53 protein-coding genes, 1 tRNA gene and 1 pseudogene are annotated in these 56,616 nt (G+C 70.8%); 28 read left to right on the forward strand and 27 right to left on the reverse strand.

The annotated features are described in order from the left end of the window. Window positions 1-333: 333 nt before the first annotated feature. From AB0M30_RS33870 to dnaE, 3 genes are all read right to left on the reverse strand, one after another. Window positions 334-1,515 carry a low temperature requirement protein A gene (locus AB0M30_RS33870; RefSeq protein ID WP_364592342.1) on the reverse strand — a complete coding sequence of 394 codons (1,182 nt, stop codon included), beginning with the start codon at window positions 1,513-1,515 and terminating at the stop codon, window positions 334-336. A 426-nt stretch (window positions 1,516-1,941) separates the two neighbouring features. Further along, a complete protein-coding gene (locus tag AB0M30_RS33875; RefSeq protein WP_364592345.1) occupies window positions 1,942-3,411 on the reverse strand; it encodes an MFS transporter in 1,470 nt (489 codons plus the stop codon). A 99-nt stretch (window positions 3,412-3,510) separates the two neighbouring features. Further along, window positions 3,511-7,095 (reverse strand): DNA polymerase III subunit alpha, encoded by a 3,585-nt coding sequence (dnaE, locus tag AB0M30_RS33880; RefSeq protein ID WP_364592348.1) that lies wholly within the window; start codon window positions 7,093-7,095, stop codon window positions 3,511-3,513. Between the two features lie 398 nt (window positions 7,096-7,493). Between dnaE and AB0M30_RS33885 the strand changes: the two genes are divergently transcribed. From AB0M30_RS33885 to AB0M30_RS33905, 5 genes are read left to right on the forward strand one after another with little or no spacing between them, the layout of a single operon-like run. Continuing rightward, window positions 7,494-8,141, forward strand: a complete 648-nt coding sequence (locus tag AB0M30_RS33885; protein WP_364592649.1) for a FadR/GntR family transcriptional regulator — start codon at window positions 7,494-7,496, stop codon at window positions 8,139-8,141. Further along, the gene (locus AB0M30_RS33890) at window positions 8,138-9,562 is read left to right on the forward strand and encodes an amino acid permease (RefSeq protein WP_364592350.1); all 1,425 of its coding nucleotides are present in this window, start codon (window positions 8,138-8,140) and stop codon (window positions 9,560-9,562) included. Before AB0M30_RS33885 ends, AB0M30_RS33890 begins: the two co-directional genes overlap by 4 nt. Next, entirely contained in the window at window positions 9,559-10,470 is a 912-nt protein-coding gene (locus AB0M30_RS33895; protein WP_364592353.1) for an asparaginase, read from the forward strand. The genes AB0M30_RS33890 and AB0M30_RS33895 overlap by 4 nt, the downstream gene beginning before the upstream one ends. Further along, a complete protein-coding gene (gene aspA, locus AB0M30_RS33900; RefSeq protein WP_364592356.1) occupies window positions 10,467-11,858 on the forward strand; it encodes an aspartate ammonia-lyase in 1,392 nt (463 codons plus the stop codon). Before AB0M30_RS33895 ends, aspA begins: the two co-directional genes overlap by 4 nt. Window positions 11,859-11,908: 50 nt before the next feature. Beyond that, complete coding sequence (locus tag AB0M30_RS33905; protein ID WP_364592359.1) at window positions 11,909-13,534, forward strand: CocE/NonD family hydrolase; 1,626 nt, start codon at window positions 11,909-11,911, stop codon at window positions 13,532-13,534. A 67-nt stretch (window positions 13,535-13,601) separates the two neighbouring features. Here AB0M30_RS33905 and AB0M30_RS33910 read toward each other — a convergent pair. Both AB0M30_RS33910 and AB0M30_RS33915 read right to left on the reverse strand, forming a co-directional pair. Beyond that, window positions 13,602-14,362 (reverse strand): annotated as a pseudogene (locus tag AB0M30_RS33910) (metallophosphoesterase). Next, entirely contained in the window at window positions 14,359-14,985 is a 627-nt protein-coding gene (locus AB0M30_RS33915; protein ID WP_364592362.1) for a GntR family transcriptional regulator, read from the reverse strand. The pseudogene AB0M30_RS33910 and the gene AB0M30_RS33915 overlap by 4 nt, the downstream one beginning before the upstream one ends. Before the next feature lie 45 nt (window positions 14,986-15,030). Here AB0M30_RS33915 and AB0M30_RS33920 point away from each other — a divergent pair, with 45 nt between their 5' ends. Next, on the forward strand, window positions 15,031-16,200 hold the full coding sequence (locus tag AB0M30_RS33920; RefSeq protein WP_364592365.1) for an aminotransferase class V-fold PLP-dependent enzyme: 1,170 nt from the start codon (window positions 15,031-15,033) through the stop codon (window positions 16,198-16,200). Here AB0M30_RS33920 and AB0M30_RS33925 read toward each other — a convergent pair. Together AB0M30_RS33925 and AB0M30_RS33930 are read right to left on the reverse strand one after the other, a co-directional pair. Then, window positions 16,197-17,144: an SDR family NAD(P)-dependent oxidoreductase gene (locus tag AB0M30_RS33925; protein WP_364592367.1), complete on the reverse strand. Its 948-nt coding sequence runs from the start codon at window positions 17,142-17,144 to the stop codon at window positions 16,197-16,199. The two genes, AB0M30_RS33920 and AB0M30_RS33925, sit on opposite strands and share 4 nt — an antisense overlap. A gap of 40 nt (window positions 17,145-17,184) precedes the next feature. Further along, entirely contained in the window at window positions 17,185-18,321 is a 1,137-nt protein-coding gene (locus AB0M30_RS33930; protein WP_364592370.1) for an acyl-CoA dehydrogenase family protein, read from the reverse strand. Between the two features lie 63 nt (window positions 18,322-18,384). On the opposite strand from AB0M30_RS33930, the gene AB0M30_RS33935 reads away from it, so the two are divergent. After that, a complete protein-coding gene (locus tag AB0M30_RS33935) occupies window positions 18,385-18,801 on the forward strand; it encodes a cupin domain-containing protein (RefSeq protein ID WP_364592373.1) in 417 nt (138 codons plus the stop codon). Here the strand turns inward: AB0M30_RS33935 and AB0M30_RS33940 are convergent. Then, complete coding sequence (locus AB0M30_RS33940) at window positions 18,798-19,262, reverse strand: MarR family transcriptional regulator (RefSeq protein WP_364592376.1); 465 nt, start codon at window positions 19,260-19,262, stop codon at window positions 18,798-18,800. The genes AB0M30_RS33935 and AB0M30_RS33940 overlap by 4 nt on opposite strands. 134 nt (window positions 19,263-19,396) lie before the next feature. Here AB0M30_RS33940 and AB0M30_RS33945 point away from each other — a divergent pair, with 134 nt between their 5' ends. Then, window positions 19,397-19,891, forward strand: a complete 495-nt coding sequence (locus AB0M30_RS33945; RefSeq protein ID WP_364592652.1) for a carboxymuconolactone decarboxylase family protein — start codon at window positions 19,397-19,399, stop codon at window positions 19,889-19,891. Window positions 19,892-19,897: 6 nt separating this feature from the next. Here the strand turns inward: AB0M30_RS33945 and AB0M30_RS33950 are convergent, their stop codons facing one another. After that, window positions 19,898-20,479 (reverse strand): short chain dehydrogenase, encoded by a 582-nt coding sequence (locus AB0M30_RS33950; RefSeq protein ID WP_364592379.1) that lies wholly within the window; start codon window positions 20,477-20,479, stop codon window positions 19,898-19,900. A gap of 125 nt (window positions 20,480-20,604) precedes the next feature. On the opposite strand from AB0M30_RS33950, the gene AB0M30_RS33955 reads away from it, so the two are divergent. Beyond that, complete coding sequence (locus AB0M30_RS33955; protein ID WP_364592382.1) at window positions 20,605-22,047, forward strand: MFS transporter; 1,443 nt, start codon at window positions 20,605-20,607, stop codon at window positions 22,045-22,047. A gap of 7 nt (window positions 22,048-22,054) precedes the next feature. Here AB0M30_RS33955 and AB0M30_RS33960 read toward each other — a convergent pair whose 3' ends face one another. Both AB0M30_RS33960 and AB0M30_RS33965 read right to left on the reverse strand, forming a co-directional pair. Then, window positions 22,055-22,954 (reverse strand): class I SAM-dependent methyltransferase, encoded by a 900-nt coding sequence (locus AB0M30_RS33960; protein WP_364592385.1) that lies wholly within the window; start codon window positions 22,952-22,954, stop codon window positions 22,055-22,057. 10 nt (window positions 22,955-22,964) lie between these two features. After that, entirely contained in the window at window positions 22,965-23,885 is a 921-nt protein-coding gene (locus AB0M30_RS33965; RefSeq protein WP_364592388.1) for a LysR family transcriptional regulator, read from the reverse strand. A gap of 74 nt (window positions 23,886-23,959) precedes the next feature. On the opposite strand from AB0M30_RS33965, the gene AB0M30_RS33970 reads away from it, so the two are divergent. From AB0M30_RS33970 to AB0M30_RS33980, 3 genes are read left to right on the forward strand one after another with little or no spacing between them, the layout of a single operon-like run. Then, window positions 23,960-24,325 (forward strand): dihydrofolate reductase family protein, encoded by a 366-nt coding sequence (locus AB0M30_RS33970; protein WP_364592391.1) that lies wholly within the window; start codon window positions 23,960-23,962, stop codon window positions 24,323-24,325. Beyond that, window positions 24,322-24,582 carry a dihydrofolate reductase family protein gene (locus tag AB0M30_RS33975; RefSeq protein WP_364592394.1) on the forward strand — a complete coding sequence of 87 codons (261 nt, stop codon included), beginning with the start codon at window positions 24,322-24,324 and terminating at the stop codon, window positions 24,580-24,582. Before AB0M30_RS33970 ends, AB0M30_RS33975 begins: the two co-directional genes overlap by 4 nt. 32 nt (window positions 24,583-24,614) lie before the next feature. Next, complete coding sequence (locus AB0M30_RS33980) at window positions 24,615-25,223, forward strand: hypothetical protein (protein ID WP_364592397.1); 609 nt, start codon at window positions 24,615-24,617, stop codon at window positions 25,221-25,223. Window positions 25,224-25,371: 148 nt separating this feature from the next. On the opposite strand, the gene AB0M30_RS33985 is transcribed toward AB0M30_RS33980, so the two are convergent. From AB0M30_RS33985 to AB0M30_RS33995, 3 genes are all read right to left on the reverse strand, one after another. After that, window positions 25,372-25,443, reverse strand: a tRNA-Val gene (locus AB0M30_RS33985). A 37-nt stretch (window positions 25,444-25,480) separates the two neighbouring features. Then, entirely contained in the window at window positions 25,481-25,942 is a 462-nt protein-coding gene (locus AB0M30_RS33990) for a peroxiredoxin (protein WP_103342983.1), read from the reverse strand. 73 nt (window positions 25,943-26,015) lie between these two features. Further along, the gene (locus tag AB0M30_RS33995) at window positions 26,016-26,447 is read right to left on the reverse strand and encodes a DUF3052 domain-containing protein (protein WP_103342984.1); all 432 of its coding nucleotides are present in this window, start codon (window positions 26,445-26,447) and stop codon (window positions 26,016-26,018) included. A 417-nt stretch (window positions 26,448-26,864) separates the two neighbouring features. On the opposite strand from AB0M30_RS33995, the gene aceE reads away from it, so the two are divergent. Both aceE and AB0M30_RS34005 read left to right on the forward strand, forming a co-directional pair. After that, window positions 26,865-29,660: a pyruvate dehydrogenase (acetyl-transferring), homodimeric type gene (aceE, locus tag AB0M30_RS34000; protein WP_364592401.1), complete on the forward strand. Its 2,796-nt coding sequence runs from the start codon at window positions 26,865-26,867 to the stop codon at window positions 29,658-29,660. An 83-nt stretch (window positions 29,661-29,743) separates the two neighbouring features. Further along, window positions 29,744-30,955 (forward strand): alpha-hydroxy acid oxidase, encoded by a 1,212-nt coding sequence (locus AB0M30_RS34005; RefSeq protein WP_364592404.1) that lies wholly within the window; start codon window positions 29,744-29,746, stop codon window positions 30,953-30,955. On the opposite strand, the gene AB0M30_RS34010 is transcribed toward AB0M30_RS34005, so the two are convergent. Further along, window positions 30,952-31,695, reverse strand: a complete 744-nt coding sequence (locus AB0M30_RS34010) for an SDR family oxidoreductase (protein ID WP_364592407.1) — start codon at window positions 31,693-31,695, stop codon at window positions 30,952-30,954. The two genes, AB0M30_RS34005 and AB0M30_RS34010, sit on opposite strands and share 4 nt — an antisense overlap. A gap of 83 nt (window positions 31,696-31,778) precedes the next feature. Between AB0M30_RS34010 and AB0M30_RS34015 the strand changes: the two genes are divergently transcribed. Then, window positions 31,779-32,369: a TetR/AcrR family transcriptional regulator gene (locus AB0M30_RS34015; RefSeq protein ID WP_364592410.1), complete on the forward strand. Its 591-nt coding sequence runs from the start codon at window positions 31,779-31,781 to the stop codon at window positions 32,367-32,369. A 142-nt stretch (window positions 32,370-32,511) separates the two neighbouring features. Next, a complete protein-coding gene (locus AB0M30_RS34020) occupies window positions 32,512-34,122 on the forward strand; it encodes an L-lactate permease (RefSeq protein ID WP_364592412.1) in 1,611 nt (536 codons plus the stop codon). Here the strand turns inward: AB0M30_RS34020 and AB0M30_RS34025 are convergent. The 4 genes from AB0M30_RS34025 to AB0M30_RS34040 form a co-directional block, all read right to left on the reverse strand. Continuing rightward, window positions 34,103-34,741: a nicotinamide mononucleotide transporter family protein gene (locus AB0M30_RS34025; RefSeq protein ID WP_364592415.1), complete on the reverse strand. Its 639-nt coding sequence runs from the start codon at window positions 34,739-34,741 to the stop codon at window positions 34,103-34,105. The two genes, AB0M30_RS34020 and AB0M30_RS34025, sit on opposite strands and share 20 nt — an antisense overlap. A 224-nt stretch (window positions 34,742-34,965) precedes the next feature. After that, on the reverse strand, window positions 34,966-35,742 hold the full coding sequence (locus AB0M30_RS34030) for a hypothetical protein (RefSeq protein WP_364592418.1): 777 nt from the start codon (window positions 35,740-35,742) through the stop codon (window positions 34,966-34,968). Window positions 35,743-36,003: 261 nt separating this feature from the next. Continuing rightward, the gene (locus AB0M30_RS34035; protein WP_364592421.1) at window positions 36,004-37,224 is read right to left on the reverse strand and encodes an ABC transporter permease; all 1,221 of its coding nucleotides are present in this window, start codon (window positions 37,222-37,224) and stop codon (window positions 36,004-36,006) included. Continuing rightward, window positions 37,221-38,129, reverse strand: a complete 909-nt coding sequence (locus AB0M30_RS34040; RefSeq protein ID WP_364592424.1) for an ATP-binding cassette domain-containing protein — start codon at window positions 38,127-38,129, stop codon at window positions 37,221-37,223. The genes AB0M30_RS34035 and AB0M30_RS34040 overlap by 4 nt, the downstream gene beginning before the upstream one ends. A 116-nt stretch (window positions 38,130-38,245) precedes the next feature. Here AB0M30_RS34040 and AB0M30_RS34045 point away from each other — a divergent pair, with 116 nt between their 5' ends. The 7 genes from AB0M30_RS34045 (at window position 38,246) to AB0M30_RS34075 (ending at window position 44,137) form a co-directional block, all read left to right on the forward strand. Further along, window positions 38,246-39,460 (forward strand): helix-turn-helix domain-containing protein, encoded by a 1,215-nt coding sequence (locus AB0M30_RS34045; protein WP_364592426.1) that lies wholly within the window; start codon window positions 38,246-38,248, stop codon window positions 39,458-39,460. Window positions 39,461-39,542: 82 nt separating this feature from the next. Next, entirely contained in the window at window positions 39,543-39,983 is a 441-nt protein-coding gene (locus AB0M30_RS34050; RefSeq protein WP_364592429.1) for a VOC family protein, read from the forward strand. 28 nt (window positions 39,984-40,011) lie between these two features. Next, on the forward strand, window positions 40,012-40,458 hold the full coding sequence (locus AB0M30_RS34055; RefSeq protein ID WP_364592432.1) for a nitroreductase family deazaflavin-dependent oxidoreductase: 447 nt from the start codon (window positions 40,012-40,014) through the stop codon (window positions 40,456-40,458). Between the two features lie 182 nt (window positions 40,459-40,640). Further along, entirely contained in the window at window positions 40,641-41,564 is a 924-nt protein-coding gene (locus AB0M30_RS34060; RefSeq protein ID WP_364592433.1) for an ACP S-malonyltransferase, read from the forward strand. Further along, window positions 41,561-42,544 (forward strand): beta-ketoacyl-ACP synthase III, encoded by a 984-nt coding sequence (locus tag AB0M30_RS34065; protein ID WP_103342997.1) that lies wholly within the window; start codon window positions 41,561-41,563, stop codon window positions 42,542-42,544. Before AB0M30_RS34060 ends, AB0M30_RS34065 begins: the two co-directional genes overlap by 4 nt. 74 nt (window positions 42,545-42,618) lie before the next feature. Next, entirely contained in the window at window positions 42,619-42,864 is a 246-nt protein-coding gene (locus tag AB0M30_RS34070; RefSeq protein ID WP_004559006.1) for an acyl carrier protein, read from the forward strand. 28 nt (window positions 42,865-42,892) lie between these two features. Then, on the forward strand, window positions 42,893-44,137 hold the full coding sequence (locus AB0M30_RS34075; protein ID WP_364592435.1) for a beta-ketoacyl-[acyl-carrier-protein] synthase family protein: 1,245 nt from the start codon (window positions 42,893-42,895) through the stop codon (window positions 44,135-44,137). 61 nt (window positions 44,138-44,198) lie between these two features. Here AB0M30_RS34075 and AB0M30_RS34080 read toward each other — a convergent pair whose 3' ends face one another. Both AB0M30_RS34080 and AB0M30_RS34085 read right to left on the reverse strand, forming a co-directional pair. Further along, window positions 44,199-44,798 (reverse strand): hypothetical protein, encoded by a 600-nt coding sequence (locus AB0M30_RS34080; RefSeq protein WP_364592438.1) that lies wholly within the window; start codon window positions 44,796-44,798, stop codon window positions 44,199-44,201. Window positions 44,799-44,829: 31 nt separating this feature from the next. Continuing rightward, the gene (locus tag AB0M30_RS34085; RefSeq protein WP_103343000.1) at window positions 44,830-45,333 is read right to left on the reverse strand and encodes a DUF3145 domain-containing protein; all 504 of its coding nucleotides are present in this window, start codon (window positions 45,331-45,333) and stop codon (window positions 44,830-44,832) included. 271 nt (window positions 45,334-45,604) lie between these two features. Here AB0M30_RS34085 and AB0M30_RS34090 point away from each other — a divergent pair, with 271 nt between their 5' ends. Further along, window positions 45,605-47,662, forward strand: coding sequence for a hypothetical protein (locus tag AB0M30_RS34090; RefSeq protein ID WP_364592441.1), 2,058 nt, complete (start codon window positions 45,605-45,607; stop codon window positions 47,660-47,662). Window positions 47,663-47,665: 3 nt separating this feature from the next. On the opposite strand, the gene AB0M30_RS34095 is transcribed toward AB0M30_RS34090, so the two are convergent. Beyond that, entirely contained in the window at window positions 47,666-49,060 is a 1,395-nt protein-coding gene (locus tag AB0M30_RS34095) for an NAD(P)/FAD-dependent oxidoreductase (protein WP_364592444.1), read from the reverse strand. Between the two features lie 142 nt (window positions 49,061-49,202). Between AB0M30_RS34095 and AB0M30_RS34100 the strand changes: the two genes are divergently transcribed. Continuing rightward, window positions 49,203-49,706 carry a histone-like nucleoid-structuring protein Lsr2 gene (locus AB0M30_RS34100; protein WP_364592447.1) on the forward strand — a complete coding sequence of 168 codons (504 nt, stop codon included), beginning with the start codon at window positions 49,203-49,205 and terminating at the stop codon, window positions 49,704-49,706. Between the two features lie 16 nt (window positions 49,707-49,722). Here AB0M30_RS34100 and AB0M30_RS34105 read toward each other — a convergent pair whose 3' ends face one another. The 5 genes from AB0M30_RS34105 to AB0M30_RS34125 all read right to left on the reverse strand — a co-directional run bounded on the left by AB0M30_RS34105 (window position 49,723) and on the right by AB0M30_RS34125 (window position 54,039). Beyond that, window positions 49,723-50,454 (reverse strand): lipoate--protein ligase family protein, encoded by a 732-nt coding sequence (locus AB0M30_RS34105; RefSeq protein ID WP_364592450.1) that lies wholly within the window; start codon window positions 50,452-50,454, stop codon window positions 49,723-49,725. Further along, complete coding sequence (locus AB0M30_RS34110) at window positions 50,451-51,839, reverse strand: NAD(P)(+) transhydrogenase (Re/Si-specific) subunit beta (protein WP_364592453.1); 1,389 nt, start codon at window positions 51,837-51,839, stop codon at window positions 50,451-50,453. Before AB0M30_RS34110 ends, AB0M30_RS34105 begins: the two co-directional genes overlap by 4 nt. Then, window positions 51,836-52,138, reverse strand: coding sequence for an NAD(P) transhydrogenase subunit alpha (locus AB0M30_RS34115; RefSeq protein WP_013223978.1), 303 nt, complete (start codon window positions 52,136-52,138; stop codon window positions 51,836-51,838). Before AB0M30_RS34115 ends, AB0M30_RS34110 begins: the two co-directional genes overlap by 4 nt. 5 nt (window positions 52,139-52,143) lie before the next feature. Continuing rightward, the gene (locus tag AB0M30_RS34120) at window positions 52,144-53,256 is read right to left on the reverse strand and encodes a Re/Si-specific NAD(P)(+) transhydrogenase subunit alpha (RefSeq protein ID WP_364592456.1); all 1,113 of its coding nucleotides are present in this window, start codon (window positions 53,254-53,256) and stop codon (window positions 52,144-52,146) included. A gap of 123 nt (window positions 53,257-53,379) precedes the next feature. Next, the gene (locus AB0M30_RS34125) at window positions 53,380-54,039 is read right to left on the reverse strand and encodes a TetR family transcriptional regulator (protein ID WP_360182384.1); all 660 of its coding nucleotides are present in this window, start codon (window positions 54,037-54,039) and stop codon (window positions 53,380-53,382) included. 93 nt (window positions 54,040-54,132) lie between these two features. On the opposite strand from AB0M30_RS34125, the gene AB0M30_RS34130 reads away from it, so the two are divergent. The 3 genes from AB0M30_RS34130 to AB0M30_RS34140 are packed head-to-tail and all read left to right on the forward strand — an operon-like array spanning window position 54,133 to window position 56,528. Continuing rightward, window positions 54,133-55,200, forward strand: a complete 1,068-nt coding sequence (locus tag AB0M30_RS34130) for an FAD-binding oxidoreductase (RefSeq protein WP_364592459.1) — start codon at window positions 54,133-54,135, stop codon at window positions 55,198-55,200. 10 nt (window positions 55,201-55,210) lie between these two features. Next, on the forward strand, window positions 55,211-56,320 hold the full coding sequence (locus AB0M30_RS34135) for an acyl-CoA desaturase (protein ID WP_360182390.1): 1,110 nt from the start codon (window positions 55,211-55,213) through the stop codon (window positions 56,318-56,320). Between the two features lie 7 nt (window positions 56,321-56,327). Further along, window positions 56,328-56,528 (forward strand): hypothetical protein, encoded by a 201-nt coding sequence (locus AB0M30_RS34140; RefSeq protein ID WP_103343010.1) that lies wholly within the window; start codon window positions 56,328-56,330, stop codon window positions 56,526-56,528. The last annotated feature ends 88 nt before the right edge of the window (window positions 56,529-56,616 follow it).

The following is a 56,616-nucleotide window of genomic DNA, read 5'->3' on the forward strand; positions in this document are numbered from 1 at the left end:
ATTAATGCTCTCAAAGGAACCTCAAACGAGGTTCAATACATAAGCTCTACTGGCTTAGTTCACTAGCACACTGTTGAGTTCTCAAGCAACACACTTCGGACCGCCGCGCCGCGAAGCGCTTTGGTCTTCGGCTATTGTTTCAAGCTTTGTTCCAGGGATACCACCCTGGTTCGGGACCACCCACTCTACCACGATCGTAGGAGCTTGGTTCGTGTTCCCGGCGGCCACCCGGTTTCCCTGGCGACTTGGAGAACTTTACATGCCCCCGAAACCCCCTTGCACAGGGGGGTCCCTTTTATCGCGCCAGGCCGTTGACCTGCACCGATACCGCCGTCAGGCCGGGTGCCGCTCTCCGTGCGTCGCGACCACCGTCAGCACGACGAGCGCGGCCGCGAGCCCGGCGGCGACGTGGATCGGCGCCGGCGTGAACGACGCCGCGACGACGAGCACCGCGGTCACCGGAAACCCGATGGCGATCGGGCGGCATTCGTTCGTCGGGCCGATGTGCAGCAGCCACACGCTCAGCAGGAAGACCGCGGCCGGGACCGTGGTCGCCAGCGCCGCGGCCACCCCGCCGATACCGGGCAGCGTTCCCGTGTCGTAGGCGACCGCCACCTCGAGCCCGGCGCCGACGGCCGCGGCGGAAGCGAAGATGAAGTAGTGGCCGTAGCCCCAGGTCATCGACGTGAACATCGTCGGGCGGCGGACGAGGCGCGCGTGCCCCGGCCGGTCGAAGTAGAGCCACCACATCGAGAACACGAGGACGAGCGCCGCCGCGGCCAGGGAAATCAGCGTGCCGAGGTGGCCGGGTTCGGCGGTGGCCTCCTTGAGCGCGTTCGTCGCGCTGAGGATCACTTCGCCGAGCACGATCAGGGTGAACAGGCCGTACCGCTCGGCGATGTGGTGCGGGTGCCACGCCGTGCCCTGGCGGCTCTCCCCCCACACCGGCACCGCCATCTCCAGGATCGCGAAGGCGAAGAACGCGTACGGCTGCAGGCCGTGCGGAAGCCACAGGTAGCCGACCCACAGCAGCTGGCAGAAGGCGATCCCCGCGGCGTAGCGCAGGGCCGCCGGGCGGCACTCCGCGTCCGTCCGGGCGGCCCGCAGCCATTGCGCGACCATCGCGAGCCGCATCAGGACGTAGCCGGCGACCATCACCCGGAAGTCACCGTTGAACGCACGTTCCACCCCGGCCGCGACGGTCAGGCCGCCGGCGATCTGCAGCAGCGTGACCAGCCGGTACGGCACGTCGTCGGTGTCGAACGCCGAGGCGAACCAGCAGAAGTTCAGCCAGCCCCACCAGATCCCGAAGAAGACCAGCGCGAACGAGAACACGCCGTGTGCGACGTGGCCTTCGGCGAGCGCGTGGTGCAGCTGCGCGGCCGCCTGGCCGACGGCGACCACGAAACACAGGTCGAACAGCAGCTCCAGCGGGGTCGCGACGCGGTGGTCCTCGCCGCTGTCGCGGGCGCGCATCGGCCGGTACCACACCCGGCGCAGCAGTTGCTCGGTCATCGGGGCTCCCCGGGCTCGTGCCTGTCGGACGCGGTCATCCCAACATGATCACGAGCCGCGTGGAAGCACGACACGGGTGCAGAAGACGGGCGGGCCCGGTTCCCCCTCCCCCGGGCCCGCCCGCCACCGTCACGCGCCGGCGGGCACCGATGGGCAGCCCTTCCGCGAGTGCCGGACGGTCCCCCGCGGACGCCGACACCCACTGAACGGAAGGTGACCGAGTGTGTCCATTCCCTCGTACTCCGGACGCCTCGATCGCTCAAGCCGGTCACCCCATCCCCGGGTGGCCGACTGATTGCCACTGTCGGTAGCCGAAGCCGCGCAGTGAAGGCTCCATAAGATCTACCCGGTTGCTCTCCGTAGCACCAGTGTCTTTCCGCGCTCGTCACTCGGATGGAGCATCGCGAATCTGCGGAAAGTAGTCTCTCAAGCCCGGTGGACGTCCGCGGCGGAAGCTTCGTCCCGGCGGGTTTCCCGTTCCTGTTCGGAAGCCCGGCGCCGCCGGGCGCGGAGCTCGGCGAGCGCCAGGGCGAGCGCGCCGCAGGTCAAGAAGGCCGCGCAGCTGAGCGCCACGGTGAGCGCCACGGGATAGCCGCGGCCGAGGACCATGCCGAAGACCGACGCGAGCACGGCGGTGCCGATCGCCGTGCCGATCCGCTGCCCGGTCTGCAGCGCGCCGCCGGCGACCCCGGCCATCCGGACCGGCACGCACTCCAGCGTCAACGTCGTGTTCGGGGAGATCACCATCCCGCCGCCCACGCCCGCGAACACCAGCGGCACCGCGAAGGCCCAACCGGACGCCGACGGCGGGACCAGCTCGGCGAGCAGCGCGACGGCCAGCAGCCCGACGGCGACCATGCCCAGCCCGGTGACGGTCAGCCGGCGGCCAAACCGGGGCACGAGCCGGCCGGCGACGGCGGCCGACACCGCCGAACCGAGCGCGAACGGCGTCACCGACAGGCCCGACTGCAGTGGCGAGTAGCCGAGGCCCTGCTGGAAGTAGATCGCGAAGACCAGCCAGATCCCGGCGAACCCGCAGAAGTAGAGGGCGCCGACCGCCGCGCCGGCGGCGTAGCCCGGGGTGCCGGTGAACAGGCGGGTGTCGAGCAGCGGGGACCGGCCGCGCCGGACCACCGAGTGCTCCCAGCGCACGAACGCGACCCCGAAGACCACCGCGACGATGAACAGCCACCACATTCGCTTGAGGCCGCCCTGGTCGGCGTCGACGACCGGGAGCAGGACACCGAGGACGGCGACCGCGAGCAGCACGATGCCGACGAAGTCGATCTCCGAGGAGATCTTGAGCTGTTTCTTCTCACTGCGGGGCAGCAGCCGCAGCGCGAGGGCGAACGCGAGCACGCCGATCGGGACGTTGACGTAGAACACCCAGCGCCAGCCGTCCTGCGCCCCGAAGACGGCGATGATGAACCCGCCGAGGATCGGGCCGACCGCCGTCGAGATCCCGACGACCGCGCCGAACATCCCGAACGCGCGGCCGCGCTCGGCGCCGCGGAAGAGGTCCTGGATCAGGCCGGTGTTCTGCGGGGTGAGCATGCCCGCGGCCACGCCCTGGGCCAGGCGGGCGAGCACCAGCGTGGTCTCGTCGGGGGCCGCGCCGGCCAGTGCGCTGGTGAGCACGAAGGCGGCGAGGGCGCCGAGGAACATGTTCCGGCGGCCGAACGCGTCCCCGAGGCGGCCGCCGGTGACCAGGACCAGGCCGAACGCGAGGGCGTAGCCGGAGACGACCCAGCGGATCCCGCCGCTGCTCGCGTGCAGCCCCGACTGCATCGAGGGGAGGGCGACGTTGACGATGCTGACGTCGAGCAGGCCCATGAACCCGGCCGTGAGCGAGACGGCAAGTGCTTTCCAGCGGCGGGGATCGGGTTCGTACGTCATCGAGGGCAGACCTCACGCAAGTTCACTGGCCGGGGATACCCCACTCAGCAAACACGAAAGGCGGGATCCGCGCGCGCTGTGCGCACGGATCCCGGAGCCTCACGTCGAGGCCGTGATGCCCCGGATGCCCTTGAGCTCGCCGATCAGCATCGAGCTGACCTTGACCGGGTAGTCGTACAGCGCGAAGACCGTCTGGTTCTTGCCCACCAGCTTGAGGTGCACCGGGGTCTCGCCCTTGTGCGCCAGCAGCGTGGACCGCAGCTCGCTCACCACCGACTGGTCGATCTTCTCCGCCGCCGCGAGCAGCACCAGCGGCGGCTCGTCGTCGCCGTTACCGGTGCCGACCTCGGACAGGTCGAGCGTCGCCAGGCCGCCGCCGAAGATCGACATCTTGTCTTCGCGCCAGTTGACCCGGCCCTTGACCAGGACCGCGTTGTCTTCGATCAGCTCACTGGCGAAGAGCGCGTACGACTTCGGGAAGAACAGCACCTCGAGCGAGGCGTCCATGTCCTCGACCGTGCAGATCGCCCAGGGCTCGCCCTTCTTGTTGACCCGCCGCTCGAGCGAGGTGATCAGCCCGGAGATCACCAGCTCGCCTTCCTTCGGCGGATCGTTGAGGATGCTCGCGATCGGCTTGGGGGCGTGCTTGCGCAGGATCCGCTCGGCGCCGTCCAGCGGGTGCGCCGAGACGTACAGGCCGAGCATCTCGCGCTCGTAGGCGAGCAGCTGCTTGCGCGGGTACTCCTCCTCGCCGAACTTCAGGTGCGCCAGCGGGGACGAGGCCACTGCGTCTTCGTCCTCGCCGCCGAAGCCGAACAGGTCGAACTGGCCCATCGCCTCCTGGCGCTTGAGCGGGACGACGGCTTCGACCGCGTCCTCGTGGACCTGGATCATCGACAGCCGCGTGTGGCCGAGGGAGTCGAACCCGCCCGCCTTGATCAGCGACTCGATGACCCGCTTGTTGCAGGCCACGAGCTCGGACTTGTCGAGGAAGTCGGTGAAGGAGGCGTACTTGCCCTTCTCCTCGCGGGTCTTGATGATCGACTCGACGACGTTCGCGCCGACGTTGCGGACCGCGCCGAGGCCGAAGCGGATGTCGTCCCCGACGGCCGCGAAGCGCAGGGCCGATTCGTTGACGTCCGGCGGCAGCACCTTGATGCCGAGCCGGCGGCACTCGGACAGGTAGACCGCCGACTTGTCCTTGTTGTCGCCGACCGACGTGAGCAGGGCGGCCATGTACTCGGCCCGGAAGTTCGCCTTGAGGTAGGCGGTCCAGTACGAGATCAGGCCGTACGCGGCCGCGTGGCTCTTGTTGAACGCGTACCCGGCGAACGGGAGGATCGTGTCCCAGAGCGCCTTGATCGCCTCGGGCGAGAACCCGCCGGGCCGCAGGTCACTGGCCCGCATGCCGGCCTCGAAGCCCTCGTACTCCTTGTCGAGGACTTCCTTCTTCTTCTTGCCCATCGCGCGGCGGAGCACGTCCGCGCGCCCCATCGTGTACCCGGCCACCTTCTGGCCGATGTGCATGATCTGCTCTTGGTACACGATCAGGCCGTAGGTGTCGGCCAGGATCTCCCGCAGCGGCTCGTCGAGCTCCGGGTGGATCGGCTTGACCTTCTGCCGGTTGTTCTTGCGGTCGGCGTAGTCGTTGTGCGCGTTCATGCCCATCGGGCCGGGGCGGTACAGCGCGCCGACCGCGACGATGTCGTCGAACACCGTGGGCTCCATGCGCCGCAGCAGGTCGCGCATGGGGCCGCCGTCCAGCTGGAACACGCCGAGCGTGTCGCCGCGGGCCAGCAGCTTGTACGTCTCCGGGTCGTCCATGCCGAGCCGGTCGAGGTCGATGTCGACCCCGCGGTTGGCCTTGATGTTGTCGATCGCGTCACCGATGACGGTGAGGTTGCGCAGGCCGAGGAAGTCCATCTTCAGCAGGCCGATGGCCTCGCACGACGGGTAGTCCCAGCCGGTGATGATCGAGCCGTCGTCACGCTGCCACAGCGGGATCGCGTCGGTCAGCGGGTCGCAGGACATGATGACCGCGCAGGCGTGGACGCCGGCGTTGCGGATCAGGCCCTCGAGGCCGCGGGCGGTCTCGAAGATCGTCTTGCACTCGTCGTCGGTCTCGACGAGCGCGCGGACCTCGGCGGCCTCGCCGTAGCGCTCGTGCTTGTTGTCGACGATGCCCGAGAGCGGGATGTCCTTCGCCATGATCGGCGGCGGCAGTGCCTTGGAGATCTTGTCCGCGATCGCGTAGCCCGGCTGGCCGAAGTGGACGCGCGCGCTGTCCTTGATCGCGGCTTTCGTCTTAATGGTGCCGAAGGTGATGACCTGGGCGACCTTGTCCGAGCCGTACTTGTCGGTCGCGTACCGGATCATCTCGCCGCGCCGGCGGTCGTCGAAGTCGATGTCGATGTCGGGCATCGAGACGCGCTCGGGGTTGAGGAACCGTTCGAACAGCAGCTTCTGCGGGATCGGGTCCAGGTTGGTGATACCGAGGACGTACGCGACCAGCGAACCGGCGGCCGAACCACGGCCGGGGCCGACCCGGATGCCGACCTTGCGGGCGTAGCTGATGAGGTCGGCGACGATCAGGAAGTAGGCCGGGAAGCCCTTGCCGATGATGACGTCGAGCTCGATCTCGATGCGCTCGTTGTAGTACTCGTCCGGAACGCCGTCCGGGAAGCGCCACTTGAGCCCGCGCTGGACCTCTTCGCGCAGCCAGCCGCCCTGGTCGTACCCCTCCGGCACCTCGAAGAACGGCAGCCGGTCCTTGTGCGAGTAGACGTCTTCGTAGGACTCGACGCGCTCGGCGATCAGCAGCGTCGTGTCGGCCGCGCCGGGGACCTCCTTGTCCCAGTACTCGCGCATCTCGGCGGCGGACTTGAGGTAGTAGCCGTCGCCGTCGAACTTGAACCGGGTCGGGTCGTTGAGGGTCTTGCCGGCCTGGACGCACAGCAGCGCCGAGTGCGTGTCGGCCTGGTCCTTGGTGACGTAGTGCGAGTCGTTGGTGGCGATCGGCTTGAGGTCGAGCAGCCGGCCGACCTCGAGGAGGCCCTCGCGGACCGACCGCTCGATCGGCAGGCCGTGGTCCATCAGCTCGAGGAAGAAGTTGTCGGCGCCGAAGATGTCCTTGTAGTCGGACGCGGCCTGGATCGCCGCTTCCTTCTGGCCCAGCCGCAGCCGGGTCTGCACCTCGCCCGAGGGGCAGCCGGTGGTCGCGATGATCCCGGAGTGGTTCTCGGCGATCAGCTCGCGGTCCATCCGGGGCTTGCGGTAGTAGCCCTGCATGCTGGCCAGCGAGGACAGCTTGAAGAGGTTCCGCAGGCCGGTGGCGTTCTGCGCGAGCATGGTCATGTGGGTGTACGCGCCGGCGCCCGAGACGTCGCCGCCCTCACCCAGCTCGTCCGAGCCGCGCTGGTTCGACTGGCCCCAGAAGACCGGCTTCTTGTGGAACCGCGACTCCGGCGCGACGTACGCCTCGATCCCGATGATCGGTTTGAGGCCGTGCTTCTTCGACTGCTGGTAGAACTCGTCGCCGCCGTACATGTTGCCGTGGTCGGTCATGCCGACCGCGGGCATGCCGAGGCGCGCCGCCTCCGCGAAGAGGGGAGCGATCTTCGCCGCACCGTCGAGCATCGAGTACTCGGTGTGGACGTGCAGGTGGACGAAAGAATCGTTCGACACCAGCGAAAACCTCCCCTAGGTGGATCGGACCGGCGCGCCCGGGTCTCCCACCTTATCCCGCGCTCACCGGGCTTGATTGTGCGCCTCGGCGGGGCCGGACCGGAGCACCGACGCGCGGCCCCTTCGGCGGAAACGATCACGACACGCGCCGCGCCCGGACGGTCACGCGGGGCGCCCCGGCGAGTGCCGCGAATGACTCATTCGGGACCTCGTAGGTCTCGAATGAGTCATTCGCGACCTTCGGGCGACCCGAAGCGACCCCAGGGCGGCGGCGGTGAGCTGGGCCACAGAGCCGGGCACTCGCGTTGACACCGGCGGCGCCGGGACCGAGCATTCCCGCCATGAACCTGTCTGACAGCCAGACAGCCGGACAAGGTGGTCCTCGCCGGGTGAGTGCCATGGAAGCCGTGCTGGCCCACCTGCGCGCGTCGATCGAGCGCGGCGAGTACACCGTCGGCGGGAAGCTCCCCTCCGAAGCCGCCCTGAGCAGGGAATTCGAGGTCAGCCGGTCGGTGATCCGGGAAGCCCTGCGCGGCCTCCAGGCGCTCGGCATGACCGAGTCGAAGACCGGCAAGGGCACCTTCGTCACCGCCACCGGCCCGGCCGACAACCCCACCTTCGGGCCCTACTCGGCCCGCGACCTCATCGAGGTACGCCGGCACGTCGAGATCCCCGTCGCCGGGTACGCGGCCGTGCGGCGGAGCCAGGACGACCTCGACCTGCTCGCCCACCTGCTCGACCGGATGGACGCCGAGACCGACAACACCGCCTGGGTGGCCCTCGACTCGCTCTTCCACATCACCATCGCCCAGGCCTCCGGCAACCCGGTGTTCGGGAAGGTGATCGAGGAGATCCGGGACGCGCTCGCCCGCCAGTCCGCCTTCCTCAACCAGCTCGGCGACCGGCGGCGCCAGTCGAACGTCGAGCACCGGGAGATCGTCACCGCCATCGCCGACGGCTCGGAGACCGGCGCCGTCGAAGCCATGACGGCGCACCTGCAGCACGTCGAAGCCACTCTGACCAGCATCGTGAACGGGGACCAGTGACCGAACAGACCCTCACGGCCGCCGACACCCCCGATGCGGGCGACGCCGGGTACAGCAAGGCCCTGAAGTCCCGGCACGTCAACATGATCGCCATCGGCGGGGCGATCGGCACCGGCCTCTTCCTCGGCGCGGGCGGCCGGCTCGCCCAGGCCGGGCCGGCGCTGGCGATCGTCTACGGCGTCTGCGGGCTCTTCGCCTTCTTCGTCGTCCGCGCGCTCGGCGAGCTGATCCTGTACCGGCCCTCCAGCGGCGCCTTCGTCTCCTACGCCCGCGAGTTCATGGGCGAGAAGGGCGCGTACGTCGCCGGCTGGATGCACTTCCTGAACTGGTCGACCACCGGTATCGCCGACATCACGGCGATCGCGCTGTACGCGCACTTCTGGTCGTTCTTCTCGCCGATCCCGCAGTGGGTGCTCGCGCTGATCGCCCTCGCCGTCGTCCTGACGCTGAACATGGTGTCGGTGAAGCTGTTCGGCGAGATGGAGTTCTGGTTCGCGATCATCAAGGTCGCCGCGCTCGTGCTGTTCATGGTGATCGGCATCTTCCTGCTGGTGACGCAGACGCCGATCGACGGCGTCGCGGGCGGCCCGCAGCTGATCGCCGACCACGGCGGGATCTTCCCGTCCGGGCTGCTGCCGATGGTGCTGATCGTGCAGGGCGTGGTGTTCGCCTACGCCTCGGTCGAGCTGGTCGGCGTCGCCGCGGGCGAGACCGAGCACCCGGAGAAGATCATGCCGAAGGCGATCAACTCCATCATGTGGCGCATCCTGGTCTTCTACGTCGGCTCGGTCGTGCTGCTGGCGATGCTGCTGCCGTGGAGCTCCTACACCAAGGACCAGAGCCCGTTCGTCACCGTGCTCTCGCACCTGGGCGTGCCCGCGGCGGACAGCGTGATGAACCTGGTCGTGCTCACCGCGGCGCTGTCCAGCCTGAACTCCGGGCTGTACTCGACCGGCCGCATCCTCCGGTCGATGGCGGTGGCGGGCTCGGCCCCGAAGTTCACCGGCGTGATGAACCGCAACCACGTGCCCTACGGCGGGATCCTGCTCACCGCGGCCGTCTGCGTGCTCGGCGTCGGGCTCAACTACCTGGTGCCGAAGGAGGCCTTCGACATCGTGCTGAACTTCGCCGCGATCGGCATCCTCGCCACCTGGGCCATCATCGTGCTCTGCCACCTGCTGTTCGTGCGCAAGGCGAAGCGCGACGGCCTCGAGCGGCCGTCGTTCCGGCTCCCGTTCTCGCCCTACACCGAGATCGCGACGCTGATGTTCCTCGCCGCCGTCGTCGTGCTGATGGGCTTCGACGAGACCGGCCGGATCACCCTGCTCGCGCTGCCGGCGATCGCCGTCGCCCTGGTCGTGGGCTGGTTCAGCGTCCGCAAGCGGATCGACATGCGCGCGTTCGACGAGGAGGACCTGTGAGTCACGAACCCCTCGTCGAGCTGATCCGCGACGGGCTGGTCGAGGGCGTCCACCACGGCTCGGCCGTGGTGCTCGCCCCGGACGGCTCGACGCGGTTCGCCGCCGGGGACGCCGACACGCCGATGTACCCGCGGTCGACGGCGAAGCCGCTGCAGGCCACCGCGATGGCGCGGCTCGGCCTGCGCCTGTCCCCGGCCGGCTTCGCCATCGCCGCGGCCAGCCACTCCGGCGAGCCGATGCACCTCGACGCCGCGCTCGAGGTGCTCGACGGCCGTTCCCCGGACCTGCTGGGCAACCCCGCGGACTTCCCGTTCGACCCGGTCGAGCGGGACAGCTGGATCGCCGCCGGCCGGGCCCCGGCGCGGCTCGCGCACAACTGCTCCGGCAAGCACGCGGCGATGCTCGCGACCTGCGACCTCAACGGCTGGGCCACCGACGGCTACCTCGACCCGGCCCACCCGCTGCAGCGCGCGATCGCCGCCACCGTCGAGGACCTGACCGGCCGCGGCATCGCGCGGGTCGCGGTCGACGGCTGCGGCGCACCGCTCTTCGCGACCACGCTGCGCGGGCTCGCGACGGCCGTGTCGAAGATCGCCACGGCCGCGCCCGGCACGCCGGAGGGCCTGGTCGCCGACGGGATCCGGCGGCACCCGGAGCTGGTCGGCGGCCGCCGCCGGGACGTCACCGCCGTCATGCGCGCGGTGCCCGGGCTGATCGCCAAGGACGGGTTCGAGGCCGTCCAGGTCGCCGCGCTGCCGGACGGCACGGCGATCGCGGTCAAGATCGCCGACGGCGGGGACCGGGCGCGGTACCCCGTGCTGGCCGCGCTGCTCGGGCTGTGCGGGGTGGCCGTTCCGCCCGGCCCGGACAACCTCCGTTTCACCCTTTCCGTGGGGAGCACCGCATGACCACCCGCCGCGAACACGACCTGCTGGGCGACAAGGACGTCCCCGCGGACGCGTACTGGGGCGTGCACACCGCCCGCGCCCGCGAAAACTTCCCCATCACCGGCACGACGATCGCCGCGTACCCGCACCTGGTCGAGGCGCTGGCCTCGGTCAAGGAGGCCGCCGCGCGCGCCAACGCCGAGCTGGGCCTGCTCTCCCCCGCCATCGCCGACGCGATCTGCGCGGCCTGCCGGGAGATCCGCGAAGGCGCGCTGCACGGCGAGTTCGTCGTCGACGTCATCCAGGGCGGCGCCGGGACGTCGACCAACATGAACGCCAACGAGGTGATCGCGAACCGCGCGCTCGAGCTGCTCGGGCACGCCAAGGGCGACTACCACGTCCTGCACCCCAACGAGCACGTCAACCTCTCGCAGTCGACGAACGACGCCTACCCGACCGCGGTCAACGTCGCGACGATCATCGCCGTGCGCGAGCTGGCCGAGTCGATGGTCGTGCTGGAGAAGGCGTTCGCGGCCAAGGCCGTCGAGTTCCACGACGTGCTGAAGATGGGCCGCACGCAGCTGCAGGACGCCGTGCCGATGACGCTCGGCCAGGAGTTCGGCACCTACGCGGTGATGCTCGGCGAGGACCGGCTGCGGCTGGGCGAAGCCGTCGCGCTGCTGCACGAGATCAACCTCGGAGCGACCGCGATCGGCACCGGCCTCAACGCCGCGCCGGGCTACGCCGAAGCCGCCTGCCGCCACCTGCGCGAGATCACCGGTCTGCCGGTCGTCACCGCGGCGGATCTCGTGGAGGCCACCCAGGACTGCGGCGCGTTCGTGCACCTTTCCGGCGTCCTCAAGCGGATCGCGGTCAAGCTGTCGAAGAGCTGCAACGACCTGCGGCTGCTGTCCTCGGGGCCGCGCGCCGGCCTCAACGAGATCAACCTGCCGCCGGTGCAGGCCGGGTCGTCGATCATGCCCGGCAAGATCAACCCGGTGATCCCGGAGGTGGTCAACCAGGTCGCGTTCGAGGTGATCGGCAACGACGTCACCGTGACGATGGCCGCCGAAGCGGGGCAGCTGCAGCTCAACGCGTTCGAGCCGATCATCCTGCACTCGCTTTCGGAGAGCATCACGCACCTGGGCGCGGCCTGCCGGACGCTGGCCACGAAGTGCGTTTCCGGGATCACCGCGAACGTGGACGTCCTGCGCGCCTACGTCGAGAACTCGATCGGCCTGGTCACGGCGCTCAACCCGAGCATCGGCTACGCGGCCGCGACGGAGATCGCGAAGGAGGCCCTGGAAACCGGGCGCGGGGTCGCCGAGCTCGTCGTCGAGAAGGGCCTGATCCCCGCCGAAGAGCTGGCGAGGCTGCTGCGGCCGGAAACCCTCGCGCGCGCGAACTGAGGTACGGTCGGATCCGGATGGATCTACTCCACTTCGGAAGGCGGCCGCCCGTGCTGGACCGACTTGTCGACAAGCTGCTCGGACTCCCCCGCACCGAAGGCCCCAAGCCGGTCGTGACGCGCGACCTCGCCGTGCCGATGCCCGACGGCGTCACGCTGCTCGCCGACCGGTACGCCCCGGACGGGACGACGTCGGCGCCGGTCGTGCTGATCCGCACGCCGTACGGGCGCAAGGGCCTGGCCTCGAAGCTCTTCGGCGAAACCTTCGCGCGGCACGGGCTGCAGACGGTCGTCCAGAGCACCCGCGGCTCGTTCGGCTCCGGCGGCGAGTTCCGGCCCTTCCACCTCGAACGCGAGGACGGGCTCGCCACCGCCGAGTGGCTGCGCGCCCAGCCGTGGTGCGACGGGAACCTCGGCATGGCCGGCGCCAGCTACCTCGGGCACACGCAGTGGGCGGTCGGGCCGTACCTCGACCCGCCGCTGGCGGCGATGTGCCTCGGGGTGACGGCGTCGGAGTTCGTCTCGACGTTCTACCCGGGCGGCGTGCTCGCGGCGGACAACATGGTCTCGTGGTCGGCGATGATCGGCCGCCAGGAGGAGCGCTTCGCCGCGCTGCCGAACCCGCTGCGGACGCGCAAGACCCGCCGGGCGATGGCGCACCTGCCGATCAGCGGCGCCGACGTCGCCGCGATCGGGAAGCCGGTGCGGTTCCTCCAGGACGTCACCGAGCACGCCGTGCCCGGCGACGAGTTCTGGGCGATGTCCGACCACAGTGCCGAAGTGGCGCGGCTCGACGTCCCGGTGTCGATGGTCACCGGCTGGTACGACCTGTTCATCGGCTCGCAGCTGCGCGACTTCCGGCTCCTCGCCGACGCGGGCAAGGCCCCGCGGATCACGATCGGGCCGTGGGCGCACGGCGAGCCCGCGAGCATGGGCCCGATGATCCGCGACCAGCTCGGCTTCCTGCGCGCGCACCTGCTCGGCGACCGGACCCAGCTGCAGCGCGCCCCGGTCCGGCTGTTCCTCCAGGGCGCCGGGACGTGGCTGGACTTCGAGTCCTGGCCGCCGCCGTCGAAGGCGACCGAGGCGCACCTGCGGCCGATCGGCGGCCTCGGCGAGGTCGCGACCGACCCGGCGCTGCCGACGCCGTTCACCTACGACCCGGCCGATCCGACGCCGGCGGTCGGCGGCCCGCTGCTGATGGGCGAGTGGAAGCAGCGGGACAACCAGGAGGTCGAGGCCCGGCCGGACGTGCTGGTGTTCACCGGCGAGCCGCTGCCGTCGGACCTCGACGTCATCGGCGAGGTGTCGGCGACCGTGCACGTGCGCACCGAGCTGGGCCACGCCGACGTCTACGTCCGGCTGTGCGACGTCGATGCCGGCGGCGTCTCCCGCAACGTGACCGACGGAATCCTGCGGCTGCGCCCGGGCGTCCCGTCGGCGGACCCCGACGGGGTGGTGACCGCGGAAGTGACGCTCGACCCGACGGCGTACCGCTTCGGCCGCGGCCACCGCCTGCGCGTCCAGGTGGCTGGTGGCGCGTTCCCGCGCTTCGCCCGCAACCACGGCACGGGCGAGCCGGTCACCTCGGCGGTGGCCGGGAAGCCGAACCGCTTCGAGGTGTTCCACGACGCGGCGCGGCCGTCCCGGATCACGCTGCCGGTGTTCAGCAGCTGAAAGCGCCCCAATGTGGCCTTGGTTGCGTTCAACGCACCGAAGGCCACATTGGGGCGCTTGGGGTGGGTCAAAGCGGGACGGTGCGGTGGTGACTGGTCACCCGGCCGTCGTCGTGGAGGACGTGCAGCAGCAGGGCCGGCGGGCGGTCGTAGTCCAGCGGGCCGCCTTCGGCCCAGCCGCGGTCCGCGCCCGGCTCGATCGGGAGCAGCGAGCCCGAAACGACGCCGGGGGCGATGCGCAGCGGGACCCCGGCGAACGTCGTCGAGGCGCCGGTGTGCACGTGCCCGGCCAGCAGCGCCACCACTCGCGGGTGCCGGGCCAGCACCGGAGCCAGCCGCTCCGAACCGGTCTGCCGGATCGCGTCCACCAGCGGGACGCCGACCTCCACCGGCGGGTGGTGGAACGCGACGAACGCCGGGCCGTCGCCGCCGGAGAGGACGCCGTCGAGCCACGCCAGGGTCTCGTCGGACAGGAAACCCGCGCCGTGGCCCGGGATCGTCGAGTCGCACAGCGCGAACAGCACTCCGCCGATCTCCTGCGCCAGGTCGATCGGCCCGTCGGAAGCCGGCAGGTCGAGCAGTCCCGTGCGGAACGCCGCGCGGACGTCGTGGTTGCCCGGGCACACCAGCACCGGCGCCGGGTGCTTCAGCAGCTCGGCGGCGCGCGCGCGTACTCCTCCGCCGTGCCGTGGTCGGCGATGTCGCCGGTGACGACGACGGCGTCGACCGGCCGCGCCAGCCCGCCGAGGTAGCCCATCACCGCCGCGACGCGCTCTTCCGCCCGCGGGTCGCCGTCGAGGTGCAGGTCGCTCAGGTGCGCGATGATCATCTTTCGTCCTTCCCCAGGTACGCCAGTGCCTTGACCCAGTTGGCGACGAGCACCGCGGACGCGGCCGTCAGGTCGCCGTCACGCAGGGCCGCGGCGATGCGGCGGTGTTCCCCGATGCTCTCCCCGGCGTGGTCGTGCCGGGCGAAGTACGCCGATTCGTAGCGCTTGAGCAGCGGCTTGGTCTGCTCGATCAGCCGCAGCAGGTGCGGGTTCGGGCAGCGCGACAGCAGCAGCGCGTGCCATCGTTCGTCCAATGCGGACAGATCACCGCCGTCCGCGCGCGCCATCTCGTCGGCGACGGCGTCGAGCGCGTCCGGCAGCCCGGTCAGCTCGACCGGCGACGTCCAGCGCAGCGCCAGGGCTTCCAGCTCGGCCACCAGCGGGTAGAGCCGGCGCGCCTCGTCCGGGTCGAACGGCGGCACCAGGAACCCCCGGCCGGGCGCGGAGACCAGCAGACCGCGGTCGGCGAGCCCGATCAGCGCCTCCCGCAACGGTGTCCGGCTGACGCCGAGCTCGCGCGCCAGGTGCACCTCGTTGACGCGGGACCCGGCCGCGAGCCGCCGGTCCAGCACGCGGGCGGTGATCTGCTCGATGAGGTCGCTGCGCAACGGGGTGCGGGCCATGCCGGCAGTATTGCATACAATAACTTACTACTGTATTCAGTTCGTATGAGCTTCGACGTCGAACGTGCGCGCCGCGAGACCCCCGGCTGCGCCGAAGTGGTCCACTTCAACAACGCGGGCGCCGCGCTGCCCCCGGCCGTCGTGACCGACACCGTCGTCGAGTACCTGCGCCACGAAGCGCTGGTCGGCGGGTACGAAGCCGCCGCCGGAGCCGCCGATCGCCTCGACGCGGTGTACGCGTCGGTGGCCCGGCTGCTCGGCGCCGGCACCGACGACATCGCGCTCACCGACAACGCGACCCGCTCCTGGCAGGCGGTGTTCTACGCGCTGCCGTTCGGCCCCGGCGACCGGATCCTGACCTCGCGGGCGGAGTACGCCAGCAACGCGATCGCGTTCCTGCAGGTCGCCCGGCGCACCGGCGTGGTCGTCGAGGTGATCGGCGACGACGAATCCGGGCAGCTGGACGTCGAGGAGCTGAGCCGGCGCGTCGACGGCGACGTCAAGCTGATCGCCGTCAGCCACGTGCCCACCCAGGGCGGCTTGGTCAACCCGGCCGAGGAGATCGGCGCGGTCGCCGAAGCGGCCGGCATCCCATTCCTGCTGGACGCGTGCCAGTCGGCGGGCCAGCTCGACCTCGACGTCACGCGCTTGAAGTGCGACGCGCTGTCGGGAACCGGCCGCAAGTACCTGCGCGGCCCGCGCGGCACCGGGTTCCTCTACGTGCACCCGCGGCTGCGCGAGCGGCTGGAGCCGGCGATGCTCGACCTGCATTCGGCGAGCTGGGAGTCGCCGACGGAGTACGTCGTCGACCCGACCGCCAAGCGCTTCGAGGTGTGGGAGCGCGACTTCGCCGCGGCGTGCGGCCTCGGCGCGGCCATCGACTACGCGCTCGAATGGGGTTTGCCGGCCATCGAAGAGCGGGTCGCTTCGCTGGCCGCGACGCTGCGGGAGCGGCTGACCGAAGCCGGTGCCCACGTCCACGACGCCGGGGCGAAGAAGTGCGGCCTGGTCACGTTCAGCGTCGAGGGCACCCCGGCCGCGGACATCAAGGCGCGGCTGGCGGAGGCGAACATCAACACGTCCCTGTCGACGCGGACCTCGGCGCAGTACGACTTCACCGCGCGGGCGCTGCCGGACCTGGTCCGGGCTTCGGTGCACTACTACAACACCGAGGACGAGATCGACCTGCTGGTGCGGGAGATCGAGAAGCTCTAGAAGGCGTTCACGCCGGTCAGCTCGGCCGAGAGGGTCCACAGCCGCTCGGCCCGCACCGGGTCGATCGCGTAGTCCTTCACTCCCGTGCGGGTGCCGTCGGCGGGTGCGGGCTCGGCGATGTCGCAGTCCTCGAGGTAGACGCCGCCGAGGCCGTCGAGCTGCGGCGAAGTCGCCGCCCAGACCTGCGTCGCGGCGCCCTGCTCCGGCGTCTTCGCCCCGCCGGTGACCCGGCCGGACTCGTCGACCATGCCCGCGTCGACGAGCTCCTGCCGGTCCAGGTGGCGCACGAGGTCGGTGAGGATCCGGCCCGGGTGCAGGGCGAACGCGCGGACACCGTGCTCGCGCGCGAGCCGGTCGAGGTGGACGGCGAAGAGCACGTTCGCGGTCTTGGCCTGGCCGTAGGCGAGCCACTTGTCGTAGCCGCGCTCGAAGTTCAGGTCGTCGAAGCGCACCGGGCCGTAGTGGTGGCCGCGTGAGGACACCGAAACCACCCGCGCGCCCGGCGTGAACGCCGGCCGGAGCCGGTTCACCAGCGCGAAGTGCCCGAGGTGGTTGGTGGCGAACTGCGCCTCCCAGCCCGGCCCGACGCGGGTCTCCGGACACGCCATGATGCCGGCGCTGCCGATGAAGAAGTCGATTCCGCGCCCCGACGTGGCGAACCGCTCGGCGAACGCGCGGACGCTGCCGAGGTCGGCGAGGTCGAGTTCGTCGACCTCGACGTTTTCGAAGCCCCGCAAGGCTTCTTCGGCCGTGGCGCGGCGCCGGGCCGGGACGACGACGTGCGCGCCCGCGCCCGCCAGCGCCCGCGTGGTCTCCAGGCCGATGCCGGAGTAGCCGCCGGTGACGATCGCGAGCTTGCCGGTCAGGTCGAGGCCGGCCACGACCTCGGCCGCCGTGGTGGTGGCGCCGAACCCCGAGCCGAGCTTGTGCTGTGCGGTGGTCATGTCCCCGAAGCTAGGCCCTGGAGCGCACTCCAGCGCAAGGTCAGCCCTTGAGCAGCTGGCGCGCGATCACGAGCTTCTGGATTTCGCTGGTGCCTTCGTAGATCCGGAACAGCCGCGCGTCGCGGTAGATGCGCTCGACCGTCACGCCACGGACGTACCCGGTCCCGCCGTGGACCTGCACCGCGCGATCCGCGACCCGGCCGAGCATCTCGGTGCAGAACAGCTTCGCCGACGACGGCCCGAGCTTGCGATCCTCGCCCGAGTCGTACTTGGCCGCGGCTTCGTGGACCATCGCGCGGCCCGCCGCGAGTTCGGCGTGGGACTCCGCGAGCAGCGCCTGCACCAGCTGGTACTCGCCGATCACCCGGCCGCCCTGGCGGGCCGTCCGCGCGTACTCGACGGCTTCGGCGAGCGCCCGCTCGGCCAGGCCGACACACAGCGCGGCGATGTGCAGGCGGCCGCGGGCCAGCGAGGCCATCGCGATGCCGAACCCCTTGCCCTCTTCGCCGATCAGCGCGTCGCCGGCCAGCTCGACGTCGTCGAAGACCACTTCCGACGTCCACGCGCCGGCCTGGCCCATCTTGGCGTCGTGCGGGCCGACGGTGACGCCGGGCGCGCCCGCGGGCACGAGGAACGCGGAAATGCCGTGGCTGCCGGTGCTTTCCGGATCGGTGCGCGCGAACGCGACGAACACTGCGGCAAGCGGCGCGTTGGTGATGAACCGCTTGGTGCCCGACAGCCGGTACCGGTCGCCGTCGCGGACCGCGCGGCTGGTCAGGCCACCCGGGTCCGAGCCCGCCTCGGCTTCGGTGAGCGCGAACGACGCGATCGCCTCCCCCGCGGCCAGCCGCGGCAGCCAGTGGGTGCGCTGCTCCGGCGTCCCGTGGTGCACGATCGCCTGGCCGGCGATGCCGTTGTTGGTGCCGAACAGGGACCGGAAGGCCGGCGTCGTCCAGCCGAGCTCGATCGCCAGCCGGACGTCTTCGGCCATGCCGAGGCCGAGCCCGCCGTACTCTTCCGGCAGCGCCCAGCCGAACAGGCCCAGTTCCGCGGCCTTTTCCCGGATTTCCGCGGGAATTTCGTCCCGTTCGTCGATCTCGGCCTCGCGGGGCACGACCTCCTTGCGCACGAACTCCCGCACCGCGCCGAGGACCTGCCCGAAAACGTCCGCGTCCATGCGTCGGCACGCTACCCGGATCGCCGCCCCCACGGGCACGGCCGGACGCGGTAGCTTGGGCGGATGCGCAAGCCGATCGCCGTTCTCGCCGCCGCCGCGCTCGCCGCCGTCCTGCTGCCGTCCACCGCTTCCGCGACGCCCGGCAGCGGCGTCAGCGGCACGATCCTGGCCCAGAAGACCATCGGCCACACGGATTACACGCTGCGGGAGATCACCGTCCAGCCCGGCGGGTACACCGGCTGGCACTTCCACGACGGCACGCTCTACGCGTACGTGAAGGCCGGGACGCTGACGCACAACCTGGCCGACTGCAGCATCGACGGCATCTTCGCCACCGGGCGCGCGTTCACCGAGAAGCCCGACCAGGTGCACATCGGCCGCAACCTCGGGTCGACGCCGCTGGTGCTGGAAGTCCTGTACGTCCTCCCGGCGGGCAGCCCGCTGTCGGAGGACGCCCCGAACCCCGGCTGCGGCTTCTAGCCCGACAGCCAGCCGGCGGCGTCGAGCCGGTACGCCGCCGGGCCGACGACCGCGCGAAGGTCGTTCTCGAGCGCGGTGATCCGGTCCGCGCCCACCGTGCGCGCCCAGTCCGCGCGCAGCTCGTCGAAGATGTCCGCCGACTTCCTGAGCGCGTCGATGCCGTGCTCGGTCAAGCGAACGATCTTGCGGCGCGCGTCCGCCGGGTCGTCGGCTCGCTCGGCGTACCCGAGCGCCTCGAGCCGGTCGACGGTCTTGCCCGCCGCCTGCTTGGAAACGCCGAGGCGGCGGCCGATCTCCGACGCCGTCGCCCCCTCGACGCCGACGGCCTGCATCGCGAAGCCGTACGACGGCCGGACGTCGGGGTGGCCGCGGCGGGCGAGCTCGGCGTGCAGGCGGTCGATGAGCGTGCGGAAGCCGCCGAAGAGCAGGAAGGGCAGCTCGTAGCCCGGCGTGTCGGTCATGACCTCTTGCCAAAATCGACAACCAGGTTTACGGTTTCGACAACCATGTTGTCGAACCTACTCTGTCCACCTTGGGAGTCACCTTGTTCGCCGATCACACCCCGGAGTCTGCACCCCTCGCCGCGCGCCCCGCGATGACGGCCACCGCGAAGAAGTTCGGCCGCGTGCCGTCGGCCGTCGCCCGGCTGGCGACCTCACCGGAACTGCTCAACGGGTTCCTCAAGCTCAGCGCGATCTTCGAAGCCACGACCCTGACGGCGCTGGAACGCGAAGTGCTGATCATGACGGTGGCCGCGCGCAACGAATGTCACCTCTGCGTGGCGATGCACACGGCCACGCTGACCCGCCTGTCCGCCTCACCCGAACTGGTGGCGGCGCTGCGGGCGGAGGCCCCGCTTCCGGAGCCGCGGCTGGAGGCCCTGCGCGGTTTCGTCCACGCGGTCATGGACACCAGGGGCGAAGTCCCGGCCGAGGAGCTGGCGGCGTTCACCGGCGCCGGCTACACGCAGCGGAACGCCTTGGAGGTGGTGCTGGGGATCGGGACGTACACGCTGTCCACGTTCGCGAACCGCCTCACCCGCGCCCCGCTCGACGACGCCTTCGCCGAGCACGCCTGGCACGCGGCGTGAGCCCGGTCAGCGGGGCACGACGGTCCGGCCGTTCGCGTCGCCTTCGACGAGTCCGCGGTAGGCCTCGGCGACGACCGCCACCGGCGTCCCGCCGCGACCGTCCTCCCCCATCGCTTCGAGGGTTTCGCTGATCCAGCCGGGGCTGACGACGTTGATCCGCGGCCCGCGCGGCAGCTCGGCGGCGGCCGACCGGACGAAGCCCTCGAGCCCGGCGTTGACGAGCGCGCCGAGCGCGCTGCCCCGGATCGGCTCGGTGAACGTCCCGCCGGTGAGCGTGATCGAGCCGTCAGCGGACAGGCGCCGCGCCGCGCGCCGGGCGAGCGCGACCTGGCCGAGCAGCTTGGCGCGCAGGTCGTCGAGCACCTGCGCGTCGGTCAGCTCGGTGAGCGGGCGCAGCGGCACGTTGGCGGCGCAGCACACGACGGCATCCGCGCCGGCGTCGAACAGCGTGTCGAGCGACGCGGGATCCGTCAGGTCCGCACCGACCGGCGACGTCCGCGAGACGGGCAAGACCTCGTGGCGTGGTTCGAGGGCGGCGGCGACGGCTCGTCCGACGAGCCCGGTGGCGCCCAGCAAGAGGATCTTCACGCCTTCGACGCTAGCCACCCAGCCAACCGCGATTCCGCCGTCGCGAGAAAATCTTCGCCGCCCGTGTCCGGTCCCCCGCGCCGGCTCCGACCTCCTGGCAAACAGACCACGGAGAAGGAGCGGACATGGAGAAGCCGGCCGGACGGCGGGAGTGGCTGGGACTGGCGGTCCTGGTGCTGCCCACCCTGCTCGTCGCGATGGACATGACCTCGCTGTTCCTCGCGCTGCCGCAGCTGAGCGCGGATCTCGGCGCGAGCAGCACCGAACAACTGTGGATCACCGACAGCTACGGCTTCGTCGTCGCCGGGTTCGTCATCACCATGGGCACGCTCGGCGACCGGATCGGCCGGCGACGGCTCCTGCTGGCGGGCGGCGGGGCCTTCGGGCTCCTGTCGATCGTCGCCGCGTTCTCGACCGGGCCGGTGATGCTCATCGTCGTCCGCGCGGCGCTCGGGGTCGCCGGGGCGACGCTGATGCCGTCGACGCTCGCCCTGATCACGAACATGTTCCGCGACGAGAAGCAGCGCGGCAAGGCCATTTCGATCTGGGCCACCTGCCAGTTCGCGGGCGGCGCGGCCGGTCCGGTGTTCGCCGGCTTCCTGCTCCAGCACTTCTCGTGGAGCTCGGTGTTCCTGGTCGCCGTCCCGGCCGTCGCCGTCCTGCTCGTCGCGGGCCCGGTCCTGCTGCCCGAGTTCCGCGCGCCGGCGTCCGGGCGGCTGGACCTGCCCGGGGTGGCGCTCTCGCTGGCCGCGGTGCTGCTGATCGTGTTCGGCCTCAAGCAGCTGGCCACCGGCTCGCTGGTGCTGCCGCTCGCGGCGATCGCCGCCGGGACGCTGCTGGGCACCGTCTTCGCCCGCCGTCAGCTCACGACCGCGTCGCCGCTGCTGGACCTGCGGCTGTTCCGGAACCGCCCGTTCACCGCGGTGCTGGTCGCGCTGGTGTTCGCGGGCGTCGCGATGGCCGGCGTCGGCCTGCTGGTGACGCAGTACCTGCAGAGCGTCCTCGGCCACTCCCCGCTCGTCTCGGCGCTGCTGTTCGCGCCGATGGGCCTGGGCGTGGCGGCGGGCACGATGACGGCACCGGCGGTGACCCGCTTCGTCACCCCGCCCACGGCGATCGCGGGCGGCCTGGCGCTGTCGGCGGCGGGCAGCCTCCTGCTGACCGTCAACGGCGGACTGGTGCCGGTCTTGGTGGGCATCACGGTGCTGACGCTGGGCACGGGCCCGCTGTTCGCGCTGGGCATCGGCCTGGTGGTGGGATCGGTCCCGCCGGAGCGCGCGGGCTCGGCGGCCTCGATGGCCGACACCGGCAACTACCTCGGCGGATCGCTGGGCATGGCGTTGATCGGCCTGACGGCGGCGGCGGTGTACCACGGCGTGTTCCCGGCGGGCACGACCCTCGCCGTCGACGTCACCCGGCCGGAGGTGGCCGAGCAGGCGAAGGAGGCGTTCACGACGGCGTTGAACGTGACGGGCGTGATCGCGGCGGTGCTGTTCGCGGGGCTGGCGTTGCTGGTGACGTCGATGCGCCGGACGGCCGTCGTCGTCGAGCCCGCCATGGCGGAGTGACGCGATGTCACGGCTCGCCCGCCTCGAAATGCCAGATGACCAGCGCCGGCGCCCCCGCGTTGACGGCTCGCGCCGCTTCGGGCACCAGGGCGGCCAGGCTCCACGGCCACAGCTCCCACGGTCCCACCGGCCCGATCGCCCCGGTCCGAGCCGCCGGGACGGGCCGGTCATCGGCCGGCACGAGAGGTTCCTCGCAGCGACGCACCCGCAGCCCCACCGCGAGCGCGGCCCGCAGATAGTCCCCGATCGGATGGCGGTAGCCACTCAGCCGCCCGGGCCGCCCGTCGGCACCGCGGACGGGCGGAACGGCGCCCTGCGCCACCCGTTCGGGGTGCACGTCGGCGAGCACCAGGTGCCCGCCGGGCCGCAGCACCCTGGCGAACTCCGCCAGCACCGGCTCGAGCGCCGGCACGTGGGTCAGCGCCAGGCCGCACACGACCAGGTCGAACCGGGCGCCGGCCACCGGGAGCCGGTGCAGGTCACCGAGCAGGAACTCCCCCCGCGGCACCCGGGTGCGCGCCCGGGCGAGCATGTCGGGCGAACCGTCCACCCCGATGACCCGGTGGCCGCGCCGGGCCAGGAATTCGGCGTAGCGGCCGGTCCCGCACGCGGCGTCGAGCGCAACGCCCACGGGGAGCGCATCCACGATCTCCCGGACCACGGGTTCGTCGAGGTCGAACGCCGAGTTGGGCCGGTCGTACGTCGCGGACCACAGCCGATAGCCGGTGACCGCATCGACCCGGTCGACCTCCACGGCCGCGTCGGCCAGCGCCTCGTCGGCGAGCACCCGGCGGATCTCCGCGATCCGGGCTTCGACGAAGTCGCGGCCGAACTCCCCGGTGAACGCCCGCAGCAAGGCCATGCCCTCGAGCCCGAGCAGGTAGGCACGCGGATCTTCGTGGATCACCCGGCGGAGGCTAGTGAGGCGGCTCCGGACGGGCCAGCGAATTACTGGTGGTGGCGGTCGATGTCGTGGGCGTGGCTGCTTCGGAGAGTGCGGCCAGTACGGCGGCGACGGCGGGTGGGTCGGGTGGGTCGCCGTAGGTGGCGGCGTAGATCCGGCGGCGGAAGCCGGTGAGTTCGACGGCGTGGATGTCGGGCCGGCGGTGGGCCTGGAGCGCGAGGCCGGGCTGGGTGCTGACGCCCGCGCCGGCGGCGACGAGGGCTTGCACGACGACGATGTCGTCGCTGTGTGAGGTGATGCGGGGGGTGAAGCCTTGGCGCCGGCACACGGCGTGCAGCTCGTCCTGGCACCGGGCGCAACCGCCGATCCAGGCGGAGTGGCGGTGGTTGTCGAGGCTGTCGTCGGGTTGCCGGCTGAGGAGGTGGATCGAGTCGCCGCCGATGTGGACGAGGCGGATTCCCTCCTCATCGAGAGGGGCGTCGGCGTAGCGGAAGACGACGGCGACGTCGATGTCGCCGTGCCGCAGCAGCTGCAACGCTTCGACGGGGTGCTGTTCGAACAGGCTCAGCTCGATTCCCGGGTGCGCTTGGGCCAGCGAGGCGGCGGCCTTCGGCACGATCGTGCTCAGTGCGGAGGCGTTGGCGGCCAGCCGGACCCGCCCCGTCCGCAGGCCGACCTGTGCTGCCAGCTCGTTGGTCGCCGCGTCGACCCGGCCCAGGATCTCGGCGGCCCGGCCGGCCAGCAGCTGCCCTTCGGGAGTCAATCGGATCCCGCGACCGACCCGCTGAACGAGTTTGACGCCGGTGGCCGCTTCCAGGCGGGACAGGTGGTGGCTCACCGACGGTTGGGAGTAGTGCAGCTGCTTCGCCGCTTCGGTCACCGACCCGTGCCGGGCCACCGCGGACAGCACCTTGAGGTGGACCAGACTGAGCATTGATCAACGATATCAATGTGACGCCTGCATATTTGGCATTGGACGTCATATGTCGGTTGTTCCATGCTGGTGGCATGACCACAGGTAAGGGCAAGGTGACCTGCGACCTCACGATCTCGGTCGACGGGTACTCGGCCGGACTCGACCAGACCGAGCAACGCCCGTTCGGCGACGACGGTGGCGACGGCTGGGGTGACAAGCTGCACGCCTGGTTCGCCGAAGGTCCCGCGGAGCACCCGGCCGAGTTCGCCCGGATGATGACGGCCAAGGCGTTCATCATGGGACGCAACATGTTCGGCCCGGTGCGTGGCGAGTGGGATCGGCAGTGGAAGGGCTGGTGGGGCGACAACCCGCCCTACCACGCCCCCGTCTTCGTGCTCACCCACCCCACCCGCGCGATCCGCAGCCGATGGACGGCGGCACCACGTTTCACTTCGTGACCGACGGGATCGAAGCCGCGATGAAACGCGCACGCGACGCGGCCGGCGACGGCGATATCTCCATCCACGGCGGCGCGACCACCGTCAACCAGTACCTCGCCGCCGGCCTGATCGACGAGATGCGGCTGCACATCGCACCGCTCATGCTCGGCGCCGGCACCCGGCTGTTCGACGGCGTCCCGCCCCTGAACGTCGAGCAGGTGGAGTCGCGACCGGCCGGCTCGGTCACGCACCTGACCTATCGCGTGCTGTCCTGACCCGCGTGAACCGGATTTCGGGGGAGATCACCATGAAACCCGATGGCACCCTGCAGACCTTCATCGACGACGTGGAATCCGTGGTTGCCACCACCGACGACGAGCACGAGATCACCAAGCGGGTCGCGGAGCGGTTGTCCGCGCTACTGGCCGGCGGCTACCGGCTCCCACCCGAGGTCACCCGGCCGTCGAACGAGCACCACGTCAACTACCCGCTCCACATCGCGCCCGGCAGCAGCTGGTCCTTGGCCGCCGTCGTCTGGAACGCAGGTCAACGCACACCCGTGCACGGACACGAAACCTGGGGCGTCGCCGGCATCTACTCGGGGGCCGAGCGCGAATTCCGCTACGTGAAACCCACAGCCGCCGAGTCGGGCAAACCCCTCACGCCGGCCGGCGAGCACGTGTGGGAGCGCGGGCAAGTCACCGTGTGCTGCACGACCGACGACGACGTCCACGCCGTCGTCCCCGTCGGCGACGCACCCACCGTCGGGATCCACGTCTACGGAGCCGATATCGGCACCATCGAACGACAGTCGTACGACCCGGCGACGGGGACAGTCCGAAGGTTCGTCTCCGGCTGGGACGCCCCTCCAGCCGGCGGCGGTCATCCTCAGCCATCAAGATCTTCAGACGGCTGATGGCGGGGATGCGTTCGCCGCGCGACAGCGGACGTGTCATCGTGACCCGCGTCACACCGTGGCGACGCTGCGGCCGGACGGCGCCACGATCCGGGAATCGGTGATGCCAGCGGGCCCTCGATGATCTTGGGGGCCCCGTTTCGGCCGGTGGGCGCAGCAGGGTTCGAACCTGCGACCGCTCGGGTGTAAACCGAGTGCTCTTCCGCTGAGCTATGCGCCCGCAGGCGGCGGCCCCGGAGGACCGCCGCCGAAGGAACTCAAGCCAGTTCGGCCACGGCCTTCTTCCAGCCCTGCTGGTCGCGGGCCTCGCCCGGCGCGTTGACCTCGGCGAACCGGACCACACCGGAGGTGTCGATCAGGAACGTGCCGCGGACCGCCAGGCCGGCGTCGGCGTTGAAGACGCCGTACGCCTGCGCCACCTCGCCGTGCGGCCAGAAGTCGGACAGCAGCGGGAACTGGTAGCCCTCCTTCTCGGCCCACGCCTTGAGGGAAAACGGCGTGTCGACCGAGACGCCCAGGACCTGGACGCCCTTGTTGTCGTAGTCCGCGAACTCGTCGCGGAGCTGGCACAGCTCGCCGGTGCAGATGCCGCTGAACGCGAAGGGGTAGAAGACCAGCAGCACCGGCTTGTCACCCCGGAACGACGACAGCTGGACGGGCTGCTTGTTGTAGTCGTTGAGCGTGAAGTCAGGGGCCTCAGAACCGACCTCGACGGTCATACCAGCGTTTCCTCTCCCGAACGGACACGTGCCTGCGACGACAACCCTATCGTGTCCGTCCGGCGGGACCGGCTCAGCGCTGCTTCGACTTCGACTTGGGAGACACCAATCGGGTGCCGATCCAGTTCGGGCCGACACTGATGTTGGCGGTCTGGGCCAGGCCGACCACGGGTACGGCTTCGGCGATTTCGCTCGGCTCGACGTGCCCGGGCTGTCCCGTCTTCGGGGTGAGCACCCAGATCACGCCGGTCTCCTCCAGGGGGCCCCGGGCGTCGATGAGCGCGTCGCCCAGGTCGCCGTCGTCCTCGCGCCACCAGAGCAGCACCACGTCGATGACCTCGTCGGCTTCCTCGTCGAGGATGTCCCCGCCGATCTGCTCCTCGATCGCCGCGCGGACGTCGTCGTCGACGTCCTCGTCCCAGCCGATCTCCTGGACCACCATCTCGGGCTTGATGCCGAGCCTCTCGGCGACGCTGCTCTGATCAGCGTCTCCCGCGGCGACCACTGCTTTCACTCCTCCAACTACGACGGAGCGTGGCGTCGGGGCACCCTGCGAGGGGTACACCTGGGCCACACTCGGCTACCCGGTTGCCGATAGCGAACACTGGTGAAGCCCCGCGCGCAACCGTCCACACCGGATCTGTGACAACTCGTGTCGCAGGATACGGCCCGCGACGCCCCGCCCGCGACGGCGTTTCGGGTACCGGGCGCCCCCGGCCTGCCACCCCTCCGGGGGTCGTCCCCTAGGGTGGGGAGGAAGAAAACGCGCGCGCGATACACCGCGCGCAGGGAGTGGCTCGACCGGGTCGGCCTATGTTACCGCCAAGTAGCGGTGCGGAAGCCGGGACGGAAGACGACGATGGAGAGTCGTACACCCCCGCGTACGAGCACCACCGGCTGCAACTTTTCGCAAGGAGACCCCTTGGCCCCGCAGAACGACGGCGCCTCCGGCAAGGAGACCCCGGCACGCGTACGCGTCATCCGTGACGGATTGGCGGCGCACCTGCCCGACATCGACCCGGAGGAGACCGCCGAGTGGCTGGACTCCTTCGACGAGGCTCTGGCGAGGGGCGGTCAGCAGCGGGCCCGGTACCTGATGCTGCGCATCCTCGAGCGCGCCCGGGAACGGAACGTCGGCGTCCCCGCCCTGACCTCGACGGACTACGTCAACACCATCCCCACGGAGAACGAGCCGTGGTTCCCCGGCGACGAGGAGATCGAGCGCCGCTACCGCGCCTGGATCCGCTGGAACGCGGCGATCATGGTGCACCGCGCGCAGCGCCCCGGCGTCGGTGTCGGCGGCCACATCTCGACCTACGCCTCCTCGGCCGCGCTGTACGAGGTGGGCTTCAACCACTTCTTCCGCGGCAAGGACCACTCCGGCGGCGGCGACCAGATCTACATCCAGGGCCACGCCTCCCCCGGCATCTACGCCCGCGCGTTCCTCGAAGGCCGGCTGAGCGAGTCGCAGCTCGACGGCTTCCGGCAGGAGTTCAGCCATGCGGGTGAAGGCGGCGGCCTGCCGTCGTACCCGCACCCGCGGCTGATGCCGGAGTTCTGGGAGAACCCGACGGTGTCCATGGGCCTCGGCCCGATGAACGCCATCTACCAGGCCCGGTTCAACCGCTACCTGCGCGACCGCGGCATCAAGAACACCGACGACCAGCACATCTGGGCGTTCCTCGGCGACGGCGAGATGGACGAGGCCGAGTCCCGCGGCCTGATCCACGTCGCGGCCGGCGAGGGCCTCGACAACCTGACCTTCGTGATCAACTGCAACCTGCAGCGGCTCGACGGCCCGGTGCGCGGCAACGGCAAGATCATCCAGGAGCTGGAGTCGTACTTCCGCGGCGCCGGCTGGAACGTCATCAAGGTGATCTGGGGCCGCGAGTGGGACTCGCTGCTGCACGCCGACCGCGACGGCGCCCTGGTCAACCTGATGAACGTCACCCCGGACGGTGACTACCAGACGTACAAGGCCAACGACGGCGCCTTCGTCCGCGAGCACTTCTTCGGCCGCGACCCGCGGACGAAGGACCTGGTCAAGGACCTCTCCGACGCCGACATCTGGAACCTCAAGCGCGGCGGCCACGACTACCGCAAGGTGTACGCGGCCTACAAGTCGGCGCTGGAGCACCACGGCCAGCCGACGGTGATCCTGGCCCACACCATCAAGGGCTACGGCCTGGGCCCGGCGTTCGAGGGCCGCAACGCCACGCACCAGATGAAGAAGCTCACCCTCGACGACCTGAAGCTGTTCCGCGACTCGCAGCGGATCCCGATCAGCGACGAGGAGCTGGAGCGCAACCCGAAGCTGCCGCCGTACTACCACCCGGGCGCGAACTCGCCCGAGATCGAGTACATGATCGGCCGCCGCAAGGCGCTCGGCGGGTTCCTGCCGGAACGCCGTCCGAAGGCCGCGAAGGCGCTGGTCCTGCCCGGCGACAAGGTCTACGAGGGCATCCGGAGGGGCTCCGGCAAGCAGGAGGTCGCCACGACGATGGCGTTCGTCCGGCTGGTCCGCGAGCTGGCGAAGGACTCCGAGATCGGCAAGCGGGTCGTCCCGATCATCCCGGACGAGGCCCGCACCTTCGGCCTCGACTCGATGTTCCCGACGGCCAAGATCTACAACCCGCACGGCCAGACCTACACCTCGGTCGACGCGAGCCTGATGCTGGCCTACAAGGAGTCCGAGAAGGGCCAGCTGCTGCACGAGGGCATCAACGAGGCGGGCTCCACCGCGTCGTTCACCGCCGTCGGCACGTCGTACGCGACGCACGGCGAGCCGATGATCCCGATCTACATCTTCTACTCGATGTTCGGGTTCCAGCGGACGGGTGACGGCCTGTACGCCGCCGCCGACCAGATGGCCCGCGGGTTCGTCCTCGGCGCCACCGCCGGCCGGACCACCCTGACGGGTGAAGGCCTGCAGCACGCCGACGGGCACTCGCTGCTGCTGGCGGCGACCAACCCGGCCGCGGTGGCCTACGACCCGGCGTGGTCGTTCGAGATCGCGCACATCGTCAAGGACGGCCTGCGCCGGATGTACGGCGAGGCCGGCCCGGACGGCAACGGCGAGAACGTCTTCTACTACATGACGATCTACAACGAGCCGTACCAGCAGCCCGCCGAGCCGGAGAACCTCGACGTCGACGGCCTGCTCAAGGGGCTGTACAAGTACGCCGGCGCGCCCGAGGGCGACGGTCCGGAGGTGCAGATCCTGGTCTCGGGCGTCACGATGCCGGACGCGCTGAAGGCGCAGAAGATGCTGGCCGAGGAGTGGGGCGTGCGGGCCGCGGTGTGGTCGGCCACGTCGTGGACCGAGCTGCGGCGCGAAGCCGTCGAGATCGACCACGACAACCTGCTCTACCCGGGCAGCGAGCCGCGCGTGCCGTACGTCACGGAGGCGCTTTCGGGCAGCAACGGGCCGGTCGTGGCCGTGTCGGACTGGATGCGCGCGGTGCCGGACCTGATCCGCCCGTACGTCCCGACCGACATGCTGACGCTGGGCACGGACGGCTTCGGCTTCTCCGACACCCGGCCGGCGGCGCGGCGGAAGTTCCTGGTCGACGCCGAGTCGATCACCGTCGGGGCGCTGTCGATCCTGGCCAAGCGCGGCGAGGTCGAGCAGGCGAAGGTCCTCGAAGCGGCCACGAAGTACCGGCTCGACGACATCGCGGCCGCCGGGCCGCAGACGTCGGAGTCCGGCAACGCGTGATCAGGTGCTAGTTTCGGGACCCGGCAGACATCCGATGTCTGCCGGGTCCCGCTCGCTCGTAGTCCGTTAGGGAGTTGATCAGGGTGACGAAGCGCCGGCTGCCGAAGCCGAGTGAGCTGCAGCAGATCCTGCGGCCGAAGCCGATCGTGCTGAACCCGACGGACCGGCGGCTGGCGAACGCGCACACCATCGCCGACCTGCGGATGATCGCGCGCAAGCGCACCCCGCGGGCGGCGTTCGACTACACCGACGGCGCCGCCGAGCTCGAAGACAGCCTGCTCCGCGCCCGGCAGGCGTACCGCCGTGTCGAATTCCACCCGAACGTGCTGCGCGGGGTGTCCGATGTGGACACCACCCGCGAGATCCTCGGCAAGACCTCGGCGTTGCCGTTCGCCTTCGCCCCCACCGGGTTCACCCGGATGATGCAGCACGAGGGCGAGCGAGCGGTGGCCCGCGTCGCCGAGCGCAACGGCATCCCCGTCGGTCTGTCGACGATGGCGACGACGTCGATCGAGGACCTCGCCGAAGCCGCGCCGGGCGCCCGCAAGTGGTTCCAGCTCTACGTCTGGCGCGACCACGGCGCCGGGGAAGATCTGATGAATCGCGCCTGGGCCGCGGGCTACGACACGCTCATGCTGACCGTGGACACCCCCGTCGGCGGTGCCCGCCTGCGCGACGTCCGCAACGGCCTGACCATCCCGCCGGCGTTGACGCTCAAGACGTTCCTCGACGGCGCGACGCACCCGGCCTGGTGGTTCAACCTGCTGACCACCGAGCCGCTGAACTTCGCCTCGCTCAGCCACTTCGACGGGACGGTCGCGGAGCTGCTGAACAAGCTCTTCGACCCGACGCTGAACTTCGACGACCTCGACTGGGTCCGGCAGACCTGGCCGGGCAAGCTCGTGGTCAAGGGCGTCCAGAACGTCGACGACGCCCGGGACGTGGTGAAGCACGGCGCGGACGCGGTGCTGATCTCCAACCACGGCGGCCGCCAGCTCGACCGCGCCCCGACGCCGCTCGAGCTGCTCCCGGCGGTCCTGGACGAGCTCCAGGGCGGCGCGGAGGTCTGGATCGACACGGGCATCCTGTCGGGCGGCGACATCGTGGCGGCGATCGCCCGGGGCGCGGACGCGGTCCTGATCGGCCGCGCGTTCCTGTACGGCCTGATGGCCGGCGGCGAGCGCGGCGTCCAGCGCTGCGTGGACATCCTGCGGACGGAACTGGTCCGCACGATGCAGCTGCTCGGCGTCCGGACGCTGAAGGACCTGACGCCGAGCCACGCCACCCTGCGTTAGACCTGCGCGAGCCCACCGTCGACGAAGAACTCGACGCCGTTGACGAAGCTCGACTCCGCGGAGGCCAGGAACAGCGCCGCGGCCGCGATTTCGGCCGGTTCCCCGACCCGGCCGAGCGGGACCTGCGCCGCGAGGTTGTCGACCAAGCCCTGCTGCTCGTCCTCGGCAACGAGACCGAGGAGACCGGGGGTGCGCGTGGGCCCCGGGCTCAGGACGTTGACCCGCGTCCCGGTCCCCTTCAGGTCGATCACCCAGCCGCGGGCGAAGCTGCGCACCGCCGCCTTCGTCGCTCCGTAGACGCTGAAGGCCGGGTCGACCCGGGTCGACGCCGTCGAGCCCGTGAGGATGATCGACGCGTTCGCGTTCAGCAGCGGCAGCGCCTTCTGGACGGCGAAAAGCACGCCCTTGACGTTGGTGTCGAACGTCGTGTCGAACTGCTCCTCGGTGATTTCGCCGAGCGGGGCGAAGCTCCCGCCGCCGGAGTTGGCCACCACGACGTCCAGTCCGCGGCCGCGCTCGGCCACCGCGCGGTAGAGCTCGTCCAGGTCGGCCAGGTTCGCCGAGTCGGCCTGGACGGCCGTCACCCCGCTGCCGATCTCGGCGACCGCGTCGTCGAGGGCTTCCTTGCGGCGGCCCGTGATGAACACGTGCGCGCCTTCGGCCGCGAAACGCTTGGCGATGGCGAGCCCGATGCCGGTGCTGCCGCCGGTCACGACCGCGGTTTTGTTCTCCAGGTTCACGATGCCCTCCGAGTTCTTGACTATCTCGTCCAGAACGTACGCCGTTCTGGACGAGATAGTCAAGAATGGGTAGCCTTGCGCTCGTGGCGAGACCCCGGAGCTTCGACGAGACAGCGGTCCTGCGCGCGGCCAGGGACCAGTTCTGGGAACACGGTTACGCCGGCACGAAGGTCGACGACCTCGCCGCCGCGACCGGCCTCGGCAAGGGCAGCCTGTATGGCGCTTTCGGCGACAAGCACGCGCTCTACCTGCGCGTCTACGACTACTACTGCACCGAATCGACCGACGGCGTGCGGCACCAGCTCGAAGGCCCCGACGACACGGCCCTCCGGCGGCTCGGCGACCACGTGCGAGCCATCGCCGAGTCGGTCGTCGCCGACCGGGAGCGCCGCGGCTGCCTGATGGCGAAGGGCGCCGCCGAATGCTCGGAGCACGACGAGGCCGTCGCCGCACGGACCGGGCGGGCGTTCCGCGACCTGCACGCCTCCTTGACGGCGTGCATCGCGGGCGCGCAGCGCGCGGGCGACGTCGCCGCCGACGCCGACCCCGCCCACCTGGGCGGGCTCGTGCTGGCGGTCCTGCGTGGCCTCGAAGCGCTGGGCAAGGGCGGCGTCGAGCCGGACGGCATCCGCGCGATCGCCGAGACCGCGCTCGCCGTGCTGCCGAAGCCGTGAAGCAAGGCGTCAAGCAAGCCGTGAAGCACTGACGTGTTGGGCCAACCGGTCTCAACTTCTTGACGGACCGCGTAGTTTGTGACGAAGATCTCGAACACTCGCCGAAAGGCCGTTTTCGCATCGTGGAAAACGGAGGTCACCCGTGTTCGTGCAGGATTTGACTCCGCTGGGCTCGCTGGGCCTGTCCGCGCTCGTGGCCGTGCTGCCGCTCGCCACCGTCCTGGTGCTGCTCGGGGCCGTCCGGATGCGAGCCCACCACGCCGCTCTCATCGGGCTGCTCGTCGCGCTCGTCGTGGGGATCGCCGCGTACGGGATGCCGGTCGTGCAGGCCGTCTCCGGGGCGCTGCAGGGCGCCGCGTTCGGGTTGTGGCCGATCATGTGGATCGTCGTCAACGCGCTCTGGATCTACCGGCTCACCGTGCGGACCGGGCACTTCGACGTCCTGCGCCGCTCGTTCGGGCGCCTCTCCGACGACCCGCGCATCCAGGCGCTGATCATCGCCTTCTGCTTCGGCGCGCTCATGGAGGCCCTGGCCGGGTTCGGCGCGCCGGTGGCGATCAGCGCCGTGATGCTGGTGGCCGTCGGGTTCCACCCGGTCAAGGCCGCCGTCGTCGCGCTGGTCGCCAACACCGCGCCGGTCGCGTTCGGCGCCATGGGCACCCCGGTCGTCACCCTCGCCCAGATCACCGGCCTGCCGCTGCAGGAAGTGTCGTCGATCGTCGGGCGCCAGACGCCGCTGCTCGCGCTGGTCGTGCCGCTGCTGCTGGTGATCATCGTCGACGGCAAGCGCGGCCTGAAGGACACCTGGCTGCCCGCGCTCGTCTGCGGGGTCGCGTTCGGGCTCGTGCAGTTCCTCGCCTCGAACTACGTGTCACCGCAGCTGGCCGACATCGGGGCGGCGCTGGCCGGCGCGGCCGCGCTGGTCGCCCTCCCCCAGACCCGGCGCCCGGTGCCCGAAGCCGTCCGGATCGGCACCGGTGGGACGGCGACCGCCGAAGCGCCGCCGGAGGACTCGCGGGGCGACGTCGTCAAGGCGTACCTGCCGTACCTGCTCATCATCGTGATCTTCTCGATCGCCGTGCTGCCGCCGGTCAAGCGGCTGCTGGACAAGGCGACCTGGAAGTTCCGCTGGCCCGGGCTGAACGTCGCCGCGCCGAACGGGAAACCGGTGTCCGGCAACACGTTCTCGCTGCCGTTCCTCAACACCGGCGGCACGCTGGTGCTGCTGGCGGGCGTCATCACGGCGGCGTTGCTGGCGGTGAAGGCGGGCGACACCGCGCAGGAGTGGCTGGCGACGGTCAAGGAGCTGCGGTTCGCGATCCTGACCGTCACGGGCGTGCTCGCGCTGGCCTACGTGATGAACCTGTCCGGCCAGACCTCCACGATCGGCACGTTCATCGCCGCCGCGGGCGCCGGGCTGGCGTTCCTCTCCCCGGTGCTGGGCTGGTTCGGCGTCGCCGTCTCGGGGTCCGACACCTCGGCGAACGCCCTGTTCGGCGCCCTGCAGGTGACGGCCGCGCACCAGACGGGCCTGCCCGCGGACCTGCTGGCCGCGGCGAACAGCTCCGGTGGCGTCCTCGGCAAGATGGTGTCGCCGCAGAACCTCACCATCGCCTGCGTGGCGGCGAACCTGCCCGGCGAGGAGGGGAAGCTGCTGCGGAAGGTGCTGCCGTGGAGCATCGGGCTGCTGCTCGCGATGTGCCTGATCGTGTGGGGTCAGAGCACCGCGGCGCTCAGCTGGATGCTGCCGTGACCCCGGGCCGGGCGGCGACGCGCTGGGCGGAGCGGTTCCAGCTCCACCAGCCGTGCACGACGAGCCCCGCGAAGACGATGTAGATCGCGGCGGAGAAGTAGAGCCCGGACGAGATCTGCAGCGGCACGCCGATGGCGTCGACGGCCAGCCAGACCAGCCAGAATTCGACGAGCCCGAGTCCCTGCGCCCCGAAGGCCACGAGGGTCCCGACGAAGATGGCGGCGTCCGGCCAGGGCGCCCAGGACGCGTGCAGGGCGTCGAGGACCAGTGCCATCACGGTGGTGCCGACGACGAAGGCGCCGAGCATGGCCAGCCGTTCGGCGAGCCGGCCCTTGCGGACGACGACCCCGAAGACCGGGTCCTTGCGGCGCGTCCAGGCCCACCAGCCATAGACGGAGATGGCGAGGATGGCGACCTGCCGCGCGGCGAGCCCGCCGAGGTGCGCGGAGACGTAGACGGCGAACAGCAGCACGGTGGCCCCGACCTGCACGGGCCACGTCCACAGGGTGCGACGCTGCGCGAGGAACACGACGGCGAGCGCGAACACCTGCCCGGCGAGCTCCGCGATCGAAATCCACTGACCGAGCACGGTGATCCCGTGGTGCAGCAGGAAGTCCACGTCACGCCCCTTTCGTCCTACCGCTCCCAACATGCTCCCTGGCGGACGCATTCCCCAAGGAGTGTGAGCGGCGAGACATCCCGGAACGTGGGACCCGAGCGCCCCAATGTGGCCTTCGGTGCGTTGAACGCAACCAAGGCCACATTGGGGCACTCGGGTCGGCGCGGGCCCGGCGCCTTCCTCGACCGCCGGGCCCGCGCCGCTCTCCTCGCCTCAGACCGGCCTCAGATCTGCGGGCGCGGGGTGCCGACCGGCGGCGTCGGGGTGCTGTCCGCGCCGACCGTTGCGCGCGGGGCCGCCGGGCCCGTGCCCATCTCGCCGGTGCGCTGCGCCGGGGTCTCCAGCTGGTGCTCCATGTTCGCCATCCAGCCACGCCAGCGGTCCTGGGCCGGCTTGATCAGGCCGCCGCCGAAGCCGACCACGATCACGCCGCCGATCGTCGCCAGGACCGCGATCAGGACCGGGCCCGTGATCGCCGTCGCGATGTTCACCTGGCCGAGGGCCGCGATGATGCCGAACGCCATGATCAGCCAGTACGCCGCCACCGAGAGCGGCCGCGCCGCGCCGCGGCCGGACAGCGCCGACGCGACGACGTCCCGCACCACCTTCGCGATCGCCGCGGCCACCACGACCAGCACCAGCGCCACCACGATCCGCGGCAGGAACGCGATGATGTCGTTGAGCAGCTGGCTCACCGGGTTGGTCGGCCCGAACACGCCGAACGCCAGCTGCAGCGCGATCAGCAGAATGAAGTAGTAGACCAATTTGACCAGGATCCCGGTCGCGTCGATCTTCTGCTGGCCGATCTTTCCGCTCAGCCCGGTCCGCTCGACGAGTTTGCCGAAACCGGCTTTCCCGAGCACGAGCGCCAGCCCTTTCGACACGGCTTTCGCGATCAACCAGCCGATCAGCAGGATGATCAGGAATCCCACGAGTTTCGGGACGAACGTGGCCACCATGGCCCACGCCTGCCCGAGCCCGTCCTTCAGTTGCTCGCCCATACCGACTCCCTCCACGGATTTGCACCGGATCGTCGATCAAGTACCCAGGGGCGGCAACTCGTGCGCCCCACGATCGAGTGAGACGACTGGCGCGGAAAGATCACCCGTGGCCATACTGGTTCTACCGGTGGGGACCGGGGAGACGAGGCCGTCCGGCGCAGCGTAAACCGCAAGCGCCGGGCGGCCTCGAGCATTCTCGGCAGTTAGGCACTGTCCGGACGAATCCGGCCCCGGGGTCGCCGGGGCCGGATCAGGGAAATCTCAGGCGGCGCGCAGGGCGTCGCGGAGTTTCACCTTCGCGCCGGTGCGCATGACGGCGTTGCGGTAGATCCGGGCGGCGAACCAGATCAACCCCGGAATCATCAGCACCACGAGCCCCACCGACACCACCGCTTCCCAAACGGGCACCCCGCCCATCGCGAGCCGCATCGGCATCAGCGTCGGCGAGAACACCGGAATCACCGAAAGCACTTCGACGAACGTGTTGCCCGGATCCGACGGCAGCACCGAAATACCGATCACGTACCCGGCGATCACGAACATCAGGGCCGGCATCGTCGCGCCGCCGACGTCTTCCTGGCGCGAAACCAGCGCCCCGAGCGCGGCGAACACGATCGAGTACATGAAGAACCCGAGCAGGTACCACACGACCAGCCAGACGACCGTGCCCACCGCCGCGGAAACGGAAATGGTCAGCACTCCCGTGGACAGCCCGGCAATGACCCCGCCGGCGCCGATCACGAGCATCTGGATCAGCCCCACCACCCCGATCCCGAGCACCTTGCCCGCCATCAGCTGCCACGGCTTGATCGTCGACAGCAGCAGTTCGACGACCCGGGACGTCTTTTCCTCGACGACGCCCTGGGCCACGCTCTGGCCGTTGATCATCAGCGACAGGTAGATCAGGATGCCGGCGACGATGCCCAGCACGAGCTGCTGGCCGTTGTAGTCGTACGGCTCCTCCAGCGGCGGTTCCTCGACGAACTTCGCGGACGCGATCGCCGCCTGGAACTGCGCCGGGTTCCCGCCCAGCGCCGTCACCTGCTGGCTGATCGCCACCTGCTGGGAGAGCAGCTGCAGGACGTTCGCGAGCTTGCCGTCGAGATCCTTCTTCACCTGGACGTGCACGCTCTTGCCGTCGCCGGTGAGCAGGGCGTCGAGCGAGCCGTCGGCCAGCTTCGCGCGCCCGGCCGCCTCGTCGGCGACCTGAGTGGTCTCGATGTTCTCGTCGAGGGTCTTCCCGACGGCCTTCAACGGCGCCGAGAAGGCGGCCGTCGCGGTGCTGAACCCGACCTTGGCGTCGGGGCCGCTGCCGCCGGAGATCAGCTTGATCGCCACGATGCCGACCACGATGAGCAGCAGCATGATCACGGTGCTGACGCGGAAGGCCTTCGACTTCACGCGGGTGCTGATCTCGCGGGAGGCGACCAGGCCCACCGCGGCCGTCGGGCTCATCCGGACGTCCGGAACCGGGGTACTCATGCGGAAACCTCCTCGGTGGTGACGACGGAACGGAACAGCTCGGTCAGCGACGGCTGCTCGCGGGCGAACTCGCGGACCGGCCCGGTGGCCAGCGCGGCCTTGAGCACGGCCTGGTCGTCGGCGCCCTCCCCCAGTTCGAGCTCGGTCACCGAACCCGTCCGGCCGAGCACCTTCACCCCGGGCAGGCCGTCGGCCCACCCGTCTCCCGCCTCGGGAACGTCGACCCGCAGCCGCACCGCGCCGCCGGCCCGCAGTTCGTCGACCGTGCCGACGGCGACCATCTGTCCACTGCGGACGATCCCGACGCGGTCGCAGAGCCGTTCCACCAGATCGAGCTGGTGGCTGGAGAACACGACCGGCACCCCCTCGGCCGCCTTCTCCTTGAGTACCTGGCTCATCACGTCGACCGCGACCGGGTCGAGGCCGGAGAACGGCTCGTCGAGCACCAGGATCCGCGGCTCGTGCACCAGCGCCGCGGCCAGCTGGACGCGCTGCTGGTTGCCGAGGGACAGCTTCTGCACCTCGTCGTCGCGGCGGCCGGCGACGCCGAGCCGTTCGGTCCACGCTTCGGCCGACGCCCGCGCGTCGGCCGCGGGCATGCCGTGCAGCCGCGCGAGGTAGGTCAGCTGCTCGGCCACCTTCATCTTCGGGTAGAGCCCGCGTTCTTCGGGCATGTAGCCGATGTGACGGCGCGTTTCGTGTGTCACCGGCACGCCGTCGTAGCGGACTTCGCCGGCGTCGGCGGACAGCACCCCGAGCGCGATCCGCATCGTGGTGGTCTTCCCGGCGCCGTTGCTGCCGACGAAGCCGAACAGCTCGCCCGGCCGGACGTCGAACGTCATTTCCCGCAGGGCGACCACGTCGCCGTAGCGTTTGGACACCCCGTCGATCTCCAAACCGGTCATTCCGGTTCCCCCGTTCTGTGTGGCGTCGATCCTAGGCAGTGCGTACACGCCCCGCCTACCCTCGCGCGTTGCCGCGAGGGGCTACCAAAGTTGCGGGCACGTAGGATCGCCTCGCCATGGATGGAACCACCGCCCCGCGCCAGGTGCCGAAGCACCACGGACTGTCCGCGAAGACGCTCCGGCGGCTGGAGCACGCGTCCGGCAGCCTGGCGAGCGCGAGCATCGCGGTGATGGAACGGCGGCTGCCCTGGTTCGCCCGGCTGCCCGCCGACCAGCGCGCGAGCGTCCTGCTGATCACCCAGGCCGGGGCCGCCGGCTTCGTCGACTGGCTGCGGGACGCCAAGGAGGCCCTGAAGCTCACGACCGAGGCGTTCCGCGACGCACCGGCCGAGCTGTCGCGGTGGATCAGCCTGCGCCAGGCGGTCGGCATGGTGCGGCTGGCCATCGAGGTGTTCGAGGAGCAGCTTCCCGATTTCGCCGCGAACGAAGCGGAACGCGCCGCTTTGATCGAGGGAATCCTGCGCTACGGCCGGGAAATCGCCTTCGCGGCGGCGAATTCCTACGCGGCCGCGGCCGAAGCGCGCGGCGCCTGGGACGCGCGGCTGGAGGCGCTGGTCGTCGACGGCATCGTCCGCGGCGACGCCGAGGAGTCGGTGCTCTCGCGGGCCACGGCGCTCGGCTGGGACCCATCGGCGGCGGCGACCGTCCTGGTCGGCAACCCGCCGTCGGAGGACCCGCCGACGGTGGTGTTCGAGGTCCGCAGCCGCGCGGCCCGCGTCGGGCGTCCGGTGCTGCTGTCGGTGCAGGGTTCCCGGCTGGTGGTCGTGGTCGGCGGCCCGACCGAAGGCGGGGTGAAGGAGCGGGAGATCCTGACCCGGATGTCGGTGGCGTTCGCCGAGGGCCCGGTGGTCGCCGGCCCGACGGTGCCGACGCTGGCGGAGGCTCACCACAGCGCGACGGAGGCGTTGTCCGGGCTGCGGGCGGTGGTCGGCTGGCCGGGCGCGCCCCGGCCGGTGCGCTCCGGCGACCTGCTGCCCGAGCGCGCGCTGTCGGGCGACGCGGAGGCCGAGCGGCTGCTGGTGGACAGAATCGCCCGCCCGCTCGAGGAGGCCGGCCCGACGCTGCAGCGCACGGTGGAGGCGTACCTGGAGAGCGGCGGCGTGCTGGAGACGTGCGCGAAGACGCTGTTCGTCCACCCGAACACGGTCCGCTACCGGCTGCGGAAGGCCGCGGACCTCACGGGCTGCCAGGCGACCGACCCGCGCGACGCCCTGGTGCTGCGGATCGCCCTGACCGTCGGACGGCTGGCGAGGGCCCGCGGGCTTTGGTGACGCCGCGGATGTCGAGAACGTCGTGCCGGCTCCGTCCCTGGATCGCGAGCGGCCACCGGGGCCGCGGGACGGAGGAGACATCATGACGATCCAGCGGATGGACAACGTCGGCGTCGTCGTCGACGACCTCGCGGCGGTGACCGCGTTCTTCGTCGCTCTCGGACTGGAACTCGAGGGCGAGGCCACGGTCGGCGGATCGGAGGTGGACGTCCTCGTCGGGCTCGAGGGGGTGCGGTGCGACATGGCCGTGGTGCGGACCCCGGACGGCCACGGCCGGCTCGAGCTGATGAAGTTCCACGCGCCGGCGGCCCCCGCCGCCGCCGACCGGGACGCGCCGGTCAACGCGTTCGGGCTCCGCCGCATCATGTTCGCCGTCGAGGACATCGAGGCCGTCCTGGACCGCGTCCGCCCGCACGGCACCGAACCCGTGGGCGAACTGGTGCGGTACGCAGACGACTACCGGCTCTGCTACCTCCGCGGCCCCGAAGGCATCATCGTCGCGCTGGCCGAGAAGCTCCGCTGACCCCCCTCCCTCGCGAAAGGACACCATCATGGCCGTCGCCGACGACCTCGACCGCGCCACCGACTCCCAGTGGGACTGGGTCGCCGAGCAAACCCGGACGTACCTGGACTCGGGCGGCACCGTCGGCCACGAGTCGAACGGCGTGCACACCCTCATCCTCGCCACGACCGGCCGCCGGACCGGCCTGGCCCGGCGCACCTGCCTGATCTACGGCACCTCGGGGGACGACTTCGTCGTCGTCGCGTCCAAGGGCGGCGCCGACGACGACCCGGCGTGGTTCAAGAACCTCCTGGCCGAGCCGAGCGTCGGGGTCCAGGCCGGTACCCGCCGGTGCACCGCCCGCGCCCGGGTCGCGACCCCGGCCGAGCGCGCGGACCTCTGGCCGCGGATGGCGGCCATCTTCCCGCTCTACGACGAGTACGCGCGGAAGACCGAGCGCGAGATCCCCATCGTTCTGCTCACCCCGCGGGACTGACCCTTCCGGAGACGGCCGTCACGTGATGGACTTAACAGCGAAAGGTGATTGAACCCGACAAGGCTTCCGGGTTACGCGCGAGCTTCTGCGGCGCATCTTTGGAGGATTCCGACAAAGACGCCGCGCAGACACTGTGAGCGTCGGCATCCCGGGAAACACCCTCCGCCGTGTTGTCTAGAAGGGTGACAGCAGCAGTCCTCGCTCCCGGCCAGGGGTCCCAGGCCCCCGGTATGTTCACGCCCTGGCTCGACCTCGACGGGGCGCGCGAGCGCGTCGCCCAGTGGTCCGAGCGCGCCGGGCTCGACCTGCTCCGCCTCGGCACCGAGGCGGACGCCGACGAGATCCAGGACACCGCGATCGCGCAGCCGCTGATCGTCGCGCTGTCGCTGCTCACCTTCGAGCACCTCCAGGCCGCCGCGCCGGTCGCCGCGGACGCGCCGGTCGCCGGCCACTCCGTCGGCGAGCTCGCGGCCGCCGCGATCGCCGGGGTGCTGAAGCCGGAAGACGCGGTCGCGCTCGCCGCCGTCCGCGGCGCCGAAATGGCGAAGGCGTGCGCGCTGGAACCGACGTCGATGGCCGCGGTCATGCTCGGGGACCCCGAGCAGGTCGTCGCGTGGCTCGAAGAGCAGGGCCTGACCGCGGCGAACCGCAACGGTGCGGGGCAGATCGTCGCCTCCGGTGCCGCCGACACGATCGCCAAGATCGTCGAGGGGCCCCTCGAAGGCACGAAGATCCGCGCCCTCAAGGTCGCCGGCGCCTTCCACACCCGGTACATGGCGCCCGCCGAAGAGGCGATGCGCGCCCACGCCGCCGAGCTGACCCCGGCCGACCCGGTCCGCCCGCTGCTGTCCAACACGGACGGTACCGTGGTCACCAGTGGGGCCGAGTACCTCGCGCGGCTGGTCTCCCAGGTCACCCGCCCGGTCCGCTGGGACCTGACGATGGACGGCCTGGTCTCCCTCGGCGTCACCCGCACGATCGAACTCGCGCCCGCGGGCACCCTGACCGGCCTGGTCAAGCGGCAGCTCAAGGGCGTCGTCACCACTATCACCGCGCTGAAGACGCCGGCCGAGCTGGCGGCGTTGCGCCAGGAGGACGCCTCGTGACCGACCGACCCACCCTGAGCCTCAACCCCGGCTCCCGCGGCAGCCGCGTGCTGGGCGTCGGCAGCTACCAGCCCGCGAAGATCGTCACCAACGACGACCTGTCGCAGGTCATGGAAACCAACGACGAGTGGATCCAGACCCGGGTCGGGATCGTCGAGCGCCGGTTCGCCGAGAAGGACGAGCTGCTCACCGACATGGCCGTCGCCGCCGGCACCGCCGCGCTGGCCGACGCTCGCGTCGACCCGTCCGAAGTGGACACGGTGATCCTGCCGAACTGCACCATGCCGACGCTGATCCCGAACGCCGCCGCGCAGGTCGCCGCCCGGATCGGTATCCCCGGCCCCGGCGCGTTCGACCTCAACGCCGCGTGCGCCGGGTTCTGCTACGGCCTCGGCGTCGCCTCCGACCTGATCCGGGCCGGCTCGGCGAAGAAGGTCCTGGTCATCGGCGCGGAGAAGCTCACCGACTCGGTCGACCCGGCCGACCGGGCCAACGCGATCATCTTCGCCGACGGTGCCGGCGCCGCGGTCGTCGGCGCGTCCGACGAGCCGCTCATCGGCCCGGTGACCTGGGGCAGCGCGGGCGACCTGGTCGACCTGATCTACATGCGCGACGAGAAGTACATCTACCAGGAGGGCCAGTCGGTCTTCCGGTGGGCGACCACGAAGATCGCGCCGATCGCGATGGAGGCGCTGGAGGCCGCCGGGCTCAAGCCGTCCGATGTGGACGTGCTGATCCCGCACCAGGCGAACCTGCGCATCGTCGAGGCGATCGCGAAGAAGCTGCGGGCCAACGGCGCCCGCGAAGACATGGTCGTCGCCGACGACATCAAGTACTCCGGCAACACCTCGTCGGCTTCCATCCCCCTCGCGCTGGACCACATGCGCAAGGCCGGGACGGCGAAGTCCGGCGACGTGGTGCTGGCGGTCGGGTTCGGCGCGGGCCTGTCCTACGCCGGGCAGGCGTTCATCTGCCCCTGATCACCGTTACGCTCCCCGCGGGCATTCGCCCGCGGGAAACAGACCCCCAGTAAGACCGAGAAGGGAACACCCCCATGGCTGACAACGCTGAGATCCTCGCCGGCCTCGCCGAGATCGTCGAAGAGGTCGCCGGTGTGGCTCAGGACGACGTCACCGCCGAGAAGTCGTTCGTGGACGACCTGGACATCGACTCGCTGTCGATGGTCGAGATCGCCGTGCAGGCCGAGGACAAGTTCGGCGTCAAGATCCCGGACGACGAGCTCGCCAACCTCAAGACCGTGGGCGACGCCGTGAACTACGTGTCGGCCAACTCCAAGTAAAGTCTTTCCCCTCCTTGAGGAGACTCCCATGAGCAACATCGACGTCGTGATCACCGGTCTCGGCGCCACCACACCGCTCGGCGGGGACGTGACGTCCACCTGGGACGGTCTGCTGGCCGGACGGAGCGGGATCCGGGCGATCGAGGCCGACTGGGTCGAGGAGTTGCAGCTGCCCGTCAAGATCGGCGGCATGCTCGCCGTCGATCCTTCGGAAGTCCTGCCGCGGGTCCAGGCCCGCCGGCTGGACCGCTGCGAGCAGGTCGCGCTGATCGCCGCCCGCCAGGCGTGGGCCGACGCCGGGTACACCGAGCCGACCGACGAGCACACCGACGTCGACCCCGACCGCCTCGGCGTGTCGATCGGCACCGGGGTCGGCGGCCCGGTCACCCTGCTCACCCAGAACGACCTGTTGCACCAGCAGGGTCTCCGCAAGGTGTCGCCGCTGACCGTGCCGATGCTGATGCCGAACGGCCCGGCCGCGCACGTGGGCATCGACCTCAAGGCGCGGGCCGGGGTGCACTCCCCGGCCTCGGCCTGCGCCTCGGGTGCCGAGGGCATCGCCAGCGGGGTGGAGATGATCCGCTCCGGGCGCGCCGACGTCGTGGTCGCGGGGGGCGCCGAAGCGTGCATCCACCCGATCACGCTGGCCGGGTTCGCCCAGGCCCGCACGGTCTCCACACGCAACGACGACCCGGCGGCCGCGTCGCGGCCGTTCGACGCCAACCGCGACGGCTTCGTCCTCGGCGAGGGCGCCGGCGTGGTCATCCTGGAGCGCGCCGACCAGGCGAAGGCCCGCGGGGCGCGCATCTACGCGACGATCGCGGGACACGGCATCACCTCGGACGCCTACCACATCACCGGCAACCACCCCGAGGGCATCGGCCAGATCGCCGCGATGCGCGCGGCGATGAAGATGGCCGGGGTCACCGCGGCGGACGTCGGGCACGTGAACGCGCACGCGACGTCCACTGTGGTCGGTGACATCGGCGAGGCGGCGGCGATCCGCAAGGCGGTCGGCGACCACGCGATCGTGACGGCGCCGAAGGGCTCGCTCGGTCACCTCGTCGGCGGGGCCGGCGCGGTCGAGGGGATCATCACGATCCTGTCGCTCTACCACGGTCTCGTGCCGGCCACCATGAACCTGACGGACCTGGACCCGCGGGTGCAGCTCGACGTGGTCGCGGGCGAGCCGCGCAAGGTCGAGCTGAGCGCGGCGATCAGCAACTCGTTCGGGTTCGGCGGGCACAACACCGCGCTGCTGTTCACGGTCTGAGTTTCTCGGAACTTCGGAAACGAAAGCGGGGCCCGGCTTCGGCCGGGCCCCGCTTTCGCTTTCAGCACTTTTCGTGTTCGGGCGGCGGCCCGCCGTCGATGGCGGCGGCGATCTTCAGGGCCTTGTTTTCGAGCACCATCGGCAGGACGAGCCGCCACTTGATGCACGGCTCGCGGAAGAACAGCGGGGCGTCTTCGACCGCCTGCCGGCTGGTGAACCCGACCAGGACCCGCAGCGAGTTCCCGGACGAGCGCTCGATCCGGTAGACGAGGGCGTCGCTGTCCTTTGTGGTGCGCACCCCCCGCTTCCAGTCGGTCTGCGTCTGGGAGGCGGCCCGCTCGTCGGTGACCACCTCGGTCCACAGCGGGTACTGCCTGGTGTTGATGGCCGCGAAGTACTTCTCCAGCACCCGGCGGACGGTATCGGCCTGCGGGTGCCGCTTGGCGTCGTCGGTCATCCGGACGCCGTCGTCCACCGCGGCCGGCGCGCCGATGCTGGACGACGACGGCGTCGACACCGCGACGGAGGCGTCGTCGGCGGGCTGGTCGGGACGGCGGTAGATTTCGCGCGCGAGCAAGCCGCCACCGACGGTCACGGACAGCACCACGACCACGACGGGCACCAGCCAGCGCTGGCGAGAGCTGGGGGCGGGGGTGGTCACGCGGAAAGCGTACCGGCCCCCGTCCCGGAGCTCAGCCGACCTGGTGCAGCCAGGTCACCGGCGCGCCGTCACCGGCGTGGCGGAAGGGCTCGAGCGCCTCGTCCCAGCTCGCGGCCAGGAGCTCGTCCAGCTTGTGCGCGAGGGACTCCCCGCCGCGGGTCATGGCGACGAGTGCGCGCAGCTGGTCCTCGCCCACCACGATGTCGCCGTTGGCGCTGGTCCGTCCGTGCCACAGGCCGAGGCCGGGCGCGAAGCAGAACCGTTCGCCGTCGACGCCCGCGCTGGGCTCTTCGGTCACCTCGAACCGAATCATCGGCCACGCCTTGAGGGCGGACGCCAATCTGGCGCCGGTGCCCGCGGGCGCGCGCCATCCGCATTCGGCGCGAAGCTGACCCGGACTGGCCGGCTGCGCCGTCCACTTCAGGTCAACGCGGGCACCCAGGGTGCCCGAAATGGCCCACTCGACGTGCGGACACACCGCAGACGGCGACGAGTGGACGTACACCACACCTCGGGTGCTGCCACGGGTGCTCACTGCTACCTCCGCTTGTTGCTCGACGAGGGACGTCTTCCCCTACGCCCTACTTCGAGCTGCAGCGCGGCTTCAGTGCGGCTCCCGAATGCCGCCTCCGATGCGTTGTAGCACATTCTGCACCCCAACCGTGCCGTTTGGCCACACGAACACCACAAGTCACCCGCCCCACACTTTCGGAGGGCAAGCGGCCGCGGCGCGCCCGTGTCGCGCGGATCCTTGCGCCGGGCGCGCTAGCGTGATGATTCGGAACGACGAGCGGGGAGGGACAGCGGTGCGACTGGTGCGCCTGGAGCGGCAGCAGTCCCGGGTGGCGGACGACATCCGGGCCGCACTGGCGTCCCTGGGCCGCGGCAGCACCGTGATCGGCGGGATCGCCTTGGTGGGCGTGGGCGGGGTGACGGAGCGCCCGATCGAGGCGGTGGTCCTGCTCCCCCACGGCGTGATCATCGTGATCGGCGTGGACCTCCCGGACCCGGCCCTGCGCCTCGAGGCCCCGCTCGGCGGCCCCTGGAAGGCGGACGGCTGGCCCCTCGTCGCGGACGACGATTCGGTGAACCCGGCCACGGAAGCGCTGGACATCTCGCAAGCTTGCGAACGGCAAATTGCCGCGCTGGTCCCGGGAACGGCCCCGGTGGGCACGATCATCGCGGTGGGGCCGTACGTGGAGACGGTCGACCAGCCGGCGGCCGACCTGGCCGGGCCGGTCCGGGTACTGCACCCGACCCCGACGACGATGCTGGCGGCCACGGTCTCCCTGGCCACGGCGCACCGGCCGCGATCGGTGGACCAGGTGCGGGCCCTGATCAGGGGACTGGCGCCGGCGGCACCGGAGTTCACCGACGAGGTCCTGCTGGCCGAGGGCTTCAGCCGCCTGACGGACGACGCACCCCCGGAGTCCCTTTGGGACGATGCCCCACAGCCGCCGGCTTCGTTCGCAGCGCCGGCCGGGGTGGGAACCACCGACTGGCGGACCAAGACGCCGGTCGAGGCCACACCGGAGCCCGCCGCGGTTTCGGAGGCCGAAGTTCCTGCGGCTGCCGAAGTTCCGGAGACCGAAGTTCCTGCGGCTGCGGAAGCTACCGAGGCTCTTTCGCCGCCTGCCCAGGCGGAGTCGGACCCTGCGGATCCCTCGACACGGCCGGTGTTCCCCGGCACCAGTTCCCCGCCCGCCGAGGCGGAAGCTACCGAGGTTTTTTCGCCGCCTGCCCAGGCGGAGTCGGGCCCTGCGGATTCCTCGGCGCGGCCGGTGTTCCCCGGCACCACTTCCCCGCCCGCCGAGGCCACCTCGTCGGAAGGTTCCGAACCGGTCGAATCCTCCGCTGCCGAAACCGAGCGAACCGAAAACCTCCGCCTTCCCGCGCCCAGCAGCGACCAAACCGCGGCTCCCGGCCCCTCCGCCACAACCGGGCAAGCACCCGAACCCGCACCGCGGCCCGCCGCTGCCGCTGCCGCTGCCGCTGCCGCTGCCGCTGCCGCTGCCGCTGCCGCTGCCGCTGCCGAGCGAACCGAAAACCTCCGCCTTCCCACGCCCAGCAGCAACCAAACCGCGGCTCCCGGCCCCTCCGCCACAACCGGGCAAGCACCCGAACCCCCAGCACCGCCCGCAACCACCGAGCAGGTCACTCCGCAACCGACCCCACCCGAGCCGCCCCAGGGCGCTCCTTCCACCCCTCCGCCCGCGGCCTCCCCGCAGCCCTTCCCCCGCCCGCGGCCGAAACCCGAGCCCGCCGCCACGCCCCGCACCGTCCGCTGGCTTCCCCTCGGCGCCATCGGTGCCCTCGTCCTGCTGGTCGTCGCCGCCGTCGCCGTGGCCACCACCGGTGATGACACCGCGGCCGCTCCGGCGCCGCCCCCGGCCACGTCGAAACCGCAGCCGCCGCCCACCACTCCGGTGCGAAGCCTCCAGTTCGCCCTTCGCGCCGCCGGCGGCGATCAGCGATGTGCCTCCCACGCCTTCGGGGATGCCCAGGCCAGCCTGCAGCAGACCAGCTGCTCCGGCGTCAAACGCGCCAGCTACGCCGCGACCGTCGACGGCCGCGGTGGGGCGGTCACCGTCGGGGTCGTCGAATTCCCCGATGCCGCGCAAGCCGCCGCCTTCAAGGCCGTGGCCGACACCCCCGGCGGGGGCGGGGTCCTCGACCTCGCCACCGAGACCGGCCAGTGGGGCGCCACCCCCGTCCCGCGGTTCGAGAACGCCGCCTACGCCAGCAAGCTCGACGGCTCGTCCGTCCGGATCGTGCAGGCCGTCTGGGCGCCGGGACCGTCCACTCCGGACGATCCCGGCCTGGCCAGGGCGGCCAAGGCCGCCCTCGACCTGCCCGCCCAGTAGCCCTCAGAGCCCGTACGCCTCCAGCAGCCGCAGCCACACCTCGCTGATCGTCGGGAACGACGGCACCGCGTGCCACAGCCGGTCCAGGGGCACCTCGCCGACGATCGCGATCGTCGCCGAATGCAGCAGCTCCGAGACGTCCTGGCCGACGAACGTCACGCCCAGGAGCACGTTCCGCTCCGTGTCGACGACCATCCGGGCCTTGCCCGTGTACCCGTCCGCGTGCAGGGACGAACCCGCCACCGCGATGTCGATGTCGACGACGCGGTCCGCCGAGCCCGGCCGCGCGTCCGCCAGGCCGACGGCCGCCACCTCCGGGTCGGTGAACACCACCTGCGGCACGGCGTGGTGGTCGGCCGTCGCGGTGAACCGGCTCCACGGCGACGTCGACACCGGCTTGCCCGCGGCCAGCGCCGCCACCGTGTCGCCCGCCGCGCGGGCGCCGTACTTGCCCTGGTGGGTCAGCGGCGCCCGGCCGGTGACGTCGCCGGCCGCGTACAGCCAGTCACCGTCCACTGCGGACACCCGGCCGGTGTCGCCGGTCTCCAGCGGGTGCCCGGGCTCGACACCGAGCCGCTCCAGGCCGAGCCCGGCGGTCGCGGGACGGCGGCCCGTGGCCACCAGGAACTCGTCGACGACGAGCGCCGATCCGTCCTTCAGCGTCAGCTCGGTCCCGAACTGCCCGGCGGCCATCTGCGAAACACCCGACTCCGTGTGCACGACGACGCCCGCCTCACGCAGCCCCGCCAGCACCAGGTCACCCGCGAACGACGCGTTCCGCGGCAGCGGCCGCGGGCCGGAGATCACCAGGTGGACCTCCGACCCCAGCGACGCGAACGCCTGCGCCATCTCGACGCCGACCACCCCGCCGCCGAGGACACCGAGCCGGGGCGGCACGGAAGACGCCGACGTCGCTTCACGCGAACCCCACGGGCGAATCGTGTCGAGCCCGGGGATCGACGGCGTGCTGGGCACGCTGCCGGTGCAGACGATCACCGCGTGCCGGGCGGTCAGCACGCGATCACCGCCGACGGTCACTTCCCGCTCCCCGGTGATCTCCCCGTGCCCGCGAACCGGCTCGATGCCCGCGCCGCGGGCCCAGTCGACCTGTCCCGAGTCGTCGCCCTTGCCGGTGAACCAGTCACGGCGCGCGAACACCGCCGCCGGGTCGATCCGGTCGCCGACCGGCACGCCGGGCACGCGCTTCGCGGCGGCGAGGAGATTTCCCGGCCGCAGCAACGCCTTGCTCGGGATGCAGGCCCAGTAGGAGCACTCGCCGCCGAAACGTTCGTGCTCGACGAGGGCGACTTTCAGGCCTCCGCGAGCCGCTCGTTCGGCGGCCACCTCCCCCACCGGACCCGCACCGATCACCACTACGTCAAAAGTCTCTGCAGCCATGGCTTCAGCGCACACCACCACGCGGGATCACGCAAGCCAGCGGTTATCCTCCGTCGGGAAGCTGCAAGTTTTCGGCGGCACCGGGTGCCGTCGGACCCGGTGCTCGCGAACACATCACACGTTCGAGCACGGGAGGTTTGTCGTGGCCAGGAACACGGCTGTGCGGGTGCTGGATGATCTGACCGGTGCGCCCGCGGCGGAGACCGTCGGCTTCGGCCTGGACGGCATCGACTACGACATCGACCTCTCCCTCGCCAACGCCGAGGCGTTGCGCGGGCTCCTGCAGCGGTACGCCGACGCCGGCCGCCGCACCGGTGGCCGCAAGAACCGGCCGCGGATCGTCCCCGGCGCGCAGAAGACCGCGCCGAAGCCGGTCGCCGAGAAGGCCGCCGCCACGCCCGGGAGAACGAAGGCCAAGAAGGCCGCGCCCGCCAAGGTCGCGCCCGCCGAAGCCACCTCGGCCAAGGCTGCCCCGGGCAAGGCTGCCTCCGCCAAGGCGAAGGCCACCACGGCGAAGGCCGAACCCGCGAAGACCACCCGCGCAACGGCCGAGCCCGCGCGCACCAGGAAGGCCGCGGAGCCGAAGCTCACCACGCGGGCCGCCGCGCGCAAGGTGCCGACCGTGATGTTCTCGGCGGCCGAGTAAGTCCACAGTAGACGGCTCAGGCCGCGCGCTGGGCGCCGTCGGCGTGCCAGGCCGGGTAGTGGTAGCGGGTGTGCAGCAACGCCCGCTGCCGCGCCAGCTCGGCCGCCGACGGCGGGCGGGGCACGAACGTCCCGAGCAGCTGCGACGCCGCCGCCCGCACCGCCGCCTCGACCGCCGGGAAGCCGGGCCGCAGGCCGTGCTCGGCCAGCGACGCCACCGGGCTGCGGTGCGAGTCGAGCGGCCGCGGGTCCGGCGGCGCGCTGGTCAGGTAGCGGCCGACGAGTCCCGCGGTCGTCTCGACCAGCAGCGTCGAGTGGGCCAGCAGGCCGGTCTTGGTGCGGAACACGGCGAACCCGCACAGCTTCGCGTCGCCGACGAACAGCCCGCGGTCGCCGATCCGCGGCACCAGCCCGAGCTGGTCGACGGCGGCGCTCATCACCTGGCCGAGCGCCTCCAGGGGCCGGTCCGCCGGGCCGGGCAGGACCAGCGTCACGTTCAGGTTGCCGGGGTCGTGGAACACGGTGCCGCCGCCGCTGGCGCGCCGCAGCACCGGGACGCCGTCGCGGGCGCACTCGTCGGCGCGCACTTCGCGCGCGATCCGCTGCCCGCGCCCCACCACGACGCAGACCGGGTTGCGCCAGAGCCACAGCACCGGTGACTCGGGCGCAACCCGGAGGAGCGCTTCGTCGAAAGCGAGGTTCTCGGCCGGATCCGTGAACGCGGCACGGACGTCCGACCCGGTCGTCATAGCGCTTTGAGTTCCTCCACGATCTCGCCCACCGACGACTTGGCGTCCCCGAAGAGCATGCTGGTCTTCGGATCGTAGAACAGGTCGTTGTCGATCCCGGCGAAGCCCGAGCTCATCCCGCGTTTCAAGACGATCACGGACCGGCTCTCGTTGACCTTGAGGATCGGCATCCCGTAGATCGGCGAGCTGGGGTCGGTCTGCGCGGCCGGGTTCGTGACGTCGTTCGCGCCGATCACCAGCGCGACGTCGGTCTGGGCGAACTCGGAGTTGATCTCGTCCATCTCCTTGAGCTGCTCGTACGGCACGTCGGCCTCGGCGAGCAGCACGTTCATGTGCCCGGGCATCCGGCCGGCCACCGGGTGGATCGCGTACGCGACCGTGATGCCCTTCTTCTCCAGCAGCTTCGCCATCTCGCGGACGGTGTGCTGCGCCTGCGCCACGGCCATGCCGTAGCCGGGCACCACGACGACCTTGCTCGCGTACGCCATCTGGATCGCGGTGTCGGCCGCGCTCGTGGAACGCACCGGGCGGGCTTCCTTCGTCCCGCTGCCGGCCGCGACCGCCGGCCCGCCGCCGAAACCGCCCGCGACGATCGCCGGGATGGACCGGTTCATCGCCTTGGCCATCAGGTTGGTCAGGATGGAGCCGGACGCGCCGACGATCATGCCGGCCACGATCAGCGCCGTGTTGTCCAGCGCCAGGCCCATCGCCGCGGCCGAGAGCCCGGTGAACGCGTTGAGCAGGGAGATCACGACGGGCATGTCCGCGCCGCCGATCGGCAGCACCACGGTGAGACCGAGGATGCCGGACGCGACGAGCAGCCCGACGATCAGCAGCCAGGAGTCGCCGCCGGCGACGATGAACACCGCGCAGGCGAGCGCGACCAGCAGGAGCAGCGCGTTGACCGGCTGCTGCAGCTTGCCCATGGTGACCGGACGGCCGCTGATCAGCTCCTGGAGCTTGCCGAAGGCGATGTTCGAGCCCCAGAAGGAGATCGACCCGATGATCGCGGCGAACAGGGAGGCGATCGCGATGTACGCCGGTTCGTGCGCGTAGCCGTCGGTGGAGTTGAACTCGACCCACGCGATGAGCGCGACCGCGCCGCCGCCGACGCCGTTGAACAGCGCCACCATCTGCGGCATCGCGGTCATCTTGACCTTGCGCGCCGACGGGACGCCGACGACCACGCCGATCCCGACGCCGAGGGCGATCAGCACCCAGTTGCCCATCCCGGGGGTGAGCAGGGTGGCGATCACGGCGATGCCCATACCGACCGCGGCGATCCAGTTGCCGCGGACGGCGGTGCGCGGGCCGGTCAGGCCCATCAGGCCGTAGATGAAGAGGGCGAACGCGATGATGTAGAGGATCGCGATGAAGTCGGTCACTTCTCGTCCTCCTCACCGGCAGCGGGTTTCTTGGCCTTGAACATCGACAGCATCCGGTCGGTGACGAGGAACCCGCCGACGACGTTGATGGTGCCGAAGGCGATGGCGATCACCAGCAGGATCTTGTTGAACACCCCGTCGACGCCGAGGCCGAGCACGACCAGCCCGCCCAGCAGCACGATGCCGTGGATGGCGTTGGTGCCGGACATCAGCGGCGTGTGCAGGGTGTTGGGCACCTTGGAGATGACGGCGAAGCCGACGAACCCGGCGAGCACGAGCACCGCCAGGTTCTGCACCAGTGGGCTCACGCGACACTCCCTTCGCGCCCGGCCACGCAGGCACCGGCGACGATTTCGTCCTCGAAGTTCAGCTCGAGCGCGCCTTCCTTCGTCACGAGCAGCTCCAGCAGCTCGACGACGTTGCGCGCGTACAGCTCGCTGGCGTGCGAAGGCATTTCGGCGGGCAGGTTCAGCGGGGACGAGATGGTGACGTCGTGCTCCACGACGTCCTCGCCCGGCTTGGTCAGCTCGCAGTTGCCGCCGGTCTCGCCGGCGAGGTCGACCACGACCGACCCGGCGGGCATGCCCTTGACGGCGTCCGCGGTGACCAGCGTCGGCGCCTTGCGGCCCGGCACCAGCGCGGTGGTGATCACGACGTCGAACCTCGTGATGGCCTCGGTGAGCCGCCGCTGCTGCTCCTCGCGCTCCTCGGACGTCAGCTCGCGGGCGTACCCGCCTTCGCCGACCGCCTCGATGCCGAGGTCGAGGAACTGCGCGCCCAGCGACTTGACCTGTTCGGCGACCTCGGGCCGCACGTCGTAGCCGGTGGTCTGCGCGCCGAGCCGTTTCGCCGTGGCCAGCGCCTGCAGCCCGGCGACGCCGGCGCCGAGCACCAGCACCTTGGCCGGCGGGACCGTGCCGGCCGCGGTGGTGAGCATCGGGAAGAACCGCGGGAGCTTCTGCGCGGCGAGCAGCACCGCGCGGTAGCCGCCGATGCTGGCCTGCGACGACAGCGCGTCCATCGCCTGCGCCCGGGAAATCCGCGGAACCGCCTCCATCGCGAAGGCGCGTAACCCCGCTTCTTCGAGCTTCGCGAGCCCGTCCGGGTTGCCGCGCGGATCGAGGAAACCGACGAGCACGGCGCCCCGGCTCAGTTTCCCGACTTCCGCGGGCGAAGGCGGGTTGACCTTCACGACGATCGGCGCGCCCCAGGCGTCGCCGAGTTCGGCACCCGCCTGGGTGTACGCGTCGTCACTCAGGTGCGCACCGGATCCGGCGCCCGGCTCGACGACGACGCGCAGCCCTCGCTGCACGAGCCGCCCGACGAGCTTGGGCACCATGGCCACCCGCCGCTCCCCGGGGCGTGATTCGGCCACCACACCCACGGTGAGCTGCTGACTCTGTTCGCTGTCCGTCACACGACCTCCTCATCGGCGAGGCACGATCCGAGGGTTGTACCACGCCGGACCGACAGTCCCCAGTGACGTGGGTCGCAAGTCTCGCGGTTGTGCCAGAAGATACGAGCGGCCGGGAGGAAACGTTCAGCTGCTTTTCCAGTGCGGGACGCCGAGCAGGACCAGGCGCAGCCGTTTTTCCGCCGTTCCGGTGATTTTCGCGTCTTCACCTGGGCGGGCTTCCAGCAGTTCGACAATGGTCGTCAGCATCACGGAAACGATCAAGTCGGCCAGCATGTGGAGGTCTTCGGTGCTCCACTCGCGCAGCTTCGGGAACCGGGCGAGGTCGATCGCGAGGTCGCCGGAGAACAGGCGCAGTTCGACACCGATCGCCTCGGCGAGCGAGCCGCCGGCGTACCGCTCGCGGGTGAGGAACCGGAAATGGTCCTCGTTCGCCCGGACGAATTGGTGCAGCGTCGTCACCGACGCGCTGATCATCCCCTGGTAGGTGTCCGGATCCGTGCGCGCGGAGCGGATCATGCCGCGCAGCGTGCGCGTCGCCTCTTCGACGAGCGCGACACCGAGGTCCTCCATCGAGGCGAAGTGCCGGTAGAAGGCCGTCGGGACGATCCCGGCGCCCTTGGCGACCTCCCGCAGGGACAGCGTGGCGAACGGCCGATCGGCCAGCAGCTCGAGGGCGGTGTCCAGCAGTGCCTGCCGGGTGCGCAATTTGCGCTCTTGGCGGCTCACCGGCGTCAGGGGTTCGGACACGGGTTCCAGCGTACGGATGTCCACCGCGTTGCTCACGTCACATCCTCGGGGTCTCGCGTTGACAGGGCGTCCACTCCTGCAGTGCACTGTTGAGTGTACAGCCGTTCACTGTAACCGAGGAGGTTCCCGATGACGGCGCTCATCCCCCGGCGGGTGCGCGGCCTCGCCTCGCTGGCCGAGGCGCTGCTGACGCCGCACGGGATGGACCGGTACCTGGAGCTCGTCGACCCGATGCTGGTCCGCCGCGAGATCCGCGGCCTGGTCACGGCGGTGCGCAAGCAGACGCCCGACACCGTCACGCTCACCGTGCGGCCCAGCCGCGCGTGGCCGGGCTTCACCGCCGGCCAGTACGTCCGCCTGCAGGTGGAGATCGACGGCGTCCGGCGCACGCGCTGCTATTCGCCGTGCGGTTCGCAGTACGACGGCGAACTGGAGTTCACGGTCAAGGAGCAGGGCCTGGTTTCCGGGCACCTGAGCCGGTCGATCGGCGTCGGCTCGGTCGTCAACCTGTCCACTCCGGACGGTGCCTTCACATTGCCCGCCGAGCGGCCGGACCGCGTCCTGCTGATCGCGGGCGGCAGCGGCATCACGCCGGTGCTCGCGATGGCGCGCACCCTCGTCGACGAGGGCCACGCCGGCGAGATCGTGTTCGTGCAGTACTCGAACGGCCCGGCCGACGCGCTGTACCGCACCGAGCTGGCCGAACTCGCCGCCCGGCATCCCGGGCTGCGGGTCGTGCACGCCCACACCCATTCGCAGGGTGGCGACCTCAACGGGTTCTTCTCGCCGGAGCACCTGGCGCGGGTCGCCCCGTGGTTCCGCGACGCGGAGGCGTTCGTCTGCGGCCCGAAGCCGCTGATGGACGCCGTGCGCGAGGAGCTCGGTGAACGCGTGCACACCGAGGAGTTCACGCCGCCGGCGTTGACCTTCGACACGGAGAACGCCGAGGGCCAGGTGCGCTTCAAGCGCAGCGGCCGCGAGTGCGCGAACTCGGGGAAGCCGTTGCTGGAGCAGGCCGAAGAGGCCGGGCTCTCGCCGGAGCACGGCTGCCGGATGGGCATCTGCTTCTCCTGCACCCAGCTCAAGACCGCCGGGCGCGTCCGCAACGCCAAGACGGGCGAGATCTCCGGCGAAGAAGACGAAGAAATCCAGCTCTGCATCTCCGTCCCCGTCGGGGACGTCGAGATCGACGCTTAAGGAGACTGCCATGACCGGTCTGCAGGACCGCCTGACCCCGGAACAGGTCGAGGAGTTCGGCCGCGAGCTCGACGCGCTGCGGCAGCGGATCGTCGACGACCTGGGCCAAGAGGACGTCGACTACATCCACGACATCATCAAGAAGCAGCGCGGCCTGGAGGTCGCCGGGCGGGCGCTGCTGTTCGCCGGGTTCTTCCCGCCCGCGTGGCTCGCCGGTGTCGGCGCGCTGTCGCTGGCCAAGATCCTCGACAACATGGAGATCGGCCACAACGTCATGCACGGCCAGTACGACTGGACGCGCGACCCGGCGCTGAGCTCGCAGCGGTTCGAGTGGGACACCGTGGCGCCGGCGGAGAACTGGCGGCACTCGCACAACTACATCCACCACACGTACACGAACATCGTCGACAAGGACCGCGACGTCGGCTACGGGATCCTGCGGATGGACACCGCCCAGAAGTGGCACCCGTACTACCTGGGCAACCCGGTGTACGCGACGCTGCTGGCGATCTTCTTCCAGTGGGGCGTCATGCTGCACGACCTCGAGGTCGAGAACGTCGTCAAGGGCGAGCGGTCCTGGGCCGACAACGTGCCGGTGCTGCGGCGCATCCTGCGGAAGGCTTCGCGGCAGGTCGGCAAGGACTACGTCCTGTTCCCGCTGCTGACCGGCCCGCTGGCGCCGCTGACGTTCCTCGGCAACGCGACGGCGAACCTGACCCGCAACCTCTGGGCGTTCGCGATCATCTTCTGCGGCCACTTCCCGGCGGACGTCGAGAGCTTCACCGAAGAGGAGACCTCCGAAGAGTCGCGCGGCCAGTGGTACCTGCGCCAGATCCTGGGTTCGGCGAACATCTCCGGCGGCCCGCTGTTCCACGTCCTGAGCGGCAACCTGTCGCACCAGATCGAGCACCACCTGTTCCCCGACATCCCCGCGCGCCGGTACCCGCAGATCGCCGGCGAGGTGCGCGCGATCTGCGAGAAGTACGGCCTGCCGTACCACACGGGCCCGCTCCGCAAGCAGCTCTGGTCGGTGGCGAAGAAGATCGTGAAGCTGGCGCTCCCGCAGAGTGCGCCGGCGCCGACTACCGTGGAACCCGACCGGCAGCTCCGAGCAGCGTGAGGGTGACATGGTGGGCCAGTTCGAACGGGAGAAGGACACCCTGCAGGTGATCACCGAATCAGCGGCGACGCACGTCGGCAACATAGCTTCGATCATCACCGGCGCGATCCGCGACATCGCCCGGGAGACGGGCGACTGGCTCACCGACGTCATCGAGATGCGGGAAGCCGCGCAGCGGGCCCAGGAGGACGACCCGGACACGCCCTGACGCCTGCCCCCGAGTGCCGCGAATGACTCATTCGAGACCTCCAAGGTCCCCAATGAGTCATTCGCGACCTCATGTCTCCTGGTCGGCA

The sequence above is a fragment of the Amycolatopsis sp. NPDC051716 genome, from assembly GCF_040681595.1.
Classification (GTDB): domain Bacteria; phylum Actinomycetota; class Actinomycetes; order Mycobacteriales; family Pseudonocardiaceae; genus Amycolatopsis.

Coding starts and splice junctions, on each gene's coding strand:
- AB0M30_RS33870 (WP_364592342.1), bottom strand. CDS start 1,515: ATGACCGAGCAACTGCTGCGCCGGGTGTGGTACCGGCCGATGCGCGCC.
- AB0M30_RS33875 (WP_364592345.1), bottom strand. CDS start 3,411: ATGACGTACGAACCCGATCCCCGCCGCTGGAAAGCACTTGCCGTCTCG.
- AB0M30_RS33885 (WP_364592649.1), top strand. CDS start 7,494: ATGGAAGCCGTGCTGGCCCACCTGCGCGCGTCGATCGAGCGCGGCGAG.
- aspA (WP_364592356.1), top strand. CDS start 10,467: ATGACCACCCGCCGCGAACACGACCTGCTGGGCGACAAGGACGTCCCC.
- AB0M30_RS33915 (WP_364592362.1), bottom strand. CDS start 14,985: ATGGCCCGCACCCCGTTGCGCAGCGACCTCATCGAGCAGATCACCGCC.
- AB0M30_RS33920 (WP_364592365.1), top strand. CDS start 15,031: ATGAGCTTCGACGTCGAACGTGCGCGCCGCGAGACCCCCGGCTGCGCC.
- AB0M30_RS33925 (WP_364592367.1), bottom strand. CDS start 17,144: ATGACCACCGCACAGCACAAGCTCGGCTCGGGGTTCGGCGCCACCACC.
- AB0M30_RS33930 (WP_364592370.1), bottom strand. CDS start 18,321: ATGGACGCGGACGTTTTCGGGCAGGTCCTCGGCGCGGTGCGGGAGTTC.
- AB0M30_RS33935 (WP_364592373.1), top strand. CDS start 18,385: ATGCGCAAGCCGATCGCCGTTCTCGCCGCCGCCGCGCTCGCCGCCGTC.
- AB0M30_RS33940 (WP_364592376.1), bottom strand. CDS start 19,262: ATGACCGACACGCCGGGCTACGAGCTGCCCTTCCTGCTCTTCGGCGGC.
- AB0M30_RS33945 (WP_364592652.1), top strand. CDS start 19,397: ATGACGGCCACCGCGAAGAAGTTCGGCCGCGTGCCGTCGGCCGTCGCC.
- AB0M30_RS33955 (WP_364592382.1), top strand. CDS start 20,605: ATGGAGAAGCCGGCCGGACGGCGGGAGTGGCTGGGACTGGCGGTCCTG.
- AB0M30_RS33965 (WP_364592388.1), bottom strand. CDS start 23,885: ATGCTCAGTCTGGTCCACCTCAAGGTGCTGTCCGCGGTGGCCCGGCAC.
- AB0M30_RS33970 (WP_364592391.1), top strand. CDS start 23,960: ATGACCACAGGTAAGGGCAAGGTGACCTGCGACCTCACGATCTCGGTC.
- AB0M30_RS33980 (WP_364592397.1), top strand. CDS start 24,615: ATGAAACCCGATGGCACCCTGCAGACCTTCATCGACGACGTGGAATCC.
- AB0M30_RS33990 (WP_103342983.1), bottom strand. CDS start 25,942: ATGACCGTCGAGGTCGGTTCTGAGGCCCCTGACTTCACGCTCAACGAC.
- AB0M30_RS34030 (WP_364592418.1), bottom strand. CDS start 35,742: ATGGGCGAGCAACTGAAGGACGGGCTCGGGCAGGCGTGGGCCATGGTG.
- AB0M30_RS34035 (WP_364592421.1), bottom strand. CDS start 37,224: ATGAGTACCCCGGTTCCGGACGTCCGGATGAGCCCGACGGCCGCGGTG.
- AB0M30_RS34040 (WP_364592424.1), bottom strand. CDS start 38,129: ATGACCGGTTTGGAGATCGACGGGGTGTCCAAACGCTACGGCGACGTG.
- AB0M30_RS34045 (WP_364592426.1), top strand. CDS start 38,246: ATGGATGGAACCACCGCCCCGCGCCAGGTGCCGAAGCACCACGGACTG.
- AB0M30_RS34050 (WP_364592429.1), top strand. CDS start 39,543: ATGACGATCCAGCGGATGGACAACGTCGGCGTCGTCGTCGACGACCTC.
- AB0M30_RS34055 (WP_364592432.1), top strand. CDS start 40,012: ATGGCCGTCGCCGACGACCTCGACCGCGCCACCGACTCCCAGTGGGAC.
- AB0M30_RS34070 (WP_004559006.1), top strand. CDS start 42,619: ATGGCTGACAACGCTGAGATCCTCGCCGGCCTCGCCGAGATCGTCGAA.
- AB0M30_RS34075 (WP_364592435.1), top strand. CDS start 42,893: ATGAGCAACATCGACGTCGTGATCACCGGTCTCGGCGCCACCACACCG.
- AB0M30_RS34095 (WP_364592444.1), bottom strand. CDS start 49,060: ATGGCTGCAGAGACTTTTGACGTAGTGGTGATCGGTGCGGGTCCGGTG.
- AB0M30_RS34105 (WP_364592450.1), bottom strand. CDS start 50,454: ATGACGACCGGGTCGGACGTCCGTGCCGCGTTCACGGATCCGGCCGAG.
- AB0M30_RS34130 (WP_364592459.1), top strand. CDS start 54,133: ATGACGGCGCTCATCCCCCGGCGGGTGCGCGGCCTCGCCTCGCTGGCC.
- AB0M30_RS34135 (WP_360182390.1), top strand. CDS start 55,211: ATGACCGGTCTGCAGGACCGCCTGACCCCGGAACAGGTCGAGGAGTTC.
- AB0M30_RS34140 (WP_103343010.1), top strand. CDS start 56,328: ATGGTGGGCCAGTTCGAACGGGAGAAGGACACCCTGCAGGTGATCACC.